Genomic DNA, 44,333 nt, shown 5'->3' with positions numbered 1-44,333 from the left:
CAGGGGGCCGGGCTGGGGCGGCGGTTGGCGGCGGCCGCCCGGCGGCTGGTGCCGGACGGCGCGCCGCTGTGGGCGCAGATCGCGCCGGGGAACGCGGCCAGCGTGCGGGCCTTTCTCGCCGCCGGGTTCAGGCCGGTCGGCGCGGAGGCGCTGCTGACGGCCGGCTGATCAGGCCAGGCCCGACGGGTCGGCGCGGAGGCGCTGCTGACGGCCGGTTGATCAGGTCAGGCCGGACGGGTCGGCGTTGGCGCCGCACAGGACCACCGCGATGCGCTCGCCGGGCTGGGGGTCGTACGCGCCGTGGGTGAGGGCCGCGTATGCGGTGGCGGCGGCGTTCTCCACCGCGATGCGGTGGTCCGCCCAGAGGGTGCGGCGGGCGGCCGCGATCGCTTCGTCCGGGACCAGGACCGAGCGGGTGCCGGGGTGCTGCGCCCAGGTCAGGGCGTCCTGCGAGACGCGGGGAGCGCCGAGGGCGTCGGCGGCGATGGAGTCGGGGACGACGTCGACGATCTTGCCCGCCTCCAGCGCGGCATGCAGGGCGCGGGAGCCCTCCGGCTCGACGGCGACGACGCGGATGCCGAGGTGGTCGGCGGCTGCCGCGACGCCGGCGTAGAGCCCGCCGCCGCCGACCGAGACGATCACGGTGTCGATGCCGTCGGGCACCGCGGCCGCCAGCTCCGGGAGGAGGGTGCCGGCGCCGGCCGACACGAGGGGGTTGTCGTAGGCGTGGGCGACGAGGGCGCCGGAGGAGGCGGCGTAGGCGCGGGACGCCTCGAGCGCCTCGCCGTACAGCGCTCCCTCCAGGCGGACGTCGGCGCCGTAGCGGCGCAGGCCCGCCACCTTCACCGCCGGGGTGGTCTCGGGCACGAAGACATGCGCCTCGATGCCGTGCCGGGCGGTGGCCCAGGCACAGGCCAGGCCGGCATTGCCACCGGACGCGATCACCACGCCCGCCTCGGGCAGCGCGCCCTGCTCGGCATGCGCGGCAAGGAAGTTGGCCTGACCGCGGGCCTTGAAGGTGCCGGTGTGCTGCAGGAATTCCAGGGCGAAGTGCAGCCCCTCGCCGACGGGGGCCACGGTCAGCGGCCTGACCTGCCCGGCGATGCGCGCGGCGGCGCTCTTCACGTCGGTGTGCGCGACGGTGTGTGACGTCTCCATGGGATCAGGGTGCCGTACCCGGACCCCCGTAAGGTATTGGGGATTTCCTGGGTCTGCCTTAAGGGTTTCTTTTATGTACGATCCGCAGCGCCTGGCCGCGCTCGTCGCCGTTGCCGAGGCCGGTTCAATTACGCGGGCGGCCGAGCGGCTCGGGTATACCGCGCCCGCGCTGTCGCAGCAGCTCGCGAAGCTGGAGCGGGAAGCGGGGGCCGCGTTGCTCGTACGCCACCACCGGGGCACCACGCTCACCGCCGCCGGTGAGCTGCTGCTGGCCCGGGCGCGGCGCGTACTGGATGAGCTGGACCGGGCGCGGCTGGAGCTGGCCGAGTTGAGTGGGCTCAGTGGTGGGCGGCTGCGGGTCGGGTCGTTCATGACGGCCGGGACGCATTTGCTGCCGCCCGTGCTGAGCGCGTTCCGCCGTGATCATCCCGATGTGCAGCTCTCCGTCGTCGAGTACGAGCCGCCGCTCGGTGTCGCGGCGGTGGCGCGCGGGGAGGCGGACCTGGCGTTGACGCACACGTACGAGCCGGCGCCCGCGGCTACGGCACAGCAGCCGCCCGCCGGGGTGGCCGTCGAGCCGCTGCTGACCGAGGAGCTGGTGGTCGTCAGTGCACCCGGGCATGCGCTGACGGCCGGCACCGGGCGGCTGCCGATGGCCGGTCTCGCCGGGCAGCCGCTGGTGGCCTGCGCCCCGGAGAACACCAGCCGCAGCGCCGTCGAGGCGCATCTCGTCGCGGCAGGGGCGCGGGTGGCCGTGCGCTGCGACACCCCCGGCTATGTGCTCGTCTGCGCGCTGGTCAGCGCGGGGCTCGGGGTGGCGGTGGTGCCGGAGATGATGGCGCGGCTGGCCGTCACGCCGATCGCGACGCGGCGCCTCGATCCGCCGGCGCTGAAGCGGACGATCGGGGTGGCGTACCGGGAAGGCGAGGCGAATGCGGCGGCGCAGTCGCTGCGGGCGCTGCTGCGCGGGACGTTCGGCAGGTCGCAGCAGTAGGGGGCCGGCGGCCTCAGGCCACCGGCGTCTTCCACGGCAGCGCGATCCACACCGTCTTGCCGCCGTCCGCTGTCGGCTTGACCGTCAGCCGGCCGCCGGCCTCGGCCATCAGCCAGCGGATGATGACCATGCCGCGGCCGTTGTCCTGCTGCACCGCGGCCGGCAGCCGCTGCGGCCAGCGGGGGTGGCTGTCGGTGACGCCGATCCGCAGCGCCTCGTCGCGCTCCAGCTCCACCTTCACCGTGAAGACGGGCGACTGCCCGAAAGTGTGCTGAATGGCGTTGGTGGCCAGCTCGGAGACGATCAGGCGTACCGTGTCACGGGTCTCGGCCTCTTCCGGCACGCCCCACTCGGTCAGCACTTCGGTGACATATCTGCGGGCCGCGGTGACCGACGCCGGATCGCTCGGCAGAGTGACTGATGCTTCCTGATGATCCGCCATGGCCGCGCCCGTCCCTTTCCCGCCCCGGGGCCGGACTCCGACGCTTTGTGCGGGTAGAAGTCGAGGACGACCACGGGTGGTTGCTGCGCGACAGCCTGCCACCGAAGTGCCCTGGCCCGTGGCCGATCTCACAGGATCTGCATATATCTGTCCCTCGAAGCGGTGAAGTCTGCTACGGCCGACCGTATTCGGGGGGCACACTGGTGCGGCATGCGGCACGGTCCAGCGGTGCGCCGGCGCAAGCTCGGCGAAGAGTTACGACGACAGCGAGCCCTGGCCGGGCTCACCAGCGGCGAGGCGGCCGGACGGGTCGGCTGGCATCAGTCGAAGGTCAGCCGGATCGAGACGGGGCGCAGCGCCGCCAAGCCGGCGGACGTCGTGCTGCTCCTTGACGCCTACCGGGTGCGCGATCTCGAACTGCGGCAGCTGCTGCTGGCGCTGGCCGAGGGGGTGGCGTCAGGGCCGCGGATCTGGTGGAGCTCGTACCGCGATCTACTGCCGCCCGCCTACCGGGACTTCATCAGCCTGGAGGCGGAGGCGACCGGCATGCGCACGCTGGAGACCACGGTGGTGCCCGGCCTGCTGCAGACGCCGGATTACGCGCGCTGCGTGACCTCGGCGGCGCTCGGCAGCGCGGCCCGGGGCCGCCAGGTCGAGGCGCTGGTGGATGTGCGGCTGGCGCGGCAGACGGTGCTGCACGGCAGCCGGCCGCTGCTGCTGCACGCGGTGCTGGACGAGGCGGTGTTGCGCCGGAAGGTGGGCGGGCCCGAGGTGATGGCGGAGCAGCTGCGGCATCTCGTGGAGGTGGGGAGACTGCCCCATGTGCGGCTGCAGGTGCTGCCGTTCGACAGCGGCGTGCACATTGGGGTTACAGGGCCTTTCGTTATCTTCTCTTTTTCGCACGGAGCCGACCTGGATGTGGTGGTTCTCGACCACTTGACGAGTACTCTCTACCTCGAACGGAAAGAAGACCTGAGGGCGTACGGGGAGGCCTTCACCACACTGGAGGCGGGCGCCCTACCGCACGACGCGTCACTGGAATTGATCGCCGCCATAAGCGCACGAGCGTGAGGAGGCACCATGACCGCCCCGTCCCGGTACATCCCCAGCACCGCAGCTCCACCCGGCGCCCGCTGGGTGCGCAGCAGCTATTCGACAGGCGCCAACAACTGCGTGGAGACCACCCGCACGGTCTCCGGGTCGCTCGCCGTCCGCGACTCGAAGAACCCGGCGGGTGGCACGCTCGTCTTCACCGCGCAGGCGTGGACGTCGTTCACCGCGGCAGTCAAGACCGGCGAAATCACCGACTGCTAGCGGGCGCGGTGCGCACCACCGTCGTCACCGCCCGCTCCACCTGACCGTCCGTGAGATCCGCGCGCGCGGTCAGCCGCAGGCGGGAGATGCCGTCCGGCACCGACGGCGGACGGAAGCAACCGACCGCGAGGCCGGCGTCCCGGCAGTCCGCGGCCCACCGGACCGCGGACCCCGGGGTCGGCGCAGGCACGGAGACCACGGCCGCCTGCGGTCGTACGGGCGCGAACCCGGCGGCTGTCAGGCCGCCGTGCAGCGCCTCCGCCACGGCGCGGACGCGGGTCGCCCGCCGCGGTTCGCGGGCGAGCAGCCGCAGCGCCGCCAGGGCGCCGGCCGCCGCGGCCGGGGCCAGGCCCGTATCGAAGATGAAGGTGCGCGCGGTGTTGAGCAGATGCTCGATCACCGGCGCCGGGCCGAGCACGGCGCCGCCCTGGCTGCCGAGGGACTTCGACAGCGTCACGGTCGCGACGACACCCGGATCGCCCGCCAGGCCCGCGGCATGCAGCGTGCCGCGGCCGCCCTCCCCCAGCACACCGAGGCCGTGGGCGTCGTCGGCGAGGAGCGCCGCTCCGTGCGTACGGCAGACGGCGGCGAGCTCGGGCAGCGGAGCCGTATCGCCGTCGACGGAGAAAACGGCGTCGGTGACGACGAGGGTGCGGCCGTCGTGGCCGGTCAGGGCCTTGTCGACGGCCTCCGGGTCGGCGTGCGGGGCGACGTCGACCGCGGCGCGGGAGAGCCGGCAGCCGTCGATGAGGGAGGCGTGATTGCCCGCGTCGGAGACCACCAGGCTGCCGCGGCCGGTGAGTGCGGTGACGGCGGCGAGATTGGCGGCGTACCCGGAGGAGAAGACGAGCGCGGCCTCGAAGCCGGTGAAGGCGGCGAGCTCCGCCTCGAGTTCGGCGTGCAGCTGCGTGGTGCCGGAGACCAGGCGGGAGCCGGTGGCGCCCGCGCCCCAACGGCGGGCGGCTTCGGCGGCCGCGCCCGTGACCTCGGGGTGCGCGGAAAGACCCAGGTAGTCGTTGCCCGCCAGGTCGAGCAGGTCGCTGTCCGCGGGGCGCGGGCGCAGGGTGCGGACGAGACCGGCGCGGCGCCGGGCGGCGGCCGCCTCGTCGATCCAGGCGAAGGGTGTGGGCTGGGGGTCGCGGGGCATGTGCGCACCGTACGACGCCCGACCCGGCTCGCGCTGTGTGGCGAGGCACACACGCTTCGCGGCGAGCCTTGTGCGGTGTCTCATTGGCCGCCGGGCAGGTGGTGGGGAAGGATCACCGGCATGGACCTGCTGAAGACGCTGGTGGACAAAGGGCTGCGGCGCGAGCTGCCGAGCCGGGACGAGGCGCTCGCCGTACTGGCTACGCCGGACGACGACCTGCTGGACGTGGTGGCGGCCGCCGGCAAGGTGCGCCGGAAGTACTTCGGCCGCCGGGTGAAGCTGAACTATCTGGTCAACCTCAAGTCGGGCCTGTGCCCGGAGGACTGCGGCTACTGCTCGCAGCGGCTCGGCTCCAAGGCCGAGATCCTGAAGTACACCTGGCTGAAGCCCGGCGAGGCGGCCGCCGCGGCGGCCTCGGGCGTCGCCGGCGGCGCCAAGCGGGTGTGCCTGGTCGCCAGCGGCCGCGGGCCGACGGACCGGGACGTGGACCGGGTCGCCGACACCATCTCGGCGATCCGCGACGAGAACGAGGGCGTCGAGGTGTGCGCCTGCCTGGGCCTGCTCTCCGACGGCCAGGCCGACCGGCTGCGCGCGGCGGGCGCGGACGCGTACAACCACAACCTGAACACCTCGGAGGAGATGTACGGCGACATCTGCTCCACGCACGACTTCTCCGACCGGGTGCAGACGGTCAAGCAGGCCCAGGCGGCGGGCCTTTCGGCCTGCTCCGGGCTGATCGCCGGGATGGGTGAGAGCGACGCCGACCTGGTGGACGTCGCCTTCGCGCTACGGGAAATGGACCCGGACTCGGTGCCGGTGAACTTCCTGATCCCCTTCGAGGGCACGCCGCTGGCCAAGGAGTGGAACCTCACCCCGCAGCGGGCGATGAAGATCCTCGCCATGGTCCGCTTCGTCCACCCCGACGTCGAGGTCCGCATCGCCGGCGGCCGCGAGGTGCACCTGCGCAGCCTGCAGCCGCTCGCCCTGCACATCGCCAACTCCATCTTCCTCGGCGACTACCTGACCAGCGAGGGCCAGGCCGGCAAGGCCGACCTCGACATGATCGCGGACGCGGGCTTCGAGGTGGAGGGCCAGGAGACGACGACCCTGCCGGAGCACCGCGACGCGGAGCTGGTCGCGGTCCGCCGCCGCGGCGCCGGGACGGAGCTGCCACCGAATGCGTGACCCGCTTCCGCCGCGGCAGCTGCTGGAGCTCGACCGCGAGCACGTCTGGCACCCGTACGGGCCCATGCCCGGGCGGCAGCAGCCCCTGGTCGTCGAGTCGGCGGCCGGGGTGCGGCTGCGGCTCGCGGAGCCGGCGTACGGGCGTGACGAGCTCATCGACGGGATGTCGTCCTGGTGGTCGGCGATCCACGGCTACCGGCACCCGGCGCTGGACGAGGCCGCGCGCGATCAGCTGGACCGGATGAGCCATGTGATGTTCGGCGGCCTGACGCACGAGCCGGCGGTGGCGCTGGCGACGCGGCTGGTGGAGATCACGCCGGAGCCGCTGCGGCACGTCTTCCTCGCCGACTCCGGGTCGGTGTCGGTCGAGGTCGCGGCGAAGATGTGCCTGCAGTACTGGCGTTCGCGGGGGCGGCCGGGCAAGCGGCGGCTGATGACGTGGCGCGGCGGCTATCACGGGGACACGTGGCAGCCGATGAGCGTGTGCGATCCGGACGGCGGCATGCACCATCTGTGGGGTGGCGTGCTGCCTCAGCAGGTGTTCGCGGACGCGCCGCCGGGGGGCTTCGCGGATGCGGTGGACCCGGCGTACGCGGACCATCTGCGGGAGACGGTGGCGCGGCATGCGGATGAGCTGGCCGCGGTGATCGTCGAACCGGTGGTGCAGGGCGCGGGCGGGATGCGCTTCCACTCCCCCGGCTATCTGCGGGTGCTGCGGGAGGCGTGCGACGAGCACGATGTGCTGCTGGTCTTCGACGAGATCGCGACCGGATTCGGGCGTACGGGGGCGCTGTTCGCGGCGGATCATGCGCAGGTGTCGCCCGATGTGATGTGCCTGGGCAAGGCGCTGACCGGCGGCTATCTGACCATGGCGGCGACGCTGTGCACGAGTGAGGTCGCCGAAGGCATCTCGCGGGGCGAGGTGCCGGTGCTGGCGCATGGGCCGACGTTCATGGGCAATCCGCTGGCCGCGGCGGTGGCGTGCGCCTCCGTGGACCTGCTGACCGGGCAGGACTGGCAGGCCGAGGTGAAGCGGATCGAGGGCGGTCTCGCGGACGGCCTCGCCGGGGCGGCGGAGCTCCGCGGAGTGCGGGATGTGCGGGTGCTCGGGGCGATCGGTGTCGTACAGCTGGACCACGAGGTGGACATGGCGGCGGCATCGCGGGCGGCGGTTTCGGCCGGGGTGTGGCTGCGGCCGTTCCGGGATCTGATCTACACGATGCCGCCGTACGTGACGGGCGACGCGGATCTCGCGCGCGTCTGCGCGGCGGTGTGTGCGGCGGCGGAGGCTGGGTGAGCATGGGCGTCACGTTTGTCAGCGGTACGGGTACGGAGATCGGCAAGACCGTGGTGACGGCGGCGCTGGCCGCGGTCGCGGTGGCCGCGGGGCGGTCGGTGGCCGTGCTGAAGGCGGCGCAGACCGGGGTCGCGCCTGGGGAGCCCGGCGATGTCGCGGAGGTGGCTCGCCTCGCCGGGTCCGTAACGGGAGTGGAGCTGGCGCGCTATCCGGAGCCGCTCGCGCCGGGGACGGCTGCCCGGCGGTGCGGGCTGGCGCCCGTACGGCCCGGGGAGGTGGCGGAGGCGGCGGAGAAGCTGGCGGCCGCGCACGACCTGGTGCTGGTCGAGGGGGCCGGTGGGCTGCTGGTGCGATACGACGCCGACGGGGGGACGCTCGCTGATGCGGCGGCGCTTGTCGGTGCGCCCGTCATCGTCGTGGCGGCGGCCGGGCTCGGCACGCTCAACGTCACGGAGCTGACGACCGAGGCGCTGCGATCGCGGGGCATCGAATGCCCTGGCGTGGTCGTCGGGTCGTGGCCGGGTGAGCCGGATCTGGCGGCGCGGTGCAATGTGGCGGACCTGCCGGAGGTGGCGGCGGTGCCGCTGCTGGGGGCGGTGCCTTCGGGGTCCGGCGGGCTGGTGCCGTCGGAATTTCGCGCAGCCGCGTCGGGGTGGCTGGCGCCGCGGCTCGGCGGTGGGTGGGATGCGCGGGACTTTGCGGCGCGGTGGGCGCCGCCGGGCTGACCGGTCACGCCGGCTCCCGTAGATCCACGATCCTCTCGAAGAAGCACTCGTGCTTGAGGAAGGACGTGTCGTACTCGTGGCCCCGGGCGGGCGGGATCAGCTGCGCGACCTGGATCAGCCGCCAGCCGTCGAGGAGGGCGGCGACGCCCGTCGGGTACGGCGGTTCGTCGCTGTCCCCCGCCGTCGGGGTGGTGCGGCCGGTCCCGTCGTAGCGCGACCAGGCGACGACCGGCGAGTCGAGGGCGGAGGTCGACAGGTACAGCACCAGCAGCTGCTGCCTCAGTGCGGTCGTCGTGGGTGCGGTCATACGGCAGCCTCCTGAGGGCGGTTGGCGGTCCTGGTCACCCAGTGCTCGATGTCGAAGGTGTCGTCGCCGGTGAGCTCGCGCCAAAGCAGCGCGCGGTTGTACCGCTCGAGCCGGCCCGACGCCTGCTCGTACCAAGGGAAGTGCGTGTCGAGCTCGGCGTGCACCTCCGGGTCGTGCAGGTCCGAGGTGTCCCACAGGAGCCGCTGTCGCACCCGGGGATTGAAGCGGATCTTGAACATGTAGCGGCGGCTGTCGCTGTCGTTGCGCCGGCCGCCGTGCCAGAGTCCGTGGTGCAGGAACACCACGGTGCCGGCCGGACAGACGAGCCGGTCCTGGCCGCGCAGGTTCTGGTAGCGGCCGGTGTCGGACTCGTTGGTGCGCCGCAGATGGCTGCCGGGCACGCTGAGGGTGCCGCCCATTTCGAGGGTCACCTGCTGCGGGTAGTACATGAGCTGGACGTCGAAGGCGTCCGGTCGTACGTCGATGATGGCGTCCGCGTGCAGTGGCTGGGCCTCACCGCCGTGCGGTTCGCGGATGTGCACGGCGTGGTGGTCGACCGTCGGCTCCGGGCCCACCAGGCTTCGCAACGCACCGGCCACCTGCGGCAGTTCGAGCAGCCGGCGGGGGAACGAGCCCGGCTTGAAGGCCTGGCTCACCGGCGTACCGTACGGCACCGGCGGCACTCCGTCATCGAGGACGGGCAGCGCCTCGGCGTTCATCTCCGGCGGGACCACCGCGTCGAGGCGGACCGAACCGCGCGCTACGAAGCGGGCCATCTGCACCGAACTGAGCAGAGCTTCGGGGATGTCTGTCTCGGCTTCTTCCATGCGTCCAAGCTAGGAGCGGCGGTGTCGGATCGCGTGGGTCGCGTTCACCGTCCACTGGTCGATTCTCACCTTCGGGCGGCCCCGGCTCTGATGGCGCGCGGGGAGGCGCCCAGCTCCCGGTGGCACGCTTTGTTGAACGCCTGCAGGTCCGGGATGCCGACGGTGGCGGCGACCGCGGCAATGGACAGGGTGCTGGCCCGCAGCAGGTGCCGGGCCTGCGTCATTCTGCGGGTGCGGATATAGCCGATCACCGTCTGCCCGGTGGCGGCCCGGAACAGGCGGGTCAGGTGGTTGTGGGAGACCCCTGTCTCCTTGGCGATCCCGGACACGGTCAGCGGCCGGGCGAGCCGCGCCTCGATCAGGGCCACCGCGGCAGCCACCGCCGGATGAGTGCCGTGCGCCGTCCGGTCGCGGGGCGGCTCGAGCTCGGCCACCCGCCACAGCGCCGCCCACACCTCGGCGACCGCCCGCCCGGGCGTCTGCGGCCAGGCGGAGAGGGCCTTCCGCAACTGCCGGTCCAGCTCGGTGACATGCACCCCGGCGTGCTGCACCGCCGCCACCTCGCGCGGTGCGCCGCCCGCGCCGAGCCGGAGATGGACGTAGAGGTGCTCCGAGCGACCGCGATAGCGGTAGCGCACCGGCGTTCCGGGTGGCACCAGGCTGACGCTGCCGGGGCGGATGGTGTGCTCGACCCCGCCGACGGTCAGGTCGGCCTCGTAGTCGTAGAGGTGGAACTGCCAGAGGTCCGGCAGCAGGAACTCGTCCACGTGGCCCGCCGGGCCGTGCACGCCGATGCCGATGGCTTCCGGGGCCGGCGGGGTGTCGAGTCGTACGACAGCCGTTCCTGCGGCCGGGAGTTCAGACACGTCCAGCGCCCTGCCGCAGATACGGATGCATCCCGCCGTGCGCACGGCACAATCGCCGTAGCACTGTCGTCGGAGGGACACCCCAATGCCCGGCCGCAGCAAAACCCCGCGAGACGCCGTGCACCACCCGCTCTTCGCCCGCTTTTACGCCAGGATGAGCCCCCGCGCGGAAGTGGGCGCCGGTCTCGGCGCCCACCGGGACCGGCTCCTCGACGGCCTCACCGGCCGCGTCATCGAGATCGGCGCCGGCAACGGCCTCAGCTTCGCGCATTACCCGGGCACCGTCTCCGAGGTCGTCGCGATCGAACCGGAGCGCCGCCTCCGCCGCCTCGCCTCCGACGCGGCCCTGCGCGCCGACATTCCCGTGGACGTCGTGCCCGGCACCGCCGAAGCGCTGCCCGTCAAGAGCGAGGCCTTCGACGCCGCCGTGGCGTCGCTCGTGCTCTGCTCCGTGCGCGACGTCGACCGGACCCTCGGCGAGCTCCGCCGCGTCCTGCGCCCGGGCGGGGAGCTGCGGTTCTTCGAGCACGTGCGGTCGGACCGGCCGGTGACCCGCGCCGCCCAGTGGACCGTCGACCACACCTTCTGGCCCCTGCTCCTCGGCGGCTGCCACACCTCCCGCGACGCGATCGCCGCCATCACCCGCGCCGGCTTCGAGATCGGCCCGTACGACCACGTCAAGGTGCCCTTCAACGGGCCGGCGGCCGGTCACGTCCTGGGCGTCGCCCACAAGCCCGGCTGACGGCTCACTCCCCCGTCACGCCGTCGATCGCCTGCCGGATCATGTCCGCGTGCCCGTTGTGCCGCGCATACTCCTCGATCATGTGCAGGTACAGGCAGCGCACGCTCATCGTCTGCCGCTCGACTCGCCCGAACGTGAACGTGTCGTCGAGTTCGTATCCCGCCATCACCGCATCGCACGCGGCGACCTCGTCCCGGTACGCGGCGAAGTCCGCCTCCGCCGCCGACGCGTCGAGATCCTCGTAATCCGCGTCGGGCCGCTCCGCCGTCGAGTAGAGCTTCGGCACGTCCTCGCCCGCGACGTCCTGCCGGAACCAGCTCCGCTCCACCTTCGTCAGGTGCCGCACCAGCCCGTGCAGGGTGAGATTCGACGTCGGTACGGCAGCCGTGCCGAGCTGCTCGGCGGTCAGGCCCTCGCACTTGAGCAGGAGCGTGTCGCGGTGCCAGTTCAGATAGTCCTGCAGCATCGCCCGCTCGGGCCCGACCAGCGGGCCCTCCTGGCGGTCGATCTTCGGTGCGGTCCAGGAAATAGTCATGGCGGTCAGTCTCCCGTAACCCCGTCGACGCGCTCGCGCACCAGGTCGGCGTGACCGTTGTGGCGCGCGTACTCCTCGATCATGTGGATGTAGACCCAGCGCAGGCTGCGCGTCGACCCGCCCAGCGGGTCCACGAAGGTCTCCTCCAGATCGCGGTCGGCGACGGCCGCGTCGCAGGCCACGAGCTCCGCCCGGTACACCGCGAAGTCCGCCTCGGCGTCGGCCGACGCCACGTCGTCGAACTCCGCATCCTGATTGTCGTCCGTGATGTAGAGGTCCTTCACATCCTCGCCCGCGAAACGGATCCGGAACCAGCTGCGCTCCACCAGCGCCAGGTGCCGCACCAGGCCGAGCAGCGTCAGCCCCGACGGCGGCACGCTGGCCTGCTTCAGCTGCTCGGCCGTCAGGCCCCTGCACTTCTGCAGCAGCGTGTCGCGGTGGAAGTCCAGCCAGCCCTGCAGCATCGTGCGCTCGTCGCCGACGTACGGCTCGGTCCTGCGGTCGATCACCGGTGCGGTCCATGTCATGGGCCGGGAGCCTATGCGGCGGCGATCTGCGTGTCATCCCGGTTTATGTCATCCCCGGGTACGAGAGGCGCCGCCGCCGGGAAGCCCTCGGAAGGATGCCGTGCGGGCCGCCCGCGGCCTACCCTCGGGCGCAGGCAGGGGAGTTGACCGTTCAACGCACCGGGGAGGCGGCCGTGTCCACACCGGCGGCGGCACAGGCAGACAGCGTCGCGGACGGGGCCCCGTTCGCGGCCCGGGCGACAGGGCTGACAAAGGCGTACGGGTCCGGCGAGACGGCGGTCATCGCCCTGGACGCCGTGGATGTGGAGATAGCGCGCGGCCGTTTCACGGCGGTGATGGGGCCCTCCGGCTCCGGGAAATCTACGCTGATGCACTGCCTGGCAGGGCTGGACTCCGTATCGGCGGGGCAGGTCTGGCTCGGGACCACCCAGATCACCGGGCTGAGCGAGCGGGAGCTGACGCGGCTGCGGCGCGACCGGGTCGGGTTCATGTTCCAGTCGTTCAATCTCCTGCCCACGCTCAATGCGCTGGAGAACATCACCCTCCCCATGGACATCGCCGGCCGGAAGGCCGACAAGGAGTGGCTGGACCGCGTCATCGACACGCTCGGCCTCGGCGACCGGCTCACCCACCGCCCGGCGCAGCTCTCCGGCGGGCAGCAGCAGCGGGTGGCGTGCGCGCGGGCGCTGGCCTCCCGCCCGGAGCTGATCTTCGCGGACGAGCCGACCGGGAATCTCGACTCCCGCTCCGGGCTCGAGGTGCTGTCCTTCCTCCGCGAGGCCGTGGACGCGCTCGGGCAGACCGTGGTGATGGTGACGCACGATCCGGGGGCCGCGGCGCATTCGGATCTGGTGCTGTTCCTCGGCGACGGGCGGATCGTCGACGAGATGCCGGATCCGACGGCCGAGGCCGTACTGGAACGGATGAAGCGCTTCGACGGGATCAGGAAGAGCTGAGCCGAGGATGCTCCGTGCGACGCTGCGCAGCTTCTTCGCGCACAAGGGGCGGATGCTCCTGTCCGCCCTCGCGGTTGTGCTGTCGGTGGCGTTCGTCTCCGGCAGCCTGATCTTCTCCGACACCGTCAACCGGACCTTCGACCGGCTCTTCAAGTCGACTGCCGCGGATGTGTCCGTGGGGCCGAAGGAGCGGTTCAACGAGGCGCAGGGGATCAGCTCAGGGCTGGTGCCGACCGTGCCCGCATCGCTCCGCGACAAGGTCGCCGCCGTGGACGGCGTCGCGGAGGCCCGGGTGCGGGTGCAGGTCGAGCGGGTGACGGTGGTCGATTCCCGTAACAAACCCGTCGGGCGCACGAACGGCCCGCCGACCATCGCCTCCAACTGGGACCCGGGGCCGAAGAGCGCCGTGGAGCTGCGCACCGGCGATGCCCCGCGCGGGCCGGGCGAGGCGCTGGTGGACCAGGACACCGCCGACCGTAAGAACATCGGGATCGGCGACCGGCTGAAGATCGTCGCCGGGCCCGGCAGCCATCAGGTGCGGGTGGTGGGCGTGGCCGCGTTCACCACCACCAACCCGGGCGCGACCCTCGTCTTCACCGATACGGACACGGCGCAGCGCAAGGTGCTCGGCAAGCCCGGGCAGGCGACCGCGATCGTCATCGACGCCGCCGAGGGGGTCGACGACGCGGCGCTGAAGAAGCGGGTGGCGGCCGCCGTCGGGTCCGGGTACACCGTGAAGACGGCGGACGAGCAGGCCAAGTCGGCCACCGAGGAGCTGGGTTCGTTCCTCGATGTGATCAAGTACGTGATGCTCGGCTTCGCGGGCGTGGCGGTGCTGGTCGGGGTCTTCCTCATCGTGAATACGTTCTCGATGCTGATCGCGCAGCGCACCCGCGAGCTCGGCCTGATGCGGGCGCTGGGCGCGGACCGGCGGCAGGTCCGCCGGTCGGTGCTGACCGAGGCGGTGCTGCTCGGGCTCGTCGGCGCGACGCTGGGCCTCGCGGCCGGGGTCGGGCTCGCGGCGGCGCTGATCGAGCTGATGAGCGCGCTGGGGATGAATCTGGACGCGGCCGAGATGACGGTCAAGGCCACCACCCCCGTCGCGGCCTACGTGGTCGGCCTCGGCGTGACCTTCGTGGCCGCCTATCTGCCCGCCCGCCGAGCCGCCCGGGTCTCCCCCATGGCGGCGCTCGCCGACCTGGAGATCGCCGGGACCGGCCGGCCGCTGCGCATCCGGGCCGTCGCGGGGACCTTGTTGGCGCTGGCGGGCGCGGCGGCCTTCGTCGGGTGCGTGCTGAGCACGGACACCTCGACCACGGCCGTCTATCTGCTGCTCGGGGTGGTGCTCACCCTGATCGCGATGGTGGTGGCCGGGCCGCTGCTGGTACGGCCCGTCATCCGCGCGCTCGGGGCGGCGTTCCCGCGGGTGTTCGGCCCGGTGGGGACGATGAGCCGGCAGAACGCGCTGCGCAATCCGCGCCGCACCGGCGCCACCGCCTCCGCGCTGATGGTGGGGCTCGCACTGGTCGGCGGCATGGCGGTGGCCGGGGCGTCGATGACGAAGTCCTTCGACGAGGAGATCGACCGCTCGCTGGGCGCCGATTTCGTTGTCCAGAACGACAACTTCGGGCCGTTCCCGAAGGAGATCAGCGAGCGGGTGCAGAAGGTCGACGGGGTCGGGCTGCTGGTGCGCCAGCGGTACGCGCCGCTGCGCATCACGCTGCCGGACGGCAGCAAGGTGCGTACCGCCGCGGGGGCCATGGACCCCGGTCTCGACAAGGTGGCCAAGCTCGAATACACGGCGGGCAGCACCAAGGCGGCGCTCGCCGACGGGAGCGTCGGCCTCGAGGCGAAGTACGCGCGCGAGCACGGCCTGCGGATCGGCTCGCGCCTGCCGGTGGAGTTCAGCACCGGCAAACGCACCGTGCTGACCGTCGCCGCCCTGAACAAGCGGGACTCCGCGAACGCCTTCGGCACCCAAGGCGGCTTCCTCATGGGCCTCGGCACCCTGGAGAAGCACCTCCCCGGCGCCCAGGACGCGGCGCTGTTCATCAACGCCGCCGACGGCACCGACCAGCAGCAGCTGCGCTCGCGCATCGACCGCGCGATGGAGGGCTTCCCCCAGGTCAAGGTCCGCGACCAGGCCGACCTGAAGGAGCTCGTACGGGAACAGATCGCGGTGCTGCTCTATCTCGTCTACGCGCTGCTCGGCCTCGCGATCATCATCGCGGTGCTGGGCGTGGTGAACACCCTCGCCCTGTCCGTGGTCGAGCGCACCCGCGAGATCGGGCTGCTGCGCGCGATCGGCCTGTCCCGGCGTCAGCTGCGCCGGATGATCCGCCTCGAGGCGGTGATGATCGCGGTGTTCGGCGCGCTGCTGGGCCTGGCCCTGGGTCTCGTCTGGGGCGGCGGCGTGCACGAGGTGCTGGCACTGCAGGGCATGCGAGCCTTCGCCGTGCCGTGGTGGACAGTGGTCGCGGTCATGGGCGGCTCGGTACTGGTGGGCCTGGCCGCCGCGCTACTACCCGCGCTCCGGGCATCGCGGCTGAACGTACTGGCGGCGATCGCTCACGAGTGAGCGGCGAGCGCTTGCCTGGTCCCACCTTCCGGCCCTCCGACACCTGTCGCGTCGGAGGGCCGGTGGAGGTCAGGAGACGTGGGTGACCTTGAGGGTGAGGGAGTAGTCGCCGTCGCCGTCGGTGAAGCGGCGGACCACGTTGAATGACGAGCCCACATTGGGGATCTGCTTCGCCACGACGCTGCCGGTGAAGACGAAGGTGTTGTCGGCGATGTGGTCGTCTTCCATGAAGCCGATCAGCCATTGGATGGTGGCGCCGACGCCGGCGACGACTGCGCCGACCCAGGCCGCGACCCCGGTGGCCACCAGGATCCCCGCGGCGGCCGCGAACGCCACCGCCACGCCCGCTCTGATCTCCGACGGGTCGCCCGAATCGTGCTCGAAGAGCGAGACCAGGGAGCCGATCTCGCCGGTCGGCAGCGCTTGGGCCGCGCAGTTCTGGCCCCAGATGCAGCCATCGGTGGAGGAGAAGGTGCGGGTCTCGCCGTTGTCGACGTCGTCGAAGACTCGGCTTTGGGTGGTGACGGCGATGCCGCCGCCGAGCGATCCGAAGATGAAATACGGTTCGTTGGCCGGGCCGAAGACACTGTCGGTCTGCCGGTCGGTGCAGTGGAATGAGCTGGCCTTGATGGTGTACCGGCCGGCGGCGGCCGCAGCGGCCGTGGGCTCATCGGACTCCAACGCCACCAGCATCGCGGCGGCGTGCTCGCGCAGCACAGAGCGCGACGGCAGCGGGAAGTCCGCCAGCGTCGCGGTCCCCTGGTGGATCGCGGGCACGTCGATCTGGGTGACGGTCGGCATGGCCAGCGTTGTCCGTACGAGATCCGGGGCGTCGCGGCCCAGATCGGCCAGGGTGTAGGACTGCTTGACGTCGAGCTGGGCGAATTTGGCGGGGAACAGCTCGTTGCGCAGATCCTGCGGAATCCGCTGGTCGACCTGTCCGTGGCTCTTGATCTGCGCGTCGGTGAAGCCGTTCTTGCGGAACGCGGTGACGATCGACTGCTCCAGATCGCTGAGCTTGGCGCCCTCGGCGTGCTTGGCGCAGCTGTGCAGGATCACGGCAAGCAGCCAGTTGCGGTCCTTGTTTCTGGCCAACTTCCGGCGTAGCGGTGCCCCACGGCCCCGGTTCTGCACCATGTCATCGAGAACGCGTTGCGCTGGTCGAGCCGGCATGAGCTGCCCCTCCCCTAGAGCCGGACCTCGTCTGCTGCAGGCCCGGTCGAGTCGAACGTCCTGCCGCTGCCCCGCGCTGTCAACGACGGCCATGCCCGGCTACGCCAATCGCACCCCTCGCGCCGAAGCTTGCGCTCATGACCGGGACGTATCCCCACCACACGCCGCGAACCGGGCATCAGCCGGGCGGGCGAGCTGGGGGCGTGACCTTAGGGGTGGATAGACAGGGCTCCTAGTGATGCGCGTCTCAGCTCTGCTGTGTGATGCCACACACAGTGCACGACCGCGGCACCTGGGTCGCCCAGCTTGGGGTACTGGCAAAGGGAGCAATTAGTATATTTGGGCTGAAGGGAGGTGGTGGCGCAGTGATCACCGCGGCGCATCGGGCTCACCTGGTTCTACACAGGCGCGCCCTCGCCCCCCTCCTGCTCGTCCCCCTCGCCGTGCTGCTGTGCCAGGTCACTCCTGGGTGGCTGCACATGGAGCCCGCCATCGGCGTCGTCCCGGTGGTCGCCGCCGCCACCACCGAGCTGTGGGTCACGGCCCTGGTCAGTGTGCTCGCCGTCCTCGCCACGGTGTGGATGGATGTCGTCCACCATCTGTGGGGGCGGGTGGACTCCGATGTGCTCCTCGTATCCATCGCAGCCGTCTGCGCGGCCAGCATCGCCGCCTGCGGGATCCGGCGGCGGCAGGAGAGAGAACTGCGCCAGGTGCGTGCCGTCGCCGAAGCGGCACAGGCAGCGCTGCTGCATCCGGTGCCGTCACGCATTGCCGGGACGGAGCTGCGTGCCGTCTATCTCGCGGCCGCTTCCGAGGCGCGGGTCGGCGGAGACTTCTTCGAGGCGCTGCACACGCAGTACGGGGTGCGGCTGCTTATCGGCGACGTGCGCGGCAAAGGGCTGCCGGCGGTCGGCGCCTCGGCCGCCCTGCTGGGGTGCTTTCGCGAGGCGGCACACCGGGAACAGTCACTCGCCGGCGTGGCGGAGCGGCTGGAGGAGAGCCTGACGCGACATGTGAAGCTCAGCTACGACGAGGAATTCAGCGAGCGGTTTGCGACCGCTCTGATGCTGGAGATCCCGGAGGGCGAGCCGTACGTGCGCATGGTGCATTGCGGGCACACCGAGCCGCTGCGCGTACGAAACGGCCGAGTGGAGACCGTACGGCCGCAGGCGCCAGGGGCCCCCGTCGGGCTGGGCGCGCTCTTCGGCACCGAGCATGTCGTACAGACGGTCGACTTCCGGGAGGGGGACCGTCTGCTGCTCTATACGGACGGGTTCATCGAATGCCGCAACCGCGACGGGCACTACCTCCCCCTCGCCCAGGAGACGGAGAATCTGGCCGGAGAGACGCTGGACCACCTGGTGCAAGGGCTGCGAGGTGCACTGCTGCGGCATGCGGGAGGACGCCAGCAGGACGACGCCGCACTGCTCGCTGTCGAGCGACGGCGGTAGCGCGAGCACTCCCCGCAGACACCGATGATCGAAGTCGATGAAATGCGACGGACGGCGTGTCGCCCTCCGACGGCGGAGGGCGACACGCTCACCCCCGGGCGCCAGGGGCGTTAGCCCTGGATGTTCAGTGCGCCGGGGCCGGAGAGGTTGTCCGTCTGGTCGCGTTCTACGTCGTTGACGTTGTCCGGAGCGATTACGGCGAGGCTGTAGACGACGCCGCGCGGTCCGCCGGGGATGAGCGTGAGCGGGATGCGCAGCTGACGCTCGGCGCCTGCGGGGATGGGGCGCAGATTGCACTGGACCACCTCGGGCAGCAGCGGGTCGGTCTCCGCCAGCTTCCGTGAACAGCCGGGTGGGAGCGGCTGCTTGTGGTCGGTGTTGACGTAGAAGGGCGTGACGAAGACGAGCTGTGCCGGCCCGTTCATGTCCGGTCCCTTGTTGCCGAAGGTGAAGGTGATGTCCCTGCCGCGCTGCGGGGACAGCGGTGGCACATCGATGGAGTGCCACAGATCGACTACATGTCCCTGGGGGACGGCAGGCGTCGGGCGGATGGACTGGATGATCGGCTGTGTCCAGTTGTCCGTGGGATCGGCATCCGAAGTCCCGACAGGGCGGGCCATGCCCATACCGAAGTTGGGTCCGACGAAGCGCGCCCTCTTGGTCATCGTCACCGGGAAGGTGACCTTCTTCTTCGCTCCGGCGGCGAGACGCGGGAGGGTGCAGGAGACGACTTGGGGGAGGTAAGGGTCGGCGTCGGCCAGCTTCATCCGACAGCCCCGCGGCAGGTCGGCCTTCTCGTTCACGTTGACATAGACGGGCGTTACGTAGGTGAGGCGGACCTTTTTCGCGGCGGCTTTGCCGGAGTTCTCGATGACCAGTGACTGGGTGCCTTTGCCGCCCGGTGCCATCTTCGTGGTGCTGCCGACCAAGGAGAGGTTGGGGGCTGCGGCGGCGCCTGCGGGCGCGGCTGCCCCCAGGGACGAAGACAGTACTGCGGCCGCTCCCCGGGACCTTTGCGCTATCTGGCGCCCAGCTCGACTCAGCGGGGATGCGACCAGAGACGCGCTCGCGTTCGGCCCAATGCAGCCGCGTCGGATGGCGGCCACCTATGCCTGGAGGAGGTGACCGAGCGGAGGACCAGAGGGTGTGAAGGAACCGTGATGTTTGTTCGTGTGTGGGCCGGCAGGAGGCGGCTGTCTCGCTTGGGGCGCATCCCTCTCCTGGTGGCCGGTGCCGTAGCCGTAATTGGCCTCGGCGCGTTGGCAGTCTCCACCGAGCAGCCGGACCACGACGATCAGTTGGCGCAAACCGGCCTCGACCAAAAGCAGCAGCCGCCTGCGCCGCGCACCGTGCCGGCCGTCCGCTCCTTCGAGCCGGCTGACGGTCCCGGGTGGCGGCCGGTGCCCGGCACTCGGGTGATCACCGCCGAGAAATCATTGGGCGACGAGGCCCGGCTACTGGCCCGCGACCTTGACGTACGGCACCAGGCCACCGGCGACACCGCTGAGGAGCGCCAACCCGGGCCAGGGGATGTACTCCTCCGGCTCGGCCCGGACCAACACGGCGGTCGCGAGGCGTACCGCATCACCGTGCACGACGGCGCCGTCACCGTCACCGGCGGCGACGACGCTGCAGGCGCTGCGTGGTGGCGGTGGGCTACCCGCAGGACAGATCGCAGACCGGCCGGACCGGGCACAGCGCGGGCTCATGGTCGACACCGCCCGCAAGCACTTCAGCGCCGACTGGCTCCTGGCCCGCCTGGACGAGATGGCCGACCTGAAACTCAACCAACTCGGCCTGCACTTCTCCGACGACCAGGCGTTCCGCATCGAAAGCGACAAGCACCCCGAGATCGACTCACCCGGACATCTGGGCGCGGTACTCAAGGCGCACCCGGGACTGCAGCTGAAGAGCGGCGATGGAACACGGCTGCCGGGCGCGATCGACGTATCCAAGCCGGCCGCCGCCGACCTGACCGATGACCTGCTGGACGAATTCGCCCCGCTCTTTCCCGGAACACGCTGGCACCTCGGCGGCGACGAATACCTGGCACTGCAGGACGCCGACCCCGAGGCCCACTTCCCGCACCTCGCCGCCGCCGCCCGCGAACGCCACGGTCCCCGCGCCAAGGTGGCAGACCTGACCGCCGGCTGGCTCAACGACCGCGCGGACAGGCTGCGCGCTCACGGCAAGAAGACCACGGCGTGGAACGACGGATTCGTACCCGGCGCCGCCGTCCGGCCGGACGCCGACCGCCAGGTCGAGTACTGGACCGGGAAAGAAATCGGCGCGCTCACACCGGAACCCTTTCTGAAGCAGGGCCGCAAGGTAATCAACACCCACGACGAGTACCTCTATTACGTGCTCGGCGAGCCCAACGACTTCGACTACCCCACCGGAAAGCGGATCTACCACGTGCCTGGCGCCCGCCTCGCCGTCTGGTGCGATCAGGCCCGGGCACAGAGCGCACAGCAAGTAGCCCGCGGCATTCGACTTCCGCTCGCGGCATTGGCGCAGAAAGTCTGGTCCCCCAGCAAGCCTCCGCAATCCTGGGAAGAATTCCGTACGCTCACCGACCAGGTCTCCGAATGAGCGTTGACAGCCTGCAACAACCCCTCACCAATTGGATGTTGTCGTGCCGACCGGCCGCGACAACCGAGGCGTTCGCGTGCCGCGGGTGGCCGGCCGGCGTTGGTGGGCGGGGCGCCAGGTGGCGACCAGGGCTACCGCCAGCAGCAGTTCGGCGATGTCGCCGCCGTAGTACATGATCTCCGCGCCGCCCTGGACCTGGTGGATGGGGGCGTGGATGTTGACCCAGAAGCCGCCGTACATCAGCTGGGAGATCAGCGCGTGCCCCGCGATGGCGGTCCCGAGGTAGACCAGGCGGGCGCGCACGCCGGGACGGGCGGGCGCTGGATCGGGTCCGGCGATGACGTAGGCGAACAGGCAGCCGGACAGCAGGAAGTGGGTGTGCAGCAGCCAGTGCGCTGCCGGGTTGCTCATGGTCGCGTTGTAGAGGGGGGTGAAGTAGAGCACCGCGAGGCTGCCCGTGGACAGCGCCAGCGCCACCGCCGGGTGGACGAGCACGCGGGCAGGTGGGCTGTGCAGTACGGCGGTCAGCTGTCGCCCTCGGGCTGCGGGCAGCGTGCGCAGCAGGAGGGTGATGGGGGCGGCGAGGACGAGCGCGAGAGGCGCGTACATGCCGATGAGCAGGTGCTGGGCCATGTGACCGCGGAAGTCTTCGTGCGCGAACGGGGCCAGGGGCGGCAGCAGCGCTACGCCGAGTAGGGCAGCGCCTGCCAGGAAGCCGGTGGTCCGCCACCGATTCCAGCCCACGGCCGGATTACGGCGGCACGCCCGGCGGGCGAGCAGCAGGTAGGCACCGCAGGCGATCACCAGGACGAGGGCGGGCAGCAGTGTCTCCAGGACACTGCTGCCCGCGGCGTGCTCGTGCGCCGGCATGTCATGGCCCGTCATCCGGGCCGGTTCGCCTGCCGGTCGGCCGGAGCGTTGGGGTCGAAGGGCTGGCCACTGCGCTGTAGCAGGTAGCCGCCGGCGACCAGCAGGGCCCCGAACACGAGGAAGCCGATGTCCCACCAGACCTGGCCGTCTCCGGCGTAGACATGGTGGATACCCAGGATGTGGTGGTCCAGGGCGCCTTCGACGAGATTGAACAGGCCCCAGCCGACGAGCGTCCAGCCCCACAGCACTCGGGAGGTCCACACCCGCCTGCGGTTGTGGGTCACCCGCGAGTAGAGGATGGAGAGGCCGCACAGGACCGCCAGCCAGCACACGGTGTGGAAAATCCCGTCCCAGACGGTGTTCATCTCCAGGCCGGAGACCGTGTGGGGGTTGTAGTACTTCACCCCGATGTGATCTTGGTTGGTGCTGGTGAGCATGTGGTGCCACTGCAGCAGCTGATGCAGCAGGATGCCGTCGACGAATCCGCCCAGCCCGACGCCGAGCACGATGCCCGGCAACTGGATGCTCCTCGGTTGGGAGAGACCGGCCTGCGTCCCGCCCAAGGTGGTGGCCATCCCCTGTCTCCATTCCTGTCCCCGGCGTCACCTGGAAGATTCCTCAGCAACAGGTTCCCCGCTCCACAGCACTGACGCGCGCGCAGGTCCTCCATCCGGGCTGTGGGCTTCCTCAGCCGTTGAACTGGTCCGGATCGGGTCCGTGGCGTTCGTCGCGGTTCAGGGCGGAGATCTCGCCGATGTCGCTCTCGGTGAGGTCGAAGTCGAAGAGGTCGGCGTTCTCCTGGATGCGGTGAGGCGTCGCCGACTTGGGGAAGACGATGTCGCCACGCTGGAGGTGCCAGCGCAGCGTGACCTGTGCCGGTGTCTTTCCGGTCCGCTCCGCGATACGCGTGATGGCCGGGTCGCTCAGCACCTTGCCCCGCGCAATGGGCGACCAGGCTTCCGTGGCGATCCCGTGCTCGGCGTTGAAGGCGCGCACGGTCTCCTGCGTCAGGTAGGGGTGCACCTCGATCTGGTTGACCGCGGGTACCACCACGCTGTTGTCGAGGAGCCGGCGCAGGTGGTGCGGCTGGAAGTTGGAGACCCCGATGGACTTGACCCGTCCCGAACGGTAGATCTCCTCCATGGCCTTCCACGTCTCGACGAAGTCGCCGACGCCGGGCAGCGGCCAGTGGACGAGGAAGAGATCCAGGTAGTCGAGTCCGAGATCCGCCATCGTGCCGTCGAACGCGCGGAGGGCGTCGTCATACGCGTGGGCGGCGTTGTGCAGCTTGCTGGTCACGAAGACGTCCGCACGGTCGAGGCCGGACTCCTGGACCGCCTGGCCGACCTCCTTCTCGTTGCCGTACATCTCTGCGGTGTCGATGTGCCGGTAGCCGGTCTGCAGAGCCGCCAGCGTTGCCTCGCGGACGTCTTCCGCCGGGATCTGGTAGGTGCCGAAGCCCAGTTGGGGGATCTTCACACCGTTGTTCAGGGTGATGTCAGGTATTGCGTGCATGGTTTCTCTTCGTTGTCGTTGTTACGGGTGGGGTAGGCCGCGGTCGCTCAGCCGGCGATCCCGCTCAGCTCCGCGTCGGGCGGCAGGATCCGGACCAGCTTCCGATTGACGAATTCCCGCATGCCGAGCTCCGAGAGCTCCCTGCCGTAGCCGGAGCGCTTGATGCCGCCGAACGGAAGGTCGGGCTGCGTCGACGTCGGGTGGTTCACCCAGACCATGCCGGACTCCACCCGCTCCGCGACGCGTCGACCCCGCTCCACGTCCGCGCAGAAGACGGACCCACCGAGGCCGAACTCACTGTCGTTGGCAAGGGCCACCGCCTCGTCCTCGTCCGCCACCCGGTAGATCACGGCGGCCGGGCCGAAGAGCTCCTCGGCGTAAGCGCGCATCCCGGGCTTGACGCCGGTGAGAATGGTCGGCTGGACGAAGGCGCCCTGCCGGTCGATCCGGTCGCCGCCGAGGATGAGTTCCGCGCCCTCGTCCACGGCCTCGCGGATCTGGTCCGCCAGGCCGGCGGCCGCCCGCTCGGACGAGAGCGGCCCCAGCGTGGTGGCCTCGTCCGAGGGATCACCGGGTACGAGCGCCTCGAACGCGCGGCGCACGCCCGCCACGAACTCGTCGTAGACGTCCGCCAGCACGATGAACCGCTTCGACGCCACACAGCTCTGCCCGGTGTTCGCCATCCGCCCGGCGACCGCGGCGGCGACCGTGCGTTCCATGTTCTCGCCGTCGAGGACGATGAAGACGTCGCTCCCGCCCAGCTCCAGCAGGCTGGGCTTCATGTTCCGTCCGGCACGTTCGGCGACCTGGGCCCCCGCCCGCTCGCTGCCGGTGAGCGAGGCGCCGCGCACGATCGGGCTGTCGATGATGCGGGAGATCTCGTCGTGGCTCACGAACAGGTTGGTGTAGACCCCCTCGGGCGCTTCCGCGTCGCGGAACAGCGCCTCCAGCGCCAGTGCGGACTGCGGGCAAATGCCGGCGTGCTTGACCAGCACGGTGTTGCCCAGCACGAGATTGGGACCGGCGAAGCGGGCCACCTGGTAGAGCGGGAAGTTCCACGGCATGACACCGAGGAGGACGCCGAGGGGGTCGTTGGCGAGGTACGCCTCGCCCTCCTCGACCTCGAGGGGCTCGGGAGCGGCGAACTCCGGGCCTCGCTCCGCGTAGTAGCTGAGGATCGAAGCGGCGAGGTCCACTTCGCCGCGCGCCTCGGAGATCAGCTTGCCCATCTCCAGGGTGATGGTCTGCGCCAGATCCTCCTTGCGCTGCCTCATCAGCTCGGCGGCACGTCCTACCACGGCCGCTCGTTCCGCGATCGGGCGGTTCCGCCACTCCTCGAATGCCTGACCTGCGGTTTCCAAGGCCGCATCCACCTGAGCGCCCTCGATCTCCGGGAACTCGGCGAGCGTTTCGCCGGTGTAGGGATTGACGGTGGCGTACGAGCTCCGGCGCTGATCCGACATGGAATCTCCAGGACGAGGGACGAGGGTCTCAGTGGCGGAACCTTCCGTTCCGCCCTGTTTGCCGCGTAACCAGCCCTAAAGCATGCAAACGGACTAATATGCAGGCCGCCAAGACAGGATCAGCCCACTCGGTGCAGTCGCGCCGACAAGTGATGCTGCAACGGCTGGCCCACGGCGGCCAGTTCGTGCGTGAAGTCGAGCGTGTCGTCGTCCGTCAGCACATACCGCCGGCGGGTCGCCTCGACCTCCTTCGCCGTGGGCGTACGGGCCACCTCGTGGGTCGCGATATCCACCGCGCCATCGCCCGCCCGGCCCTCCGCCAGCTCCGCGATGCCGGTCGGCTGGGTGATCAGCGCTTCCACCCGGCCGTCGGGCTGCAGCCGCCACCACCCGCTCTCCCGTGCCGAGGGCCGCAGCGGCGCGCCGTCGGCGTCGATGAGCCAGGCGCGGGTCTCGTAATGCAGGAAGGGGCGCCCGTCGTGGCTGAAGGTGACCCGCTGCTCGTAGGCGAAGTCCGAGGCCAGGGTCGGGTATTCGCCGCGGCCGCGGCCCGCCCAGCTGCCGAGGAGGCCGAGGACGGGCGTGAGCAGTGCGTGCGGCGACGGCTGGTCGTCCGGGCGTACGGCGTCGGGATACGGGAGGCTTGCGGCGAGGTCGAACATGGGAGGCAGACTAATCCCCTGGCCCGCCGGGCCGGCATTCTGCTTGGCTCGCGTCCATGAGTGATCTCCGCATACGCCACGCCTCCCCCGCCGATCTGCACCCCGTGCTCGCCTTCTGGAAGGAGGCCGCGGAGGGTACGAGCGTCAGCGACGACCCGGACGGCGTCGCCGCGCTCATCGACCGCGACCCGGAGGCGCTGCTGCTCGCCGAGCGCGACGGGGAGCTGGTCGGCACGGTGATCGCCGGGTTCGACGGCTGGCGCTGCCACCTCTACCGGCTGGCCGTGCACCCGGACCACCGCCGCCAGGGCATCTCCGGCGCGCTCCTCCAGGCCGCCGAGGAGCGGTTCGCGGCGCTGGGCGGGCGGCGGCTCGACGCCATGGTGCTGGAGCGGAACGAGCTCGCCCACCATGCCTGGCGCGGGGCCGGGTACGCGCCACAGGAGCAGTGGCGCCGGTGGGTGAAGCCGCTCCCGCGGTGACCGCACTTTGCCGGTCCTTTAACATTGATCCTTCCGTCACCCGTATCCGAGGAAAGGTGTGAGCGTCCACTGATGGACGAGCCTCCAAGTCCCTGCCATCGCGCCACCCCGCCCGCTCCGGCGATCATGGGACGGTGGTGACCCGATGACCGAAGTGATCCTCCTCGGTGTCGCGCTGGCCCTGACGCTGGCGTGCGGCATCTTCGTGGCCGCCGAGTTCTCCCTCACCACCGTCGAGCGCGCCGACCTGGAGCTCGCCGTGGACCGCGGCGAGCGGGGCGCGGAGAGCGCCCTGAAGGCCGTACGCAGCCTCACCTTCCAGCTCTCCGGCGCGCAGCTGGGCATCACCGTCACCAACCTGGTCGTCGGCATGCTCGCCAAGCCGTCCATCGCCGCGATCATCCAGGGCCCGCTGACCGCCGTCGGCGTGCCCGAGGGCGCGGTCGGCGGCCTCGCGCTGGCCCTCGGCACGGCGATCTCGACCGTGCTGCTGATGGTCGTCGGCGAGCTGGTGCCGAAGAACTGGGCGATCTCGCAGCCGCTGCCCATCGCCAAACGGGTGGCCACCTTCCAGCGCGGTTTCTCGGTCGTCTTCCGGCCCTTCATCAGCCAGCTCAACGGCACCGCGAACCGCCTCATCCGCGCCATGGGTATGGAGCCCGCGGAAGAGCTCGCCTCCGCCCGCAGCCCGCAGGAGCTCATCGCCCTGGCCCGGCACTCCGCCAAGGAGGGCTCCCTCGAGGCGGACCAGGCGGAGCTGTTCGTACGCACCCTGCACCTGGCGGAGCTGACCGCGGAGAACGTGATGACGCCGCGGGTGCAGGTCATGGCCCTGGATGTGCACGCCACCGCCGAGGACGTCGCCAACGCCTGCCGGGCGACGGGCCTGTCCCGCTTCCCCGTCTACCGCGAGTCCCTCGACTCGGTCGTCGGCATCGCACACATCAAGGACATCCTCGCGATACCGGCCGACGAGCGCGCCCGCCGCCCCGTCACCGCCTTTCTGCGGGAGCCGGTGCTGGTGCCGGAGACGCTGCCCTGCGACACGCTCCTCGACCGGCTGTCGACGGCCCGCTCGATGGGCGTGGTCATCGACGAGTACGGCGGCACGGCCGGCGTCGTGACCATGGAGGACATCCTCGAGGAGGTCGTCGGAGAGGTGCGCGACGAGCACGACCCCGACGAGACCCCCGACCTGGCCCCGGCCGGGACCGGCACGGACGGCCGCCGGCTGTTCAACGCCGACGGCGCCGCCCGCTCGGACCAGTTGGAGCGGATCGGGCTGCGCGCCCCCGAGGGCCCGTACGAGACCCTCGCCGGGCTCATCGCCACCGAGCTCGGCCGGATCCCGGCCGACGGCGACACCATCGAGGTGGCCGGCTGGCGCCTCGACGTCGTCGACGCCACCGGGCGGCGGGCGGCACGCGTCGTGCTGCACGCGCCGCTGCCCGAGGACGAGCCGGCGGCCGAGCCCGTGGCCGCCAAGCGGCAGGAGGCGCGCCGATGACCACCATGATCCAGCTGCTCATCGGCCTGGCGACGCTGGTCGTCAACGCCTTCTTCGTGGGCGCCGAGTTCGCGCTCATCTCCGTACGCCGCAGCCAGGTCGAGCCGCACGCCCGCGAGGGCGACCGGCGGGCGCGGCGGGTGATGTGGGGCCTGGAGCACGTCTCCACGCTCATGGCCACCGCCCAGCTCGGCATCACGCTGTGCACCCTCGTCCTCGGCATCGTCGCCGAGCCGGCGATCGCGCATCTGCTGGAGCCGGTCTTCCACGCGGTCGGCATCCCGGACGGGCTCGCCCACGCGGTCTCCTTTGTGATCGCGCTGGTGCTCGCCACGTACCTGCACATGCTCTTCGGCGAGATGGTGCCGAAGAACGTCGCGCTGGCCGATCCGGTACGCACCGCTCTGCTGCTCGGCCCGCCGCTGGTGGCGATGACGCGGGCGCTGCGCCCGGTGGTCTTCGCGATCAACGCGTTCGCGAACGCGCTGCTCAAACTGCTGCGGGTGGAGACCAGGGACGAGGTGTCCGCGACTTTCTCGGACGACGAGCTGGCCCGCATGGTGGCCGACTCCGGCGAGGCCGGACTCATCGACGACAAGGCGACCGGTCGCCTCCAGGAGGCCCTGGAGCTGGGCCGCCGCCCGGTCAGCGAGGTCGTGCTGCCCAAGGAGGACGTGGTCTCGGCGCGGTTCGGGATTACCCCGGAGGAGCTGGAGCGGATGTCGTCCGAGTCGGGCTTCTCCCGCTTCCCGGTGGTCGACGATCTGGGCCGCATCCTCGGCTATCTGCACGTCAAGGACGCGCTGAACGCTCCGGTCCGCGACCTGCCGTTCCCGGTCGGGGCGCTGCGGCGGATCGCGCGGGTACGGGCGTCGATGCCGCTCGACGACGTGCTGACGGCGATGCGCGGCTCCAGCACCCATCTGGCGGCCGTGACGGGCGAGGACGGGCGGCTGGCCGGGCTGGTCACCATGGAGGATGTGCTGCGGGAGCTGGTGGGGCGGGCGGCGTGACCGCGGCGTAGGATCACCTGCGCCATGGAGACATCTGTTCAATTCACCAGTTTCGTCGCCGTCGGGGATTCCTTCACCGAGGGAATGTCGGACGAGCTGCCGGACGGCAGCTACCGCGGCTGGGCGGACCTGCTCGCCGCCCGGCTCGCGGCCGCCTCCCCCGGCTTCCGCTACGCCAACCTCGCGGTGCGCGGCAAGCTGATCGGCCAGATCGCCGACGAGCAGGCCGAGACCGCGGCGGCCATGGACGCCGACCTGGTCACGCTGGTCGGCGGCCTCAACGACGCGCTGCGGCCGCGCTGCGACATGGCACAGGTCAAGGACCGCCTCGCCGAGGCGGTCGAGCGCCTCGCCCCGCATACGAAGCAGCTGGTGCTGATGCGCAGCCCCGGCCGGAACGGGCCCGTACTGGACCGGATGCGGCCGCGGATGGAGGAGCTCTTCGACCACGTCGACGACCTTGCCGCCCGGCACGGCGCCCTGGTGGTCGACCTGTACGCCTCGAAGGCCCTCTCCGACCCGCGGATGTGGGCGGTCGACCGGCTGCACCTGACCGCCGAGGGCCACCGCCGGGTGGCGGAGGCGGTGTGGCAGACCCTCGGGCTGCCGCCGTCCTTCGACTGGGACCAGCCGCTGCCGCCGGCCGCCCCGGTGCCCTGGCTGGCGCGCCGGACGGCGGACGTGCAGTTCGCCCGCACGTACCTGGGCCCGTGGATCGGACGCCGCCTCACCGGCAGGTCCTCGGGCGACGGCAGGCCGCCCAAGCGGGCGGACCTGCTCCCGTACGACGGGCGCTGACCGGGGGCCGTAGAATTCCGCTACGTGAACAAGCCGCGCATCCCCAATGTCCTGGCCGGTCGCTACGCCTCCCCCGAGCTGGCTGTCCTCTGGTCCCCCGAATACAAGGTCACGCTGGAGCGGAGGCTCTGGCTCGCCGTGCTGCGGGCGCAGAAGGACCTCGGCATCGAGGTGCCCGAGACGGCGCTCGCCGACTATGAGCGGGTGCTCCCCCAGGTCGACCTGGCGTCGATCGCCGAGCGGGAGAAGGTCACCCGGCATGACGTGAAGGCGCGGATCGAGGAGTTCAACGCGCTCGCCGGGCACGAGCAGATCCACAAGGGGATGACGTCCCGGGACCTCACCGAGAACGTCGAGCAGCTGCAGATCCGGCTCTCCCTCGAGCACATCCGCGACCGCACGGTGGCCGTGCTGACGCGGCTCGGCAAGCGCGCCGGCGAGTACGGCGAGCTGGTGATGGCCGGCCGCTCGCACAACGTCGCCGCGCAGGCGACCACGCTCGGCAAGCGCTTCGCGACCGCCGCGGACGAGCTGCTGGTGGCGTACGGGCGGGTGGAGGAGCTCCTCGCCCGGTATCCGCTGCGCGGCATCAAGGGTCCGGTCGGCACCGCCCAGGACATGCTCGACCTGCTCGGCGGCGACGGCGCCAAGCTCGCCGAGCTGGAGCGGCGGGTCGCCGCGCACCTCGGCTTCGGGCAGGCCTTCACCTCGGTCGGCCAGGTCTACCCGCGCTCCCTCGACTACGACGTGGTGACCGCGCTGGTGCAGCTGGCCGCCGCACCGTCGTCCCTCGCCAAGACGATCCGGCTGATGGCCGGGCACGAGCTGGTGACCGAGGGCTTCAAGCCCGGCCAGGTCGGCTCGTCCGCGATGCCGCACAAGATGAACACGCGGTCGTGCGAGCGGGTCAATGGGCTGGCCGTCATCCTGCGCGGGTACGCGTCGATGACCGGCGAGCTGGCCGGCGACCAGTGGAACGAGGGCGACGTGTCCTGCTCGGTGGTGCGCCGGGTCGCGCTGCCGGACGCGTTCTTCGCGCTGGACGGGCTGCTGGAGACGTTCCTGACGGTGCTGGACGAGTTCGGGGCGTTCCCGGCCGTGGTGGCGCGCGAGCTGGACCGCTACCTGCCCTTCCTCGCCACGACGAAGGTGCTGATGGGCGCCGTGCGGGCCGGGGTCGGCCGGGAGATCGCGCACGAGGTCATCAAGGAGCACGCGGTCGCCTCGGCGCTGGCGATGCGCGAGCAGGGCGCGGAGCGCAACGAGCTCCTCGACCGGCTCGCGGCCGACGAGCGGATCCCGCTCGACCGGGCGCAGCTGGACGAGCTGATGGCGGACAAGCTGTCCTTCACTGGTGCGGCGGGCGACCAGGTGGCCGCCGTGGTGGCCCGTATCGAGGAGGTCGCCAAGCAGCATCCGGAGGCCGCCGCCTACGCGCCCGGGGCGATCCTCTGACACCGCGTTTTACGACTCAGGAGCTGGAGACCGCGCGGGGGCGGCTGGTGGACGATGTGGCCGCCCCCGGGCTGCGGGTGCTGTTCTGCGGCATCAACCCGGGGCTGATGTCCGCCGCCACCGGCCACCACTTCGCGCGGCCCGGCAACCGCTTCTGGCCCGTGCTGCACCGCTCCGGCTTCACGCCCCGGCAACTGCGTCCCGACGAGCAGCAGGAGCTGCTGTCGTACGGGCTCGGCATCACCAATGTCGTGGCGCGGGCCACCGCGCGGGCGGACGAGCTGAGCGACGACGAGTACCGCGAGGGCGGGCGGCTGCTCGCCGCCAAGGTGGAGCGGCTGCGGCCGCAGGTGCTCGCGGTCGTGGGCGTGACCGCGTACCGGATCGCCTTCGGCGAGCGGAAGGCCGCCGTCGGGCCGCAGGAGCGGGAGATCGGCGGGACGCGGGTGTGGGTGCTGCCGAATCCCAGCGGGCTCAATGCGCACTGGACGCTGGAGACGATGGCGGCCGAGTACGGGCGGCTGCGGCAGGAGACGTCGCAGGGCTGAGCCGCCCGGGGCGGTGGCCGCGATCTGTCGCGTATATCCTTCATGTCGGAATTGAATGAAGGAAGGCGGCTGCCGATGCAGACGGACGACCGGCCGCTCGCCGTCGGCGGGGCGGATGCCCGCTGGCTGGCCTTCGTCATGCAGCTGACGTACTGCCTGCTGCTCGGCTCCGCGATGATCCGCTTTCTGCTCCGGCACTCGGACGAGAATCGGGCGCCCTGGGTCATCGCGCTCGCGGTCGCGCTGACGGCGCTGTACTTCCTGGGCCCGCGCGCCGGCCGGGGGGCGACGCCGTGGTCTCCGGTGCGGCTGGCCGCGTGGTTCGGCGGGATCATCGCGTTGTGGGCGCCGCTGGTGCTGCTGGCGCCGAGCTTCGGCTGGGTGGCGGTGCCGCTGTTCTTCACCGCGCTGCGCACGCTGCCGCCGCGGGCCGCGTACGGGCTGATCGCCGTGCTCACCGCCTTCGTCATCGGCGCCCAACTGCAGCTCTCCGCACGCTTCGACATCGACCTGGTGGTCGGCCCGATGGCGCTGTCGGCGTCCGCGACCGCGCTCTTCATCTACATGCAGCGCCAGGCCGCCCGCCAGGAGACCCTGATCACCGACCTGGTCCGCACCCGCCGCGAACTGGCCGCCACCGAACGCCGCGAGGGCACCCTCGCCGAGCGCCAGCGGCTGGCGATGGAGATCCACGACACCCTCGCCCAGGGCGTGTCCAGCCAGCAGATGCTGCTGCGCGCGGCACAGCGCCTGTGGGAAGCCGACCCGGGCAAGGCCCGCGGCCACGTCGACACCGCCGTCTCCATCGGCGAGCACAACCTCAGCGAGGCGCGCAGGTTCGTACACGACCTGGCGCCGACGGACCTGGCGGGGGGTGGGGGGCTCGCGGCTGCCCTCTACACCCTGGCCGAGCGGGAGTCGGGTGAGCGGCTGTCGGTGCGGGTGCATGTGGACGAGGCCGGTCATGGTCCCCTGCCCGAGCTGCCGGAGCTGGTGCAGTCGGCGCTGCTGCGGATCGCGCAGGGGGCGCTGGCGAATGTGCGCGAGCACGCGGGGGCCACGACCGCGGTGCTGACGCTGACCTGTCTCGATGATCAGGTGGTGCTGGATGTCGCGGACGACGGCCGGGGCTTTGACGCGGCGGCGCTGCCGGAGGGCCCGGACGGGATGCGCGGGCACGGGGTGCCGGCGATCCGGGCGCGGCTGAAGCAGCTGGGTGGGCGGCTGACCATCGAGTCGTCGCCGGGTGAGGGGACGGTGGTGTCGGCGGCGGTGCCGCTGGAGCGGCGGGAGGGGTGAGGGGCCCGGGCCTGAGAACCTGCGTGTGCCTCCAACCACCTAGGCAGTCGTCATCTTGTCCTCGACGTTGGTAATCCGTGGGGATGGTTTGCGCTTCATCGCGCGTCACGCCGTGCTCTGTCATGTCGCTCATGCGGTCGGCTCCTGCCCGGGCGCAGGCCGGTCGAGACGCATGCGGCTGCGCAAGCTGTAGGCCAGGCGGGGTAGTTCCGAGCCGCAGAGCGCGAGCTCGGATACGGCGATCACGGCCACCCGATAGCCGGGCTCTTCTACCGCGCTGATCCCCGCACCCAGGCTGAGCACGGCCATCAGCGCCGCCATCGGGCGGTCCGCCACCCCCATGACCGACTCCGGGAACCGGCTCGCCTGCCGCGCCCGGGCCGCCGGCATCTGCCCCATCAGACTCGCGTCCGCCTCGGCAACCGGGTCGACGGGCCACGACACACCCTTCGCCGTGGCCCGGTCCTCCGCCTGCAGCCCACCGACCGCCCGCAACTCCTCCCACCGCCGCTCGCCTTCAGGACCCGCGAACCACCACCGCCACGGCAGCGCCCCGCGCACCTGCCCGTCCGGTCCGCACAGCTCGACGCCCACAGGCTCACCTGTCTTGCGGTCCATGTGCCGCACCAGCCGGGTCACACCATGCGCCCCGGACCGCGCCAGCCGACGCTCGTGTCCCACGCTGTCCACCAGCACGATCTCCTGCGGCTCGACCCGCACGGCAGCGGTCTCGCAGAACCGCACCGTGGCACCCGCCCCGGCCGCGGGCGACGGAGAGATCCGGGTGCCGCCCGCTTCGGCCGCTCCGCGCTCGCGCGCGGCGTGGGCCGACCGGACAGCGAAGTACGCGACAGGACCGGCGAGCGCCGCGACCGCCGCCAGCGCCAGCAGCCACGGCGCGTCGGGCCGCAGCAGCACGCCGACGAACCAGGCCACCGCCCACACCACCGTGGCGGCGACACGCACCACCGAGTACCAGGCGGGCAATGCCATCGGCAGCCGCAGCGAAGTCCCGCCCGCTTCGGCCGGGACCCGGGAGACGCTGACCGCAATTCCCGCCCGCTTGCACAGCGCACCGGCGCCGCTCAGCGCGAGCAGCCGCTCGCCTCGTACGGGACGGATACCGAGCCGGTCCCCTTCGGGAACCCAGTCGTCGAGGCGCAGTCGCACGACAACGGCCCCGGCGGCGTCGAGGAACAGCAGCTCCCCCCAGCCGCCGGGGGCCGGCGCGGCCATACCACCGCCGACCGACTCCCCCGGCTTGTCGACGAACACGGCCTTGACGATGCCACCCTCGCCGACGGGAAAGCTCCGCCGCGCCCCGTCCCGTCCGGTGGCCACCAGCGCCGACCCGTCGAAGGAGACCCGGCAGTTGCGGACGATGTCCAGCCCGGGGCGGCCCTGGCCGGCCGGCCGCATGGCCGGTTCCGCGGAGGTGGCTACGGACGGGGTCGTGCGTCGGGACATGTGCTGGCTCTCTGCTTCTTCTGAGTCACGCCTCGTCGTGCCAGGGGAAGCCATCGGGGTTGGCTGCCGCGCGGGTCCTGACCTGGTCATCGTCATGGCCGCGGATGTGGTCGAGGAAGGGGAAGTCCTCCGGGTGTACGTCGAGTTTGGCGACGGGGGTCACCGGTAGGGGACTTGCCCATTGGGGCAGCTGTATCGAGGCGTCGCCGACCTGTATCCGCGGCTGCAGTTCGAAGGTGTCGGCGGGTAGCAGGTAAACCGTGCCGGCCCGCCAGGGCTGCTGCTTCAGCGCCCGCGCGCTGATGGAGAAGTAGTAGTGCGGGTCGCCGAGCTGCCCGCTGCTGCCGTCGGCGACGCGGGCGCAGCCATTGATCAGCGACATCGGGTGGCGTTCCCGGTCCAGGACCGCGTAGTACATCGGCCAGAGCCCGTCACCGGCGGCGAAGACCGCGCACCGATTGCCGAACTCGCTGGTGTCGTCCGGCTGCCGCGGTTCGAAGCGTTTGATCGCCGGGTCGCCGGAACCGTGCAGCACAAGGGTGCCGCGATCCGCGGCATGGCAGAGGAACTGCCACTTCGGCGCCTCGAGCCGGTAGTCGATGGGCACGTCGGGGCCGTCCGCGAGCGCTTGCTCGAGCAGCAGGTCGAAGGATTCCGACGTCCTGCGATCGGGGCGCGGTTCGGGCCGCGACATCCAGTACGCAGGCAGCTCCATCCGAGCAACCTATCGTCAGCCTCAGGGCCTGCTCAACGTCCGGAATGCCAGCTCGCGGCCGTGCCCTTGCCCCACCGCCAGTGCGAACCACAGCCGCAGGACGCCGTCCACCACGTCCTCCTGCCCCTCCCCCACGTACATCGGCCGCAGCCCGACGGCCGCGATCAGCTCCTCCACGGCCGCGCGGTCGTCGACCGGGGCCGAGAAGAACAGGTCGGCGGCGATGCCGTCGAAGCGCGGGTCGGCGAAGTTCTCGCCGCCGAGGGTGTTGAAGGCGCGCGCGTACCGGGCCCCGGGTGCGTACTTCGCGACCTCCCGCGCCTTGTGGGCGACCGGCCGCCCGACGTCGTTGGTGGCGTCGACGACCAGCCGCCCGGCGAGCGCGTCCCCGTACCTGCGCAGGAAGTCCTCGACGGCGGCCGCCGGCTGCGTGAGCACCAGCGTTCCCGCCGACTGCACCGCCGCGCCCACCGAGACGACCTCCGCGCCGCTGCTGCCTGCGACGCTGCCGTCCTCCGGATGGCGCGAGCCGAAGACCGTCGGGATGCCCGCGCGCGCGAAGGCCCGCCCGAGCGTGCCGCCGACAAAACCCGTGCCGATCACTGCCGTGGTCATCCGGCCGCCCCCTCAGACGCCGATCGCTGCGAGCACCGCACGCGCGACCTCGCGGCTCGAATACTGCTGCTGCCCGGTGATGAGCCGGCCGTCGCGGACGGCGAACGGCTTGAACAGGCCGGCGCTGACGAAGTGCGCGCCGCGCTCGCGCAGCGCATCCTCCAGCCGCCACGGCATCAGCCGTACGCCTGCGGCCGCGTTGCTGTAGTCCTCTTCGGCGTTGGAGAAGGCGGTGACCGTACGCCCCCGCACCAGCGGGGTGCCGTCGGTCAGCTCGCAGTCGACGAGTGCGGCGACGCCGTGGCAGTACGCGGCGACGATCTTCTCCGCGTCCCAGAAGGCCCGTATCACCTGGTGCAGCGGCTTGCTGTCGCGATACCCGAACATCGGTGCCTGCCCGCCGGCGATGAGCAGCGCCTCATACCGCCCCGGGTCGAGACTGTCGAGGGCAGGTGTGTCCGCTAACAGCTGGGTCAGCTCAGGGGTGTTCACGAACCCCATCGTGATCAGGTCCTCGGCAGACCACTTGGACGGATCGCGGGGATCGGACAGGCCGTCCATGACGACTTCCCCGCCGGCGGGCGAGGCGATGGTGACCCGGAATCCGGCCTCGGTCAGTTCGTAGTACGGATGGGTGAGCTCGGCACCCCAGAAGCCGACCGGCCAACCATGTTCATTGACAGCAGGGTTGGCGGCCACCAGCAGAATCTCGCGGGGGTGTTCGGTGCGACGGTCTACGCGGGCGCGGTGCGTGTCGCCATTGGGAGCAGACATAGCGGCAATAACCTCCGATTAGGCTGCAACTTCCGCGCACATTACTCGTCTTGGCCCATTACCGCACCGACTGTCATGATGCTTACAAATTGGACGCCAGGCTTCCGTAAGACAGCTCTCTGCCCCACACGTTCCCGCCACTTATCCCGGAGCCCGGCGCTGGAGCTCGACGGCGTCGAACAGCGCCCAGCCGTGTCAGCGGGGACGTACATCCGTCATACAAGGAAGACGTCAGTCGGCCCGCGGGCTGTGGAATCCAGGCGGTGGGTCGGTGGAGACGTCCAGGATCAGCTGACGCAGCGCCGCGGCGGAGGTAGGGGCGAGGCGATAGATGCCCTGCAGGCTGATCGAGCGGAGCAGCCTGCCGTCTTCGACGTGCTTGAGCTGGCGCTCGCCGCGGCGGGAGGTGAACGTCAGCTGTTCAAGGAGCTTGGGTGGCACGGTGGTGTCGAAGTCGAGGACGGAGCCGGGCGGGCCTATGAGGACCTCGCTGACGCAGCCTGTCTTCAGCGGCTTCCAGTGCAGCAGTTTGGTGTAGTCGTCGTCGGCCAGGTCCTGCCCGGCGTCCTCGTACGGCAGGATCCGGGCAACCTCCATCGTCCCCAGCACATGCAGCCGGCCGCGCCGAGCACGCAGCGGAACGATACGGTCCCCGGCCTCGACGCCGGCACGCCGGAAGCTCGGCAGCGACTGGTGCGGGCCGCCGAACAGGATCGTCAGCCGCTGACCGGCGTAGCCGGACTTCTCCAGCTCCCGGCACAAGTCGTTCGTCCAGAGTGTTGTGTACGTACTCACCGCTTGCGGCCCACGCCCCCGTACACCGACACCTCCGCGTCCGTGACGGCACCCGCGGTGCCGACCGCCGGGGCCTCCGGGCGCCAGCGGGGCAGCGACTGTACGCCCGGGTCCACGAGTTCGAGGCCGTCGAAGAAGCGTTCGACCTCCGGCTTGGTACGGACCTGCATGATTACGCCGCTCTTGCGGTAGATCGCCGCCACGCCTTCCCATGCCTTCGGATCGAAGTCGCCGGTCAGGTGGGACAGGGCGAGGAAGCTGCCCGAGGGGAGGGCAGACAGCAATCGCTCGGCGATATCCAGCGGACCGGCCTCGTCCGGGACGAAGTGCATGATGGCGATCAGCAGCAGGCCCACCGGGCGCGTCAGGTCCAAAGTCGCCTGTAGCTCCGGGGCGTTCAGGATCGCTTCGGGATCGCGGAGGTCGGCCTCGATGTACTTGGTGCGGCCCTCCGGGGTCCCCACCAGCAGCGCGCGGGCGTGGGTGAGGACGATGGGGTCGTTGTCGACGTAGACCACGCGGGCGGCGGGGTTCGCGGCCTGGGCGACCTCGTGGACGTTCGGCGAGGTGGGCAGGCCCGTACCGACGTCGAGGAACTGGTCGATGCCCTCCTGGGCCGCCAGGTAGTGCACGGCCCGGCGCAGGAAGGCGCGGTTCTCGCGCGGCGGTATCAGGCTGTTCGGGTTGGCCCGCTTGCCCGCTTCGGCCGCGGCGCGGTCGGCGGCGTAGTTGTTCTTGCCGCCGAGGAGGTAGTCGTACACGCGGGCCGGGTGCGGGCGGTCCGTACGCAGGTCACGGATGTACTGCGGTTCCTCGGGCGAGGGCATTCTGTCACCGTCAGGCATCCGCCGACCCTAGCCAAGAAGTTGACGCTCGGTAACCCCGTGCAGCTGCACCAGGGCGTGGGTGCCGCTGGTTCGCCAATCGCTGCCGGAAGCCTCAAGCTCGTCGAGGCGCTCGGGCGCCATCCCGACGATGACGTCGGATTTCAGGGTGCGCAGCGCGGCTACCGGGCTCGGGAAGTACGCGGTCGTCCGCTCGAACGGCGTGACGGGATCCCATGCTCGATCGCCCACCAGGCGCCGGTAGTTCAGGTCGCCCTTGAGGATCGTCAGCGCGCATTCCGCCAGCTCGTCGTGGAGGTCGGCGGGCATCCGGTTGAATTCCAGCGGAGCGCAGAAGAAGGAGTGGGCGCGGATTTCGAGGGGGCCTGTTGCGAGAGCGGACCACAGTCGCTGTCCGACCGCCCCGGCTTCACCAGGTGCCGCCGCCAGGCGGCGGAGGTGCTCGAAGGTGTCGGGGGCGGTGGCGTCCGAGACGTAGTACGGATACGGCTTGACGTACAGCACCACCCGCTCGGCATGGTGGCGCAGCAGATGGTCGATGAGGACCAGGTCCGGGATGAGCTCGCGGCCCACGTTGTCGGCCAGGACCGCGATCGTCCCCGGGGTGCCGGCGGCCAGGAGGTCCCACAGGCGCGTCCGGTCGTCGACGACCAGGCGCTCGTCGCGACGCTGCTCGGCGGGCGCATTGCTGGAGGCGGCAAAGCCGAGGTCGGCCTGATTGCCCCACAGCGACGACTGCAGCAAGACCTCCCCGCGTTCCCGCTCCCGCTCCGCCTGCCGCGGGAGCTCGTCGAGAGCGCGGAGCTCGGCGTCGACGTCTTTGCTGTGCAGCTCCGCCTGCTTCGACGGAGCGAAGATGTCCACACCGCGCCAAGGCCCCGACTCGAAGTAGCCGGTGGCGGCCAGGAGCTTGCGGTAGAAGTACGACTCGGCCCACAGGAACGGCGCATCGAGCCACGACTGTCCGTAGTAGCCCTGCGCCCAGTCATTCCAGATGCTGTGATCGTCCGCAGCGTCGTCAAGCGGCGTGATCTCGTCGCGCGCGACGTCGGCTTCCAGCCGGTCCAGCGCGCGATGCTGCCGAGGGCCGAGCGGAATGGCGTCCCGTACCTGCCGGATCAGCGCCGGATGCCGCCTCGTCAGCACGCCCCGGGCGAACGAGCCGGGGACATTGCTGCGGATCTCCGCAGGAGCTTCGGTGGCGTCGGGGTGGTGCGCGGTCATCGACGGGGCCTCTCGATGCTGTCCGAGGTGGTCTGCGGGGCGGAGACTCCGACGCTACAGGCAGAAGGGCGCCCGCCTCCGGGAGGCGGGCGCCCTCGTGTTCAGCGGCCCAGGAAGGCGTCGTGCACGGCGATCGTGGACTTGTTGTCCTGCTTGTCCACGACCTCGGCCCGTAGCGATACGGACTTGCCGGCCGCCGGGGTGGTCAGTTGCACCTTGCCGTCGCGGTAGCGGAGTTCCTTCCAGGTCTTGGCGCCGTCGTAGCTTGCTTCGATCTTCAGGGACTTGAGGTTGTCGCCGGCTGCGGAGCCCTGGATCTCGACCGGCATCCGGATGTCCTCATCGGCGGCGATCTTGTTCTCGAGGTCGACCTTCGGATGGAAGCGGACCGTGGAGGCCGCCAGATTCCCCTTGTCGCCGCTCTTGGAGCGGAACGTCCAGCTGCCGTCGATCCGCGTACCCACCTGGAACATCTCCGGGTCGCGGACCTGCGACGTGGTGATCGTGTACTCGGCGTCCTCCTTGACCGCGTCGAACGAGGTGGCGCTCAGGTCCTCGTCGCTCTCGGAGATCTTCTCGCCGTTGCGGTAGAAGGCCGTGGTCGCCGTGACCCCCTCCGAGCGGCCCTCGTGCCCCGCACCGTCCGCGAACATGGACATGAAGGCGTAGATCAGGTCGCCGGAACGGACGATGCCGTCCCGCTCCTTGATCACAGGCCCGAAGACCCCGGTGTTGAAGTCCATCCGGTACGTCCGGCCGGCCTCGTACTTCCCGGAGAAGATCTGGTACGAGACCTCCGTGGGCAGCCAGCCGTTGGGCAGCGGGGGCCCGATCTGGTCGGCGAAGGTGGTCCACGTGGCGTTGTCCTCGGTGGACACGTACAGGTGCCGCGTGGCCTCCGCCGGGACGAACTGACCGCTGGTGAAGCCGCTGAGACCGGGCGTCGTACCGCCGGCCGACAGCCAGGCGGTCTTGCCGGGGGCGGCGGCGCCGAGGCCGGCGTCGATCCGGGCCAGTTCACGCCGCTGCACGTGCTTGGTGAAGCCGTCCGAGAGGCGCTTGGCCGCACCGCCGTAAATCAGCGAGTACTGGGTGTCGTCGCCCTTGGTGAAGTCGGCGTCCCACACCTGGTTCAGCGTCTGGCCGTCAGCCATCTCGGGGCCCAGGTGGGCAGAGCGGAAGCCCTGGTAGGTCTCCAGCCGCCAGCCGAAGGTCACCGGGTAGGACTTGCCGTCCACCTCATACGCCGCATAGGCCTGGGCCGCCGTCGCCTCGTCGTCCGGGACGGTGATGTCGACCGCCTTGGCCGTCCGCGCGTCCAGCGTCAGCTCCTTGTCGCCGTCCACGGTGAGCCGGGGCTGCGCGATCCAGTCGAGGCCCTTGGTGACGTCGCCGCGGTCGGCGATGACGATGCCGTGCACCGTGTAGTCGCCCTTCGGCAGCCGCACCGTGGTGGACTCGCTCGACTCGTCGAGGGCGAACTCCTTGCCCGCCGCCTCACCGGTCAGCCCGGTGACGTAGGTCTGGAACTGCCCGGCGGCCGACCCGTCGCGGCCCAGGTGCTTCAGCGAGACCGCGTACGAGGCGATCTCCCGCTCCACCGCGACCGCCGTGCGCACGGTCTGCTCGCCGCCCGTCGCCGTGACGGCAGCGGTGTACTTGCCGTCGGGCGCCTCGACCTTGGTGTCCGCAGTGACGGTCGCCTCGGCGGTGCCGCCCGCCGGCACGGTGACCTGAGCCGGGGTGGCCTTGAACATCCCCTCCGGGGCGGCCGCGCCGTCGGGGCCCTTCCCGGCGATGGCCAGGTCCAGGGTGACGGGCTCGGTGCCGGTGTTGCGGTAGGTCAGGGTCCGGTTGATCGGCTCGTCGTCGTCATGCGGCCAGGCGGCCTTGCCGAGGCTGAGGGAGGTGGGGGTGGCGTAGACGCCCTGCGCGATGGCCTTGTCCACCTGGATACGGCCCGAGCCCTGCTCGAAGGCGGTGAAGCCGGTGTCCTTGGTGGAGCCGGTCAGCACGCCCCGGAGTTCGGCGGCCTTCCACTCCGGGTGCTGCTGCTTCAGGATGGCGGCCGCGCCCGCGACGTGCGGGGTGGCCATCGAGGTGCCCGAGATGGTCATGTAGCCCTCGGGGTTCTCGCCGACCTCCTGCGCGATGGAGTTGCCGGGGGCGGAGGCGGCGGTGATGTCCACGCCGGGGGCCGTCACGTCCGGCTTGATCGCGCCGTCGCCGAGGCGCGGGCCACGGCTGGAGAAGTCGGCCATCTTGTCGGCGTCGTCGACGGCGCCGACCGTGAGGGCGCCGTCCGCCGAGCCGGGGGTGCCGATGGTCTCCGGGGCGGGGCCGTCATTGCTGGCGGCGACGGTGAACAGCACGCCCTCGTCGGCGTACTTGTTGACCGCCACCTCCATGGGGTCGAGGCCGGGCGCGTCCGTGCCGCCTAGGCTCATGCTGACGATGTCGGCGCCCTGGCCGACCGCCCACTCCATGCCGGCGATGATCTGCGAGTCGCTGCCGCTGCCCTCGTCGCTCAGCACCTTGCCGTCGAGGAGCTTGGCGCCGGGCGCGACGCCCTTGAACTTGCCGCCGCCCTTGGCGCCCGTACCGGCGATGGTGGAGGCGACGTGGGTGCCGTGGCCCTGGCGGTCCTTGGTGTCGGCGGAGGAGGAGAAGTTCTTCTCCGCGGCCTGCTGGCCCGCCAGGTCAGGGTGGGTCTCGTCGACGCCGGTGTCGAGGACGGCGACCTTCGCGCCCTTGCCGTCGTAGCCGGCGGACCAGGCCTTGTCGGCGCCGATCTGCGGGACGCTGACGTCGAGTTGGGCCTTGACGGTGCCGTCGAGCCAGACGCGGTCGATGCCCGCGGTGGCGGCGAGAGTGGAGTTCTCGCCTTCGCGGGTCAGCGCCTTCCAGAGCTTCGGGAGGTCGTCCTGCTTGGTGGTGACGGCCTCGGCGTTGAGGGACTCGAGCCGGTGGCGGACCTTGGTGCCTTCGGTGGCGCGCACCTCGTTACGGGCGGTGCCGGCGCTGCCCTTATAGCCGACGATGACCTTGAGGCCATTCTTGTACGACTTGCGGGACGCGGAGGTCGCCAGTCCCGTGACGTCGAAGAGGCGGCGGTCCAACTTCCCGCTGGAGACGAGCCGCTGGGCGTCGAGCGGGACCACGTAGGAGTGGTCGCCGTCGGTCCGGGTGTGCACCGGGATGTTCTCGCGGCCGGGGGCCGGCTCGAAGCCGGTGACCTTTCCGTCCGTCACCTGCGCCATGTCACCGGTGATCAGCTGCACGCGGTGGGTGGGGGCCTTCTTCTCGGCCGCCTTCGGGGCGTCCGAACCGGCGGTGGCCGGTGCGGAGACGCCCGTTGCAGTCGCCACGGCCGCTATTGCGGCCGCTATGGCGATGCCTGCTCTTCCTGCCTGGCTTCGCACGTGAGTCCTCTGCAGATCAGGGATTTTGGGATTCCAAAATTCGCGTGCGCTGCAGTATTCACAGTGTGAGACAAGCGATCAAGAGTGCGAACCGGTGCATTCGCCGCGACGTCAGGCCAGTTCAGCGGCGTTCAGGCGTCCCGGCGGCGCAGCGACCACCAGCCGGCGAGCGCCGCGGCCGCGGCCCAGGCGGCGGTGACCGCCAGGCCCGCCCACGGGTTGAGGGAGGCCGGCGGGTCGGCGTAGATGATCTGCTGCCCGGCACGGTCCGGCAGATAGTCCGCGACGCCGGCCGCGCCCGTACCGATGACGAAGGACACCACGAGGATGAACGGGATGAGGATGCTCAGGACCGCCATCCCGCTGCGCAGCACGGCGGTGAGGCCGGTGGCGAAGACCGCCATCAGGGCCAGGTAGGCGGCGCCGCCGACGCACGCGCGCAGGGCGCCGTCGTCGCCGATGGACAGGGCCTTCTCGCCGAGCAGGGCGCCGCTCAGGAAGAAGGAGCCGAAGGTGGTCAGCAGGCCGATGGCGAAGGCGAGTCCGGCGACGTTCGCCAGCTTCGCGGCGTAGAAGGCGCCGCGGCGCGGCACCGCCGCGAGGGACGCGCGGATGCCGCCGGACACGTACTCGGACGACAGTGCCAGGGTGCCGAAGGCGATGGCCGCGATCTGGCCGGGGCTCATGCCGATGAAGACCGAGAACAGCGGGTCGAAGTCCCCGTTGTCCGATTCGGCCTCACCGAACGCCCCGTTGGCGAAGGCGCTGAAGCCGACCGTCAGCAGCAGCACGGCGGCGAGCGACCACACGGTGCCGCGCAGGGTCTTGATTTTGATCCACTCGGAGCGGAGTACGGCGGTGGCGGGCATCTTCTCAGGCCTCCTGGGGGACGGCGGTGAACTCCGTGGCGGATGCGGTCAGATCGAGATAGGCCTGCTCGAGGGTGGCCTCCTCGGCGGCGAGTTCGAGAATCGGGATACCAGCGCGGGCCGCCAGCGGGCCAATGGCGTCCACCTCGGCGTCGTCGACGTGCCAGCGGCCGTCGTCGGAGCGGACGGGGTCGTAGCCGTGCTCCTTGAGCAGCGCGCGCAGGCGCTCGTCCTCGCTGGTGCGCACGCGCACCCGCGGCCGTACGCGCGAGGCGATGAAGTCCTTCATGGGGGTATCCGCCAGCACCTGGCCCCGGCCCAGGACGATCAGGTGCTCGGCGAATGCCGCCGTCTCGCCCATGAGATGGCTGGAGACCAGGACCGTGCGGCCCTCCCCCGCCAGCTGGCGCAGCAGCTCGCGGATCCAGATGATGCCCTCGGGGTCGAGGCCGTTCGACGGCTCGTCGAGCATCAGCACCGGCGGGTCGCCGAGGAGGGCGGCCGCGATGCCCAGGCGCTGGCGCATGCCGAGGGAGAACGTCTTGACCCGGCGGTCGGCCGCCTTGGCGATGCCGGTCATCTCCAGCACCTCGGCCACCCGGCGGTCCGGGATGCGGTTGCTGGCGGCGAGGGCCGCGAGGTGGCCGCGGGCGGTGCGGGAGCCGTGGGCGGCGCCGGCGTCGAGGAGCGCGCCGACCTGGCGGAGCGGCTCGGTGAGGGTGGCGTACGGGCGGCCGCCGATGGTCGCCGTGCCGGAGGTGGGGCGGTCGAGGCCGAGGACGAGGCGCATGGTGGTGGACTTGCCGGCGCCGTTGGGGCCGAGGAAGCCGGTGACCCGGCCGGGCTCGACGGTGAAGGTGACGCTGTCGACGGCGCGCACCTTTCCGTAGACCTTGGTCAGGTCGCGCACTTCGATGGCTGTGGCTGCTGTCATGGCCGCCACGATTCCGGTTCACGCAGGTCAGGGGCCTCCCCCGGTGGCGGGTTCCGGGTCCCCCACGCGGGGGATTCGCGGCTGCGGGGGTGCTGGCACGATGGATCGCGTGATCTCCTTGCCCCGGCCGCTGCGACCCGCTCTGCGGGCAGTGACCTATACGCGGTGGCTGCACCTGTTCATCGGTGCGGTCCTCGCCGTGGTGGTCGCGATGGTCTCGCCGGGGCTCGGCAATGACACCAGCC

At 71.1% G+C, this 44,333-nt stretch carries 43 protein-coding genes and 3 pseudogenes (1 of these 46 running past the window's edge); 21 read left to right on the top strand and 25 right to left on the bottom strand.

From position 1 onward, the window contains the following. Window positions 1-168 (top strand): annotated as a pseudogene (locus tag G5C51_RS42790) (GNAT family N-acetyltransferase); the annotation flags it as partial. Window positions 169-219: 51 nt separating this feature from the next. Here the strand turns inward: G5C51_RS42790 and G5C51_RS02925 are convergent. Next, window positions 220-1,158 (bottom strand): serine/threonine dehydratase, encoded by a 939-nt coding sequence (locus tag G5C51_RS02925; RefSeq protein WP_165231006.1) that lies wholly within the window; start codon window positions 1,156-1,158, stop codon window positions 220-222. A 73-nt stretch (window positions 1,159-1,231) separates the two neighbouring features. Here G5C51_RS02925 and G5C51_RS02920 point away from each other — a divergent pair, with 73 nt between their 5' ends. Next, window positions 1,232-2,152: a LysR family transcriptional regulator gene (locus tag G5C51_RS02920; protein ID WP_165231003.1), complete on the top strand. Its 921-nt coding sequence runs from the start codon at window positions 1,232-1,234 to the stop codon at window positions 2,150-2,152. A 13-nt stretch (window positions 2,153-2,165) separates the two neighbouring features. Here G5C51_RS02920 and G5C51_RS02915 read toward each other — a convergent pair whose 3' ends face one another. Beyond that, on the bottom strand, window positions 2,166-2,594 hold the full coding sequence (locus G5C51_RS02915; RefSeq protein ID WP_165231000.1) for an ATP-binding protein: 429 nt from the start codon (window positions 2,592-2,594) through the stop codon (window positions 2,166-2,168). 210 nt (window positions 2,595-2,804) lie between these two features. On the opposite strand from G5C51_RS02915, the gene G5C51_RS02910 reads away from it, so the two are divergent. Both G5C51_RS02910 and G5C51_RS02905 read left to right on the top strand, forming a co-directional pair. Continuing rightward, entirely contained in the window at window positions 2,805-3,665 is an 861-nt protein-coding gene (locus tag G5C51_RS02910) for a helix-turn-helix domain-containing protein (protein WP_165230997.1), read from the top strand. Window positions 3,666-3,674: 9 nt separating this feature from the next. After that, window positions 3,675-3,908 carry a DUF397 domain-containing protein gene (locus G5C51_RS02905; RefSeq protein WP_165230994.1) on the top strand — a complete coding sequence of 78 codons (234 nt, stop codon included), beginning with the start codon at window positions 3,675-3,677 and terminating at the stop codon, window positions 3,906-3,908. Here the strand turns inward: G5C51_RS02905 and G5C51_RS02900 are convergent. Continuing rightward, a complete protein-coding gene (locus tag G5C51_RS02900) occupies window positions 3,895-5,055 on the bottom strand; it encodes an 8-amino-7-oxononanoate synthase (RefSeq protein ID WP_165230991.1) in 1,161 nt (386 codons plus the stop codon). The two genes, G5C51_RS02905 and G5C51_RS02900, sit on opposite strands and share 14 nt — an antisense overlap. A gap of 120 nt (window positions 5,056-5,175) precedes the next feature. On the opposite strand from G5C51_RS02900, the gene bioB reads away from it, so the two are divergent. The 3 genes from bioB to bioD are packed head-to-tail and all read left to right on the top strand — an operon-like array spanning window position 5,176 to window position 8,262. Continuing rightward, on the top strand, window positions 5,176-6,240 hold the full coding sequence (bioB, locus tag G5C51_RS02895; protein WP_165230988.1) for a biotin synthase BioB: 1,065 nt from the start codon (window positions 5,176-5,178) through the stop codon (window positions 6,238-6,240). Beyond that, entirely contained in the window at window positions 6,233-7,537 is a 1,305-nt protein-coding gene (locus tag G5C51_RS02890; RefSeq protein ID WP_165230984.1) for an adenosylmethionine--8-amino-7-oxononanoate transaminase, read from the top strand. Before bioB ends, G5C51_RS02890 begins: the two co-directional genes overlap by 8 nt. A 2-nt stretch (window positions 7,538-7,539) precedes the next feature. After that, the gene (gene bioD / locus G5C51_RS02885; protein WP_165230981.1) at window positions 7,540-8,262 is read left to right on the top strand and encodes a dethiobiotin synthase; all 723 of its coding nucleotides are present in this window, start codon (window positions 7,540-7,542) and stop codon (window positions 8,260-8,262) included. A gap of 4 nt (window positions 8,263-8,266) precedes the next feature. On the opposite strand, the gene G5C51_RS02880 is transcribed toward bioD, so the two are convergent. The 3 genes from G5C51_RS02880 to G5C51_RS02870 all read right to left on the bottom strand — a co-directional run bounded on the left by G5C51_RS02880 (window position 8,267) and on the right by G5C51_RS02870 (window position 10,262). Continuing rightward, a complete protein-coding gene (locus G5C51_RS02880; protein WP_165230978.1) occupies window positions 8,267-8,569 on the bottom strand; it encodes a hypothetical protein in 303 nt (100 codons plus the stop codon). After that, window positions 8,566-9,396 (bottom strand): phytanoyl-CoA dioxygenase family protein, encoded by an 831-nt coding sequence (locus G5C51_RS02875; RefSeq protein WP_240929339.1) that lies wholly within the window; start codon window positions 9,394-9,396, stop codon window positions 8,566-8,568. The genes G5C51_RS02880 and G5C51_RS02875 overlap by 4 nt, the downstream gene beginning before the upstream one ends. 65 nt (window positions 9,397-9,461) lie before the next feature. Beyond that, on the bottom strand, window positions 9,462-10,262 hold the full coding sequence (locus tag G5C51_RS02870) for a helix-turn-helix transcriptional regulator (protein ID WP_165230975.1): 801 nt from the start codon (window positions 10,260-10,262) through the stop codon (window positions 9,462-9,464). An 85-nt stretch (window positions 10,263-10,347) separates the two neighbouring features. Between G5C51_RS02870 and G5C51_RS02865 the strand changes: the two genes are divergently transcribed. Further along, window positions 10,348-11,004, top strand: coding sequence for a class I SAM-dependent methyltransferase (locus G5C51_RS02865; protein ID WP_165230972.1), 657 nt, complete (start codon window positions 10,348-10,350; stop codon window positions 11,002-11,004). 4 nt (window positions 11,005-11,008) lie between these two features. On the opposite strand, the gene G5C51_RS02860 is transcribed toward G5C51_RS02865, so the two are convergent. After that, the gene (locus tag G5C51_RS02860; protein ID WP_206313337.1) at window positions 11,009-11,539 is read right to left on the bottom strand and encodes a DinB family protein; all 531 of its coding nucleotides are present in this window, start codon (window positions 11,537-11,539) and stop codon (window positions 11,009-11,011) included. 5 nt (window positions 11,540-11,544) lie between these two features. Continuing rightward, on the bottom strand, window positions 11,545-12,066 hold the full coding sequence (locus tag G5C51_RS02855; protein WP_165230969.1) for a DinB family protein: 522 nt from the start codon (window positions 12,064-12,066) through the stop codon (window positions 11,545-11,547). 173 nt (window positions 12,067-12,239) lie between these two features. On the opposite strand from G5C51_RS02855, the gene G5C51_RS02850 reads away from it, so the two are divergent. Together G5C51_RS02850 and G5C51_RS02845 are read left to right on the top strand one after the other, a co-directional pair. Next, entirely contained in the window at window positions 12,240-13,022 is a 783-nt protein-coding gene (locus G5C51_RS02850) for an ATP-binding cassette domain-containing protein (protein ID WP_165230966.1), read from the top strand. Window positions 13,023-13,029: 7 nt separating this feature from the next. Beyond that, window positions 13,030-15,600, top strand: coding sequence for an ABC transporter permease (locus G5C51_RS02845; protein WP_165230963.1), 2,571 nt, complete (start codon window positions 13,030-13,032; stop codon window positions 15,598-15,600). Between the two features lie 69 nt (window positions 15,601-15,669). Here the strand turns inward: G5C51_RS02845 and G5C51_RS02840 are convergent, their stop codons facing one another. Then, a complete protein-coding gene (locus G5C51_RS02840; protein ID WP_206313335.1) occupies window positions 15,670-16,695 on the bottom strand; it encodes a hypothetical protein in 1,026 nt (341 codons plus the stop codon). A gap of 557 nt (window positions 16,696-17,252) precedes the next feature. On the opposite strand from G5C51_RS02840, the gene G5C51_RS02835 reads away from it, so the two are divergent. Further along, window positions 17,253-18,224, top strand: coding sequence for a PP2C family protein-serine/threonine phosphatase (locus tag G5C51_RS02835; RefSeq protein WP_165230960.1), 972 nt, complete (start codon window positions 17,253-17,255; stop codon window positions 18,222-18,224). A gap of 110 nt (window positions 18,225-18,334) precedes the next feature. On the opposite strand, the gene G5C51_RS02830 is transcribed toward G5C51_RS02835, so the two are convergent. Then, complete coding sequence (locus G5C51_RS02830) at window positions 18,335-19,153, bottom strand: COG1361 family protein (RefSeq protein WP_165230957.1); 819 nt, start codon at window positions 19,151-19,153, stop codon at window positions 18,335-18,337. 231 nt (window positions 19,154-19,384) lie between these two features. Here G5C51_RS02830 and G5C51_RS43950 point away from each other — a divergent pair. Both G5C51_RS43950 and G5C51_RS43945 read left to right on the top strand, forming a co-directional pair. Continuing rightward, window positions 19,385-19,795, top strand: a pseudogene (locus G5C51_RS43950) (hypothetical protein); the annotation flags it as partial. Between the two features lie 136 nt (window positions 19,796-19,931). Next, window positions 19,932-20,816 (top strand): family 20 glycosylhydrolase, encoded by an 885-nt coding sequence (locus tag G5C51_RS43945; RefSeq protein ID WP_338117992.1) that lies wholly within the window; start codon window positions 19,932-19,934, stop codon window positions 20,814-20,816. 24 nt (window positions 20,817-20,840) lie between these two features. On the opposite strand, the gene G5C51_RS02820 is transcribed toward G5C51_RS43945, so the two are convergent. The 5 genes from G5C51_RS02820 to G5C51_RS02800 all read right to left on the bottom strand — a co-directional run bounded on the left by G5C51_RS02820 (window position 20,841) and on the right by G5C51_RS02800 (window position 25,326). Beyond that, window positions 20,841-21,701: a cytochrome c oxidase assembly protein gene (locus tag G5C51_RS02820; RefSeq protein ID WP_240929337.1), complete on the bottom strand. Its 861-nt coding sequence runs from the start codon at window positions 21,699-21,701 to the stop codon at window positions 20,841-20,843. Further along, window positions 21,698-22,261, bottom strand: coding sequence for a DUF2243 domain-containing protein (locus G5C51_RS02815; protein ID WP_165230954.1), 564 nt, complete (start codon window positions 22,259-22,261; stop codon window positions 21,698-21,700). Before G5C51_RS02815 ends, G5C51_RS02820 begins: the two co-directional genes overlap by 4 nt. Before the next feature lie 112 nt (window positions 22,262-22,373). Further along, a complete protein-coding gene (locus G5C51_RS02810) occupies window positions 22,374-23,201 on the bottom strand; it encodes an aldo/keto reductase (RefSeq protein WP_165230951.1) in 828 nt (275 codons plus the stop codon). 47 nt (window positions 23,202-23,248) lie between these two features. After that, a complete protein-coding gene (locus G5C51_RS02805; protein WP_165230948.1) occupies window positions 23,249-24,664 on the bottom strand; it encodes an NAD-dependent succinate-semialdehyde dehydrogenase in 1,416 nt (471 codons plus the stop codon). Window positions 24,665-24,783: 119 nt separating this feature from the next. Further along, on the bottom strand, window positions 24,784-25,326 hold the full coding sequence (locus G5C51_RS02800) for a nitrobindin family protein (RefSeq protein ID WP_165230945.1): 543 nt from the start codon (window positions 25,324-25,326) through the stop codon (window positions 24,784-24,786). Window positions 25,327-25,373: 47 nt separating this feature from the next. Here G5C51_RS02800 and G5C51_RS02795 point away from each other — a divergent pair. The 7 genes and pseudogenes from G5C51_RS02795 to G5C51_RS02765 form a co-directional block, all read left to right on the top strand. Further along, window positions 25,374-25,808: pseudogene (locus G5C51_RS02795) on the top strand (GNAT family N-acetyltransferase); the annotation flags it as partial. Between the two features lie 145 nt (window positions 25,809-25,953). Further along, window positions 25,954-27,315 carry a hemolysin family protein gene (locus G5C51_RS02790; protein WP_165230939.1) on the top strand — a complete coding sequence of 454 codons (1,362 nt, stop codon included), beginning with the start codon at window positions 25,954-25,956 and terminating at the stop codon, window positions 27,313-27,315. Continuing rightward, a complete protein-coding gene (locus G5C51_RS02785) occupies window positions 27,312-28,328 on the top strand; it encodes a hemolysin family protein (RefSeq protein ID WP_165230936.1) in 1,017 nt (338 codons plus the stop codon). The genes G5C51_RS02790 and G5C51_RS02785 overlap by 4 nt, the downstream gene beginning before the upstream one ends. Before the next feature lie 24 nt (window positions 28,329-28,352). After that, window positions 28,353-29,126 (top strand): SGNH/GDSL hydrolase family protein, encoded by a 774-nt coding sequence (locus G5C51_RS02780; RefSeq protein ID WP_165230933.1) that lies wholly within the window; start codon window positions 28,353-28,355, stop codon window positions 29,124-29,126. Window positions 29,127-29,150: 24 nt separating this feature from the next. Continuing rightward, window positions 29,151-30,581 carry an adenylosuccinate lyase gene (gene purB, locus G5C51_RS02775; RefSeq protein ID WP_165230930.1) on the top strand — a complete coding sequence of 477 codons (1,431 nt, stop codon included), beginning with the start codon at window positions 29,151-29,153 and terminating at the stop codon, window positions 30,579-30,581. A 47-nt stretch (window positions 30,582-30,628) separates the two neighbouring features. Continuing rightward, window positions 30,629-31,129: a G/U mismatch-specific DNA glycosylase gene (mug, locus tag G5C51_RS02770; RefSeq protein WP_338117991.1), complete on the top strand. Its 501-nt coding sequence runs from the start codon at window positions 30,629-30,631 to the stop codon at window positions 31,127-31,129. A 75-nt stretch (window positions 31,130-31,204) separates the two neighbouring features. Beyond that, window positions 31,205-32,428: a sensor histidine kinase gene (locus G5C51_RS02765; RefSeq protein ID WP_165230927.1), complete on the top strand. Its 1,224-nt coding sequence runs from the start codon at window positions 31,205-31,207 to the stop codon at window positions 32,426-32,428. A gap of 129 nt (window positions 32,429-32,557) precedes the next feature. Here the strand turns inward: G5C51_RS02765 and G5C51_RS02760 are convergent, their stop codons facing one another. The 10 genes from G5C51_RS02760 to G5C51_RS02715 all read right to left on the bottom strand — a co-directional run bounded on the left by G5C51_RS02760 (window position 32,558) and on the right by G5C51_RS02715 (window position 44,088). After that, window positions 32,558-33,895, bottom strand: a complete 1,338-nt coding sequence (locus G5C51_RS02760) for a hypothetical protein (protein ID WP_165230924.1) — start codon at window positions 33,893-33,895, stop codon at window positions 32,558-32,560. Window positions 33,896-33,920: 25 nt separating this feature from the next. Beyond that, window positions 33,921-34,610: a hypothetical protein gene (locus tag G5C51_RS02755; RefSeq protein WP_165230921.1), complete on the bottom strand. Its 690-nt coding sequence runs from the start codon at window positions 34,608-34,610 to the stop codon at window positions 33,921-33,923. A 21-nt stretch (window positions 34,611-34,631) separates the two neighbouring features. Next, window positions 34,632-35,225, bottom strand: a complete 594-nt coding sequence (locus G5C51_RS02750; RefSeq protein WP_165230918.1) for an NADPH-dependent F420 reductase — start codon at window positions 35,223-35,225, stop codon at window positions 34,632-34,634. 12 nt (window positions 35,226-35,237) lie between these two features. Then, window positions 35,238-35,999 carry a type 1 glutamine amidotransferase domain-containing protein gene (locus G5C51_RS02745; RefSeq protein WP_165230915.1) on the bottom strand — a complete coding sequence of 254 codons (762 nt, stop codon included), beginning with the start codon at window positions 35,997-35,999 and terminating at the stop codon, window positions 35,238-35,240. A 231-nt stretch (window positions 36,000-36,230) separates the two neighbouring features. Continuing rightward, the gene (locus G5C51_RS02740) at window positions 36,231-36,794 is read right to left on the bottom strand and encodes a hypothetical protein (RefSeq protein ID WP_338117990.1); all 564 of its coding nucleotides are present in this window, start codon (window positions 36,792-36,794) and stop codon (window positions 36,231-36,233) included. Further along, window positions 36,791-37,639 carry an SAM-dependent methyltransferase gene (locus G5C51_RS02735; RefSeq protein WP_165230912.1) on the bottom strand — a complete coding sequence of 283 codons (849 nt, stop codon included), beginning with the start codon at window positions 37,637-37,639 and terminating at the stop codon, window positions 36,791-36,793. Before G5C51_RS02735 ends, G5C51_RS02740 begins: the two co-directional genes overlap by 4 nt. A 9-nt stretch (window positions 37,640-37,648) precedes the next feature. Then, window positions 37,649-38,863 (bottom strand): damage-control phosphatase ARMT1 family protein, encoded by a 1,215-nt coding sequence (locus G5C51_RS02730; RefSeq protein ID WP_165230909.1) that lies wholly within the window; start codon window positions 38,861-38,863, stop codon window positions 37,649-37,651. A 101-nt stretch (window positions 38,864-38,964) separates the two neighbouring features. Beyond that, the gene (locus G5C51_RS02725) at window positions 38,965-42,231 is read right to left on the bottom strand and encodes a S8 family peptidase (RefSeq protein WP_338117989.1); all 3,267 of its coding nucleotides are present in this window, start codon (window positions 42,229-42,231) and stop codon (window positions 38,965-38,967) included. 185 nt (window positions 42,232-42,416) lie between these two features. Beyond that, complete coding sequence (locus G5C51_RS02720; protein WP_165230903.1) at window positions 42,417-43,154, bottom strand: ABC transporter permease; 738 nt, start codon at window positions 43,152-43,154, stop codon at window positions 42,417-42,419. Between the two features lie 4 nt (window positions 43,155-43,158). Continuing rightward, complete coding sequence (locus tag G5C51_RS02715; protein ID WP_165230900.1) at window positions 43,159-44,088, bottom strand: ABC transporter ATP-binding protein; 930 nt, start codon at window positions 44,086-44,088, stop codon at window positions 43,159-43,161. 100 nt (window positions 44,089-44,188) lie between these two features. Between G5C51_RS02715 and G5C51_RS02710 the strand changes: the two genes are divergently transcribed. Then, window positions 44,189-44,333, top strand: partial view of a sensor histidine kinase gene (locus tag G5C51_RS02710; RefSeq protein WP_165230897.1) — the beginning only. 1,070 nt of this gene lie beyond the right edge of the window; 145 of the gene's 1,215 nt are visible here — the first part of the coding sequence; it begins with the start codon at window positions 44,189-44,191; its stop codon lies beyond the right edge, outside the window.

It is taken from the genome of Streptomyces coryli, assembly GCF_011044975.1.
Classification (GTDB): domain Bacteria; phylum Actinomycetota; class Actinomycetes; order Streptomycetales; family Streptomycetaceae; genus Streptomyces; species Streptomyces coryli.
Note: the sequence above shows the minus strand (reverse complement) of the source record. Positions and strands in the feature narration are given on the sequence as shown.

Bases quoted from the DNA above. Each gene is read 5' to 3' on its own strand.
- G5C51_RS02845 (WP_165230963.1), top strand. From the start codon at position 13,030: ATGCTCCGTGCGACGCTGCGCAGCTTCTTCGCGCACAAGGGGCGGATG.
- G5C51_RS02835 (WP_165230960.1), top strand. From the start codon at position 17,253: ATGGAGCCCGCCATCGGCGTCGTCCCGGTGGTCGCCGCCGCCACCACC.
- G5C51_RS02790 (WP_165230939.1), top strand. From the start codon at position 25,954: ATGACCGAAGTGATCCTCCTCGGTGTCGCGCTGGCCCTGACGCTGGCG.
- G5C51_RS02760 (WP_165230924.1), bottom strand. From the start codon at position 33,895: ATGTCCCGACGCACGACCCCGTCCGTAGCCACCTCCGCGGAACCGGCC.
- G5C51_RS02750 (WP_165230918.1), bottom strand. From the start codon at position 35,225: ATGACCACGGCAGTGATCGGCACGGGTTTTGTCGGCGGCACGCTCGGG.
- G5C51_RS02765 (WP_165230927.1), top strand. From the start codon at position 31,205: ATGCAGACGGACGACCGGCCGCTCGCCGTCGGCGGGGCGGATGCCCGC.
- G5C51_RS02910 (WP_165230997.1), top strand. From the start codon at position 2,805: ATGCGGCACGGTCCAGCGGTGCGCCGGCGCAAGCTCGGCGAAGAGTTA.
- G5C51_RS02810 (WP_165230951.1), bottom strand. From the start codon at position 23,201: ATGCACGCAATACCTGACATCACCCTGAACAACGGTGTGAAGATCCCC.
- G5C51_RS02925 (WP_165231006.1), bottom strand. From the start codon at position 1,158: ATGGAGACGTCACACACCGTCGCGCACACCGACGTGAAGAGCGCCGCC.
- G5C51_RS02890 (WP_165230984.1), top strand. From the start codon at position 6,233: ATGCGTGACCCGCTTCCGCCGCGGCAGCTGCTGGAGCTCGACCGCGAG.
- G5C51_RS02800 (WP_165230945.1), bottom strand. From the start codon at position 25,326: ATGTTCGACCTCGCCGCAAGCCTCCCGTATCCCGACGCCGTACGCCCG.
- G5C51_RS02720 (WP_165230903.1), bottom strand. From the start codon at position 43,154: ATGCCCGCCACCGCCGTACTCCGCTCCGAGTGGATCAAAATCAAGACC.
- bioD (WP_165230981.1), top strand. From the start codon at position 7,540: ATGGGCGTCACGTTTGTCAGCGGTACGGGTACGGAGATCGGCAAGACC.
- G5C51_RS02815 (WP_165230954.1), bottom strand. From the start codon at position 22,261: ATGGCCACCACCTTGGGCGGGACGCAGGCCGGTCTCTCCCAACCGAGG.
- G5C51_RS43945 (WP_338117992.1), top strand. From the start codon at position 19,932: ATGGTCGACACCGCCCGCAAGCACTTCAGCGCCGACTGGCTCCTGGCC.
- G5C51_RS02805 (WP_165230948.1), bottom strand. From the start codon at position 24,664: ATGTCGGATCAGCGCCGGAGCTCGTACGCCACCGTCAATCCCTACACC.
- G5C51_RS02865 (WP_165230972.1), top strand. From the start codon at position 10,348: ATGCCCGGCCGCAGCAAAACCCCGCGAGACGCCGTGCACCACCCGCTC.
- G5C51_RS02880 (WP_165230978.1), bottom strand. From the start codon at position 8,569: ATGACCGCACCCACGACGACCGCACTGAGGCAGCAGCTGCTGGTGCTG.
- G5C51_RS02920 (WP_165231003.1), top strand. From the start codon at position 1,232: ATGTACGATCCGCAGCGCCTGGCCGCGCTCGTCGCCGTTGCCGAGGCC.
- G5C51_RS02905 (WP_165230994.1), top strand. From the start codon at position 3,675: ATGACCGCCCCGTCCCGGTACATCCCCAGCACCGCAGCTCCACCCGGC.
- G5C51_RS02735 (WP_165230912.1), bottom strand. From the start codon at position 37,639: ATGCCTGACGGTGACAGAATGCCCTCGCCCGAGGAACCGCAGTACATC.
- G5C51_RS02820 (WP_240929337.1), bottom strand. From the start codon at position 21,701: ATGACGGGCCATGACATGCCGGCGCACGAGCACGCCGCGGGCAGCAGT.
- G5C51_RS02875 (WP_240929339.1), bottom strand. From the start codon at position 9,396: ATGGAAGAAGCCGAGACAGACATCCCCGAAGCTCTGCTCAGTTCGGTG.
- G5C51_RS02860 (WP_206313337.1), bottom strand. From the start codon at position 11,539: ATGACTATTTCCTGGACCGCACCGAAGATCGACCGCCAGGAGGGCCCG.
- G5C51_RS02785 (WP_165230936.1), top strand. From the start codon at position 27,312: ATGACCACCATGATCCAGCTGCTCATCGGCCTGGCGACGCTGGTCGTC.
- G5C51_RS02900 (WP_165230991.1), bottom strand. From the start codon at position 5,055: ATGCCCCGCGACCCCCAGCCCACACCCTTCGCCTGGATCGACGAGGCG.
- G5C51_RS02745 (WP_165230915.1), bottom strand. From the start codon at position 35,999: ATGTCTGCTCCCAATGGCGACACGCACCGCGCCCGCGTAGACCGTCGC.
- G5C51_RS02715 (WP_165230900.1), bottom strand. From the start codon at position 44,088: ATGACAGCAGCCACAGCCATCGAAGTGCGCGACCTGACCAAGGTCTAC.
- G5C51_RS02855 (WP_165230969.1), bottom strand. From the start codon at position 12,066: ATGACATGGACCGCACCGGTGATCGACCGCAGGACCGAGCCGTACGTC.
- G5C51_RS02915 (WP_165231000.1), bottom strand. From the start codon at position 2,594: ATGGCGGATCATCAGGAAGCATCAGTCACTCTGCCGAGCGATCCGGCG.
- G5C51_RS02730 (WP_165230909.1), bottom strand. From the start codon at position 38,863: ATGACCGCGCACCACCCCGACGCCACCGAAGCTCCTGCGGAGATCCGC.
- G5C51_RS02755 (WP_165230921.1), bottom strand. From the start codon at position 34,610: ATGGAGCTGCCTGCGTACTGGATGTCGCGGCCCGAACCGCGCCCCGAT.
- G5C51_RS02780 (WP_165230933.1), top strand. From the start codon at position 28,353: ATGGAGACATCTGTTCAATTCACCAGTTTCGTCGCCGTCGGGGATTCC.
- bioB (WP_165230988.1), top strand. From the start codon at position 5,176: ATGGACCTGCTGAAGACGCTGGTGGACAAAGGGCTGCGGCGCGAGCTG.